Annotated in this window: 43 protein-coding genes, 1 tRNA gene and 1 riboswitch; of the genes, 10 read left to right on the forward strand and 34 right to left on the reverse strand. The window is 70.2% G+C overall.

Annotated features, from left to right (window positions below; genetic code table 11):
- The 6 genes from QYS60_RS12420 to QYS60_RS12445 form a co-directional block, all read left to right on the forward strand.
- The coding region (locus QYS60_RS12420; protein ID WP_371383309.1) for an AAA family ATPase at positions 1–2,776 on the forward strand (2,776 nt) is incomplete at its 5' end.
- A gap of 97 nt (positions 2,777–2,873) precedes the next feature.
- Complete coding sequence (locus tag QYS60_RS12425; RefSeq protein WP_289382190.1) at positions 2,874–4,292, forward strand: FAD-binding oxidoreductase; 1,419 nt, start codon at positions 2,874–2,876, stop codon at positions 4,290–4,292.
- 38 nt (positions 4,293–4,330) lie between these two features.
- Complete coding sequence (locus QYS60_RS12430; RefSeq protein ID WP_371383310.1) at positions 4,331–5,731, forward strand: hypothetical protein; 1,401 nt, start codon at positions 4,331–4,333, stop codon at positions 5,729–5,731.
- Between the two features lie 312 nt (positions 5,732–6,043).
- Positions 6,044–8,236 (forward strand): malate synthase G, encoded by a 2,193-nt coding sequence (locus tag QYS60_RS12435; RefSeq protein WP_289382186.1) that lies wholly within the window; start codon positions 6,044–6,046, stop codon positions 8,234–8,236.
- A gap of 146 nt (positions 8,237–8,382) precedes the next feature.
- Positions 8,383–10,113, forward strand: coding sequence for a substrate-binding domain-containing protein (locus tag QYS60_RS12440; RefSeq protein WP_371383311.1), 1,731 nt, complete (start codon positions 8,383–8,385; stop codon positions 10,111–10,113).
- Between the two features lie 4 nt (positions 10,114–10,117).
- The gene (locus tag QYS60_RS12445) at positions 10,118–11,272 is read left to right on the forward strand and encodes a metallophosphoesterase (protein WP_289380663.1); all 1,155 of its coding nucleotides are present in this window, start codon (positions 10,118–10,120) and stop codon (positions 11,270–11,272) included.
- Positions 11,273–11,404: 132 nt separating this feature from the next.
- On the opposite strand, the gene gcvP is transcribed toward QYS60_RS12445, so the two are convergent.
- From gcvP to QYS60_RS12500, 11 genes are all read right to left on the reverse strand, one after another.
- Positions 11,405–14,257 carry an aminomethyl-transferring glycine dehydrogenase gene (gcvP, locus tag QYS60_RS12450; protein WP_371383312.1) on the reverse strand — a complete coding sequence of 951 codons (2,853 nt, stop codon included), beginning with the start codon at positions 14,255–14,257 and terminating at the stop codon, positions 11,405–11,407.
- Between the two features lie 168 nt (positions 14,258–14,425).
- Positions 14,426–14,520, reverse strand: a riboswitch (glycine riboswitch).
- 72 nt (positions 14,521–14,592) lie between these two features.
- Positions 14,593–15,219, reverse strand: coding sequence for a MerR family transcriptional regulator (locus QYS60_RS12455; protein ID WP_003937271.1), 627 nt, complete (start codon positions 15,217–15,219; stop codon positions 14,593–14,595).
- Positions 15,220–15,475: 256 nt separating this feature from the next.
- Positions 15,476–15,949 (reverse strand): bifunctional nuclease family protein, encoded by a 474-nt coding sequence (locus tag QYS60_RS12460; protein ID WP_371383313.1) that lies wholly within the window; start codon positions 15,947–15,949, stop codon positions 15,476–15,478.
- Positions 15,950–16,053: 104 nt separating this feature from the next.
- Complete coding sequence (locus tag QYS60_RS12465) at positions 16,054–16,791, reverse strand: MerR family transcriptional regulator (RefSeq protein ID WP_040782825.1); 738 nt, start codon at positions 16,789–16,791, stop codon at positions 16,054–16,056.
- Complete coding sequence (gene garA, locus QYS60_RS12470; RefSeq protein WP_003937274.1) at positions 16,791–17,258, reverse strand: glycogen accumulation regulator GarA; 468 nt, start codon at positions 17,256–17,258, stop codon at positions 16,791–16,793. Before garA ends, QYS60_RS12465 begins: the two co-directional genes overlap by 1 nt.
- A gap of 174 nt (positions 17,259–17,432) precedes the next feature.
- Positions 17,433–17,837: a glycine cleavage system protein GcvH gene (gene gcvH, locus QYS60_RS12475; protein ID WP_371383314.1), complete on the reverse strand. Its 405-nt coding sequence runs from the start codon at positions 17,835–17,837 to the stop codon at positions 17,433–17,435.
- A gap of 43 nt (positions 17,838–17,880) precedes the next feature.
- A complete protein-coding gene (locus QYS60_RS12480; protein ID WP_371383315.1) occupies positions 17,881–18,621 on the reverse strand; it encodes a DUF881 domain-containing protein in 741 nt (246 codons plus the stop codon).
- Between the two features lie 4 nt (positions 18,622–18,625).
- The gene (locus QYS60_RS12485; RefSeq protein WP_003937277.1) at positions 18,626–18,982 is read right to left on the reverse strand and encodes a small basic family protein; all 357 of its coding nucleotides are present in this window, start codon (positions 18,980–18,982) and stop codon (positions 18,626–18,628) included.
- 4 nt (positions 18,983–18,986) lie between these two features.
- Positions 18,987–19,853: a DUF881 domain-containing protein gene (locus QYS60_RS12490; protein WP_289380660.1), complete on the reverse strand. Its 867-nt coding sequence runs from the start codon at positions 19,851–19,853 to the stop codon at positions 18,987–18,989.
- Positions 19,850–20,467, reverse strand: coding sequence for a CDP-alcohol phosphatidyltransferase family protein (locus QYS60_RS12495; RefSeq protein ID WP_003937279.1), 618 nt, complete (start codon positions 20,465–20,467; stop codon positions 19,850–19,852). Before QYS60_RS12495 ends, QYS60_RS12490 begins: the two co-directional genes overlap by 4 nt.
- Positions 20,468–20,541: 74 nt before the next feature.
- Positions 20,542–21,159 (reverse strand): CoA pyrophosphatase, encoded by a 618-nt coding sequence (locus QYS60_RS12500; protein ID WP_289380659.1) that lies wholly within the window; start codon positions 21,157–21,159, stop codon positions 20,542–20,544.
- 130 nt (positions 21,160–21,289) lie between these two features.
- Between QYS60_RS12500 and QYS60_RS12505 the strand changes: the two genes are divergently transcribed.
- A complete protein-coding gene (locus QYS60_RS12505) occupies positions 21,290–22,228 on the forward strand; it encodes a MoxR family ATPase (protein ID WP_289380658.1) in 939 nt (312 codons plus the stop codon).
- 24 nt (positions 22,229–22,252) lie between these two features.
- Positions 22,253–23,221 (forward strand): VWA domain-containing protein, encoded by a 969-nt coding sequence (locus tag QYS60_RS12510; RefSeq protein WP_371383316.1) that lies wholly within the window; start codon positions 22,253–22,255, stop codon positions 23,219–23,221.
- 591 nt (positions 23,222–23,812) lie between these two features.
- Here the strand turns inward: QYS60_RS12510 and QYS60_RS12515 are convergent.
- From QYS60_RS12515 to QYS60_RS12535, 5 genes are all read right to left on the reverse strand, one after another.
- Positions 23,813–24,250, reverse strand: a complete 438-nt coding sequence (locus QYS60_RS12515; RefSeq protein WP_371383330.1) for an SRPBCC family protein — start codon at positions 24,248–24,250, stop codon at positions 23,813–23,815.
- A complete protein-coding gene (gene adhE / locus QYS60_RS12520; protein ID WP_371383317.1) occupies positions 24,240–26,900 on the reverse strand; it encodes a bifunctional acetaldehyde-CoA/alcohol dehydrogenase in 2,661 nt (886 codons plus the stop codon). The genes QYS60_RS12515 and adhE overlap by 11 nt, the downstream gene beginning before the upstream one ends.
- Before the next feature lie 449 nt (positions 26,901–27,349).
- Complete coding sequence (locus QYS60_RS12525) at positions 27,350–27,469, reverse strand: HepT-like ribonuclease domain-containing protein (protein ID WP_369292762.1); 120 nt, start codon at positions 27,467–27,469, stop codon at positions 27,350–27,352.
- Positions 27,441–27,701, reverse strand: coding sequence for a DUF86 domain-containing protein (locus QYS60_RS12530; RefSeq protein WP_371383318.1), 261 nt, complete (start codon positions 27,699–27,701; stop codon positions 27,441–27,443). Before QYS60_RS12530 ends, QYS60_RS12525 begins: the two co-directional genes overlap by 29 nt.
- Complete coding sequence (locus tag QYS60_RS12535; protein WP_371383319.1) at positions 27,691–27,996, reverse strand: nucleotidyltransferase family protein; 306 nt, start codon at positions 27,994–27,996, stop codon at positions 27,691–27,693. The genes QYS60_RS12530 and QYS60_RS12535 overlap by 11 nt, the downstream gene beginning before the upstream one ends.
- A 342-nt stretch (positions 27,997–28,338) precedes the next feature.
- Between QYS60_RS12535 and QYS60_RS12540 the strand changes: the two genes are divergently transcribed.
- The gene (locus tag QYS60_RS12540; protein WP_289380654.1) at positions 28,339–28,737 is read left to right on the forward strand and encodes a replication initiator; all 399 of its coding nucleotides are present in this window, start codon (positions 28,339–28,341) and stop codon (positions 28,735–28,737) included.
- Between the two features lie 17 nt (positions 28,738–28,754).
- Positions 28,755–29,240, forward strand: a complete 486-nt coding sequence (locus QYS60_RS12545) for a tyrosine-type recombinase/integrase (protein ID WP_371383320.1) — start codon at positions 28,755–28,757, stop codon at positions 29,238–29,240.
- Between the two features lie 29 nt (positions 29,241–29,269).
- Here the strand turns inward: QYS60_RS12545 and QYS60_RS12550 are convergent.
- From QYS60_RS12550 to QYS60_RS12635, 18 genes are all read right to left on the reverse strand, one after another.
- Positions 29,270–29,343 (reverse strand) — tRNA-Pro (locus QYS60_RS12550).
- An 83-nt stretch (positions 29,344–29,426) separates the two neighbouring features.
- Positions 29,427–30,848 (reverse strand): ribosome biogenesis GTPase Der, encoded by a 1,422-nt coding sequence (gene der / locus QYS60_RS12555; protein WP_003937289.1) that lies wholly within the window; start codon positions 30,846–30,848, stop codon positions 29,427–29,429.
- Positions 30,845–31,507: a (d)CMP kinase gene (cmk, locus tag QYS60_RS12560; protein ID WP_040782841.1), complete on the reverse strand. Its 663-nt coding sequence runs from the start codon at positions 31,505–31,507 to the stop codon at positions 30,845–30,847. Before cmk ends, der begins: the two co-directional genes overlap by 4 nt.
- A gap of 17 nt (positions 31,508–31,524) precedes the next feature.
- Positions 31,525–32,529 carry a pseudouridine synthase gene (locus tag QYS60_RS12565; RefSeq protein ID WP_003937291.1) on the reverse strand — a complete coding sequence of 335 codons (1,005 nt, stop codon included), beginning with the start codon at positions 32,527–32,529 and terminating at the stop codon, positions 31,525–31,527.
- 12 nt (positions 32,530–32,541) lie between these two features.
- Positions 32,542–33,228 (reverse strand): SMC-Scp complex subunit ScpB, encoded by a 687-nt coding sequence (gene scpB, locus QYS60_RS12570; RefSeq protein WP_371383321.1) that lies wholly within the window; start codon positions 33,226–33,228, stop codon positions 32,542–32,544.
- Complete coding sequence (locus QYS60_RS12575) at positions 33,225–34,064, reverse strand: ScpA family protein (RefSeq protein ID WP_371383322.1); 840 nt, start codon at positions 34,062–34,064, stop codon at positions 33,225–33,227. The genes scpB and QYS60_RS12575 overlap by 4 nt, the downstream gene beginning before the upstream one ends.
- A gap of 3 nt (positions 34,065–34,067) precedes the next feature.
- Positions 34,068–35,051 carry a ParA family protein gene (locus tag QYS60_RS12580; protein ID WP_289381604.1) on the reverse strand — a complete coding sequence of 328 codons (984 nt, stop codon included), beginning with the start codon at positions 35,049–35,051 and terminating at the stop codon, positions 34,068–34,070.
- 100 nt (positions 35,052–35,151) lie between these two features.
- On the reverse strand, positions 35,152–36,069 hold the full coding sequence (gene xerD / locus QYS60_RS12585) for a site-specific tyrosine recombinase XerD (RefSeq protein ID WP_371383323.1): 918 nt from the start codon (positions 36,067–36,069) through the stop codon (positions 35,152–35,154).
- 4 nt (positions 36,070–36,073) lie between these two features.
- Positions 36,074–36,703 (reverse strand): NUDIX hydrolase, encoded by a 630-nt coding sequence (locus QYS60_RS12590; protein ID WP_289381602.1) that lies wholly within the window; start codon positions 36,701–36,703, stop codon positions 36,074–36,076.
- Positions 36,704–36,709: 6 nt separating this feature from the next.
- A complete protein-coding gene (locus QYS60_RS12595; RefSeq protein WP_371383324.1) occupies positions 36,710–38,494 on the reverse strand; it encodes a CTP synthase in 1,785 nt (594 codons plus the stop codon).
- Between the two features lie 159 nt (positions 38,495–38,653).
- Positions 38,654–39,604, reverse strand: a complete 951-nt coding sequence (locus QYS60_RS12600; RefSeq protein WP_371383325.1) for a copper transporter — start codon at positions 39,602–39,604, stop codon at positions 38,654–38,656.
- Entirely contained in the window at positions 39,601–40,785 is a 1,185-nt protein-coding gene (steA, locus tag QYS60_RS12605; RefSeq protein WP_003937299.1) for a putative cytokinetic ring protein SteA, read from the reverse strand. Before steA ends, QYS60_RS12600 begins: the two co-directional genes overlap by 4 nt.
- A gap of 56 nt (positions 40,786–40,841) precedes the next feature.
- Positions 40,842–42,629 carry a DNA repair protein RecN gene (gene recN / locus QYS60_RS12610; RefSeq protein WP_371383326.1) on the reverse strand — a complete coding sequence of 596 codons (1,788 nt, stop codon included), beginning with the start codon at positions 42,627–42,629 and terminating at the stop codon, positions 40,842–40,844.
- 1 nt (position 42,630) lies between these two features.
- Positions 42,631–43,575 (reverse strand): NAD kinase, encoded by a 945-nt coding sequence (locus tag QYS60_RS12615; RefSeq protein ID WP_289381598.1) that lies wholly within the window; start codon positions 43,573–43,575, stop codon positions 42,631–42,633.
- A complete protein-coding gene (locus tag QYS60_RS12620; RefSeq protein ID WP_371383327.1) occupies positions 43,572–44,396 on the reverse strand; it encodes a TlyA family RNA methyltransferase in 825 nt (274 codons plus the stop codon). The genes QYS60_RS12615 and QYS60_RS12620 overlap by 4 nt, the downstream gene beginning before the upstream one ends.
- 1 nt (position 44,397) lies before the next feature.
- A complete protein-coding gene (locus tag QYS60_RS12625; protein WP_193788864.1) occupies positions 44,398–44,565 on the reverse strand; it encodes a hypothetical protein in 168 nt (55 codons plus the stop codon).
- Positions 44,566–44,674: 109 nt separating this feature from the next.
- The gene (locus tag QYS60_RS12630; RefSeq protein WP_371383328.1) at positions 44,675–45,664 is read right to left on the reverse strand and encodes an HAD-IIA family hydrolase; all 990 of its coding nucleotides are present in this window, start codon (positions 45,662–45,664) and stop codon (positions 44,675–44,677) included.
- Positions 45,661–46,872 carry a hypothetical protein gene (locus QYS60_RS12635; RefSeq protein WP_371383329.1) on the reverse strand — a complete coding sequence of 404 codons (1,212 nt, stop codon included), beginning with the start codon at positions 46,870–46,872 and terminating at the stop codon, positions 45,661–45,663. Before QYS60_RS12635 ends, QYS60_RS12630 begins: the two co-directional genes overlap by 4 nt.
- Between the last annotated feature and the right edge of the window lie 105 nt (positions 46,873–46,977).

A 46,977-nucleotide genomic window follows, 5' to 3' on the forward strand; every position in this document is an offset into this window, starting at 1 on the left:
CGTCGAGTACCACGCCGCCCGGGCAGCCGCGACCAGCGGCGACGACGACGCGGCGCTGCGGCACGCCACCACGGCGCTCTCCGAATACCGCGGCTCCCTGCTGCCCGGCATGTACGACGACTGGATCCTCGAAGCCCGTTCGGATCTCGAACGGCACTGCCTCGACCTGTGCGATCTGCTGTGCCGGATCCGGACCCGCACCGGCGACCTCCCCGGGGCGATCGACGCCGTCCGCCGCCGGATCCACCTCCGCCCCCTGGAAGAGAGCGGATACCGCACCCTGATGAACCTGCAGGCCGACCACGGCGACCGCGCCGGCGCGGTGAGCACCTATCACCGCTGCGCAGCCCTCCTCGAACGCGAACTCGGGGTAGCACCGGACCCGGCGACGCGCACACTTGCCGACCGCCTCCTCGCCCACGCCGCCCCCACCGCCGAACCGGCGACGAAGCGGCCCGAACTCGCCGCCCCGGCACTCGTCGGACGCACCCGCGAACTCCACCGGCTGCACGAGACATGGCGCACGGCGGCCGCCGGCCACCCCACCCTCGTCCTCGTCACCGGCGGCGCCGGCGTCGGCAAGACCCGCCTGGTCGCCGAACTCGCCGCCACAGCCCGCGCACAACCCGCGGTGGTGGCCGGCACCCAGTGCTTCGGAACGTCCGGACGGCTCGCCCTCGCCCCCGTAGCGGACTGGCTCCGTACCCCCGCGGTACAGCCCGCGCTCGCCGCGCTCGACCCGATCTGGCGCGCCGAAGTCGACAGGCTCGTACCGTCCGGCACGACCCGCCCGGGCCCCGGCGCCGGCTTCCGGGCGATGGTCGACGCCTGGCAGCGCCTCCGATTCTTCGAAGGCCTGGCGCGGGCGCTGATCGGCGGCGGCCGCCCGGTGTTGCTCACCCTCGACAACATCCAGTGGTGCGACCCGGAGACACTGACGTTCCTGACGTTCTGCCTGTCCCTGACCCCCGACGCACCCCTGATGGTGGCCGCGACCGCCCGCACCGAAGACACCGACGAGAGCCGAGACCTCGAGCAATGGGCGGTCCGCATGCGGACCGCCGGCCTGCTCACCGACCTGCCACTACGGCCCCTGGAGGCCTCCGGCACCGCCCGCCTGGCCGAAGCACTCGGGGGGCGCCCGCTCGACCCGCAGGCCACCGAACTACTGCACGCGACCACCGGTGGCTTCCCGCTCTACATCGTCGAAGCGATGCACAGCGGACCGGGCCTCGCCCCCGCCGGCAGCCTGGCCGACGTGCTGCACGACCGGATCGGGCAGGTGAGCCCCGCCGCACGGGACGTCGCCGGACTCGCCGCGGCGGTAGGCCGCGACTTCACCCTCGACCTGCTCACCGAGGCCAGCGACCTCGACGCCGACGCCGTGGTGCGCGCCGTCGACGAGCTGTGGCAACGCAGAATCCTGCGACAGTTCCACGACGGCTACGACTTCTCCCACGACCTGCTCCGCGACGCCGCCTACGCCCGGATCAGCCCACCCAAACGCTGGCTGCTGCACCGCCGTCTCGCGCAGAGCCTCGAACTGCTGCACGCCGACGACAGCGACAGCGTCTCGGCGCAACTCGCCGAGCAGTACGCCCGCGGGGGACGACCGGACCGGGCAGTGACCTACTACCGTCGCGCGGCCGATGTCGCCTCGAGCACCTTCGCCCACACCGAGGCGATCCGACTGCACAAGAAGGCACTCGCCATTGCCCGCACCCAACTCGAGGGGCGCAGCGCCGCCCTGCAGGAACTCGCCGTCCGCGAAGCGATGGCGGCGCCGCTCAACGCCGGATACGGCTACTCCTCCCCCGAACTACAGCAGACCCTCGAGCGCTCGATCCGGCTGGCCGAATCCCTCGGCCGCAAGGACTCCCTCCTGGCCGGCCTCGTCGGCCTCTGGTCGTCGCGGTTCGTGCAGGGAAACATCGCCGGCGCCCACGAGGTCGCGACCCGCGCACTGACTCTCGTCGACCCCGGCTCCCCGCTGCGCGGATCGGCCCACTTCGCATTCGCCGGTTCGGCCGTCGAACTCGGCCGCCCCGAGGAGGCGCTCCACCACTTCGACCGTGCGGCCGCACTGACCCGGGGCGCTCCCTCGTTGACCGTCGGCACCCGGCCCGACGTGCACGGCAGCGCCTGGGCGGCCCACGCCCACTGGCTGCTCGGTCACACCGACGCCGCCCTGACCTGCTGCACCGAGGCTGTCCGGCTGGCCCGGACGATCGACCATCCCTACAGCCTGGCCGTCGCCCTGGCCTACAGCGGCATCACCCACCACCTGCGGGCAGACCGCGCCGCCCTCGACGCCGCCGTCGCGGAACTGACCGACCTGTGCACCCGGTACGGATTCGCCTACTACAGCGAATGGGCGCTGATTCTCGACGGGTGGTCCCGCGGCGGCGAGGCCGGCCTCGCGCAGACGCGGCGCGGCATCGACACGCTCCGATCGGCCGGTTCGTTCGCCCGGATGCCGTACTGGCTCTCGCTGCTCGCCGACCTGTCGGTGCGGGAAGGAGATCCCGGCGCCGCCCGGGCCGCGCTCGACGCCGCCATCGTCGCCGGACAGGCCCGCGACGACCTGTGGTGGCTGCCCGAGGTGATGCGGATGCGCGCGGCGCACGACGACCACGACGCCGCGATCACGCGGCTGCGCGCCGCCGCCCGGACCGCGGCCGCCCACGGCAGTGCCGCCCTGCTCCGGCGCTGCGCGCGGGACCTCGCCGAGCACGGCGTCGACCTGCCGCTCCCGGGCGTTCCCCCGGCCCGGTGACCGGCTGCGCGCACTCGAACGCTGCGCGAACGCCCTCTTCCTAGGGTCGACGGTACAACGCCCGCACCGGCGAGCGACCGACCCGAAAGGGACTCCCGTGACCACCATCTCGACCCGACCGGCCGGCGCTGTGCCGTACGACGACCTGGCCGCGACCCTGCGCGGCGAGCTGATCACCCCCGACGACACCCGTTACGACACGGCGCGTGCCGTCTACAACGGCATGATCGACAAACACCCCGCGGCGATCGCACGCTGCCGGGACGCCGCCGACGTCGTTTCCTGCGTCCGCTTCGGCCGCGCCCACGCGCTCACCCTGGCCGTGCGCGGCGGCGGGCACAACGCCGGCGGCCTCGGCGTGTGGGACGACGCGCTCGTCGTCGACCTGTCACTGATGTGCAGTACCACAGTCGATCCGGCACACCACACCGTCCGAGTCGACGGCGGATGCACCTGGGGCGACGTCGACCACGCCACGGTCGCCTTCGGCATGGCCACCCCGTCCGGCTTCCTCTCGTCCACAGGTGTGGGTGGGCTGACCCTCGGGGGCGGCATCGGGTACCTCTCCCGGCGCTTCGGGCTGACCGTCGACAACCTTCTGTCCGCCGATGTGGTCCTCGCCGACGGCACGCTCGTGACAGCCGACGAGAGCTCCCACAGCGACCTGTTCTGGGCGTTGCGCGGCGGCGGCGGGAACTTCGGCATCGTGACCTCCTTCACCTTCCGCTGCCACGACATCGGCGAAGCCGGCATTGTCGTCGGCGGCCCGGTGCTCTACGACCTCGCCGACACCGCCGACGTCATGCGCTGGTACCGGGAACTGCTGCCGGCGCTCCCGGAGGAACTCAACGGCTGGATCGCGCTGCTCACCGTCCCGCCCGCCGCCCCGTTCCCCGAGGACCTGTGGGGCCGCAGGTGCTGCGGCATCGTCTGGTGCTACACCGGACCGCACGCCAAGGCCGACGAGGTGCTCGACCCCGTCCGGACCTACGGCTCGCCGCTGCTGGTCGGCCTGCACGAGATGCCCTTCACTGCCCTGCAGAGCGCGTTCGACGCCCTCTACCCGCCCGGCCTGCAGTGGTACTGGCGGGCGGACTTCTTCGACGAGATCACCGACGCCGCGATCGACGTGCACTGCCGGTACGGGCAGCAGCTGCCGACCGGTCACTCCACCATGCACCTCTATCCCATCGACGGCGCCACCAGCCGCGTCCCCGAGGACGCGACTCCCTTCGCGTACCGGGGCGGCGGATGGGCGGGGGTCATCGTCGGCGTCGACCCCGACCCCGCCAACGCGGGCCTCATCACCCGGTGGGCTCGCGACTACTGGGAGCAGCTGCACCCGACCTCAGCCGGCGGCGCCTACGTCAATTTCCTGATGAGCGAGGGACAGGACCGGGTCGAAGCCGCCTACCGGGGCAACTACGACCGGCTCACCCGGATCAAGCGCCGCTACGACCCGGACAACGTCTTCCACATCAACCAGAACATCCGGCCCGCCGCGTCCGACCGGTAGCCCGGAATCGCACCTGCTCGGATCGGAGAGGAACGGACATGCCCACGCACAGGCTGGAAACGGACTACCTGGTGATCGGCTGCGGCGCGGCCGGCATGGCGTTCGCGGACGCAGTGATCACCGATTCCGACGCGGACGTCGTCATGGTGGACCGGCGTCACGCCCCGGGCGGGCACTGGAACGAGGCCTACCCGTTCGTACGGCTCCACCAGCCGTCCGCGTACTACGGCGTCAACTCGCTGCAGCTCGGGACGGACGTCATCGACCGTACCGGTCCGAACCGCGGCATGTACGAACAGGCGAGCGCACCGGAGATCTGTGCATACTTCGACCGTGTCATGCGCAGAAATCTGCTGACATCCGGAGCGGTGCGTTACTTCCCCATGAGCGAATACGTCGGTGACCACCGCTTCGTCTCCCGGATCTCCCCCGACCGGTACGAGGTGAAGGTCCGCACCGCTCTCGTCGACGCCACATACCTCGAGCCCGCGATACCCGCAACGTTCACACCACCGTTCGACGTGGCCCCCGGCGTCCGCTGCGTCCCCGTCGACGCCCTCGCGCGCGTCGACGAACCGCCCGAACGGTTCGTGATCATCGGGGCGGGCAAGACCGCGATGGACGCGTGCCTGTGGCTGCTGCAACTCGGCCTGCCCCCGGATGCGATCCAGTGGATCAAACCCCGGGAGGCGTGGCTGCGCAACCGACGGTTCGCCCAGGGTGGGGAACTGGTCGACGACTTGATCGAGGGTCTGGCCCGGCAGATGGAAGCCGCCGCCCGGGCGAGGACGCCGGCCGAGCTGTTCGCCCGGCTCGAGGCGAGCGAACAGCTGCTGCGCGTCGACGAGCACGCCATCCCCACCATGTACAAGGGCCCGACCGTCAGCACCGCCGAACTCGAGCAACTCCGCCGCATCGAGGACGTCGTCCGGCTCGGGCATGTGCGACACATCGAACACGACGCGATCGTGCTCGACCACGGCACGATCCGCACCGGGCCCGGCCACCTGCACGTCCACTGCGCCGCCCCGGGCTTGAACCCGGCCCCGGCCGTCCCGATCTTCCAGCAGGGCCGTATCACCTTGCAGCCTGTCCGTACCGGGCTCATCCCGTTCAATGCCGCCCTCGTCGGATTCGTGGAGGCCACCGGCCGGGACCTGGTCGAGAAGAACCGGCTCTGCCCACCGAACCGGCTACCGGACGTCCCTCTCGACTGGATCCGCGGAACCCTCGTCGAGACGAACGCCGAGTACGCATGGTCGAAGGAACCGGACATGGCGGACTGGCTCGAGCGTTCCCGCCTCAACACCTCCCGGGGGCTCCGGCACCGCGCCGACCAGCCCCTCGTCCGGGAAGCGACGAGACGATTCGCCACTCACGTCCGCCCCGCCCTCGCCAACCTCGCCGGACTGCTCGACGACGCCCGGCAAGCGGCATGAGCCCCCGGCTCGCCCGGCCCGCCCGGGCGGGCCGGGCGGGCCGGGTTCCCGGACCACCCCGTATGATCTGAGCGATTACGGCTACTCGCCGATCACGATCGAGACTGCTTCCGGGCGCGCACAGTGCGCCCGGAAGCAGTCGGCGCTCACCATCGCGCCGCGGCCCTGGAGAGGAGCTGCTGAATCGATGTACCGCCGGCGGCGGGTCGAACCGACCGAAACTACCGGCGGGTAACGTGAGTGCTGTTCGTCGTGCTGCCCGTCGGCACCGCCGACGCGAGCGCACAGGTCCCGGAAAGAGTGAGGCAGGTAATGACTGAACGCGTGCAAGTCGGTGGACTCCAGGTCGCCAAGGTGCTCTACGACTTCGTCGTCGACGAGGCGATCCCCGGCACCGGGGTGGACGCGGCCGCGTTCTGGGCCGGCGCGGACAAGGTGATCCACGATCTCGCCCCCCGCAACCGCGCCCTGCTCGCCAAGCGGGACGAACTGCAGACACAGATCGACACCTGGCACCGCGACCGCAAGGGCCAGGCGCACGACGCCGCCGCCTACAAGGCGTTCCTCGAGGACATCGGCTACCTCGTGCCCGAGCCCGCCGACTTCCAGGTCACCACCTCGGGCGTCGACACCGAGATCGCCACCACCGCCGGCCCGCAGCTGGTGGTGCCGGTGCTCAACGCCCGCTTCGCCCTCAACGCCTCCAACGCCCGCTGGGGCTCGCTCTACGACGCCCTCTACGGCACCGATGCCATCTCCGAAGAAGGCGGCGCGGAGAAGGGCACCGGCTACAACAAGGTCCGCGGCGACAAGGTCATCGCCTGGGCCCGGGACTTCCTCGACACCGCCGCCGCCCTCGCCACCGGATCGCACACCGACTCGACCCGGTACTTCGTCGACGGCGCCGAGCTGAAGATCGAACTCGCCGACGGCACGACCACCACCCTGGCCCAGCCGGAGAAGTTCGCCGGCTACCTCGGCGACCAGACCGCCCCCACCGCGGTGCTGCTGCGCAACCACGGCCTGCACGTCGAGATCCTGATCGACCCGGACTCCCCGATCGGCAGCACCGACGCCGCCGGCGTCAAGGACGTCGTCCTCGAATCCGCGGTCACCACCATCATGGACTTCGAAGACTCGGTCGCCGCCGTCGACGCCGAGGACAAGGTCGTCGGCTACCGCAACTGGCTCGGACTCAACCGCGGCGACCTCGCCGAGGAGATCGCCAAGGGCGGCAAGACCTTCACCCGCGCCCTCGAGGCCGATCGCGTCTACACCGCCCCCGACGGCTCCGAACTCACCCTGCACGGACGGTCGCTGCTGTTCGTCCGCAACGTCGGGCATTTGATGACCAACCCGGCCGTGCTCGACGCCGACGGCAACGAGGTCCCCGAGGGCATCCTCGACGCGCTGATCACCAGCCTCGCCGCCGTGCACGGCCTGTCCGTCGGCGACGCGACCGGCCCGCTGATCAACTCCCGCACCGGCTCGATCTACATCGTCAAGCCCAAACAGCACGGCCCCGAAGAGGTCGCGTTCACCACCGAACTGTTCGGCCGGGTCGAAGAGGTCCTGGGCCTGCCGGCCAACACCCTCAAGGTCGGCATCATGGACGAGGAACGCCGCACCACCGTCAACCTGAAGGCCTGCATCAAGGAGGCCAGCGAGCGCGTGGTGTTCATCAACACCGGCTTCCTCGACCGCACCGGCGACGAGATCCACACCTCCATGGAGGCCGGCGCCATGGTCCGCAAGGCCGAGATGAAGAAGCAGCAGTGGATTCTTGCCTACGAGGACTGGAACGTCGACACCGGGCTCGCGTGCGGGCTGCAGGGCAAGGCCCAGATCGGCAAGGGCATGTGGGCGATGACCGACCTCATGGCAGACATGCTCGAACAGAAGATCGGCCAGCCCCGCGCCGGCGCCAACACCGCCTGGGTGCCCTCGCCCACCGGAGCGACCCTGCACGCCACCCACTACCACCAGGTCGACGTGTTCGGCGTGCAGGACGAGCTGAAAGGCAAGCGTCGCGCCACCGTCGACGACATCCTCACCATCCCGCTCGCCCCGTCCACCGACTGGACCGACGAGGAGAAGCGCGAGGAACTCGACAACAACTGCCAGTCCATCCTCGGCTACGTCGTGCGGTGGATCTCCCAGGGCGTCGGCTGCTCGAAGGTGCCCGACATCCACGACATCGCCCTCATGGAGGACCGCGCCACCCTGCGCATCTCCAGCCAGCTGCTCGCCAACTGGATCCACCACGGCATCGTCACCGCCGACGACGTCGTGACCGCCCTGCAGCGCATGGCACCGGTCGTCGACCGGCAGAACGCCGGCGACCCGACCTACCTGCCGATGGCCCCGGACTTCGACTCCAGCATCGCCTTCCAGGCAGCCAAGGAACTGATCCTCGAAGGCACCGCGCAGCCCAGCGGCTACACCGAGCCGATCCTGCACCGGCGCCGCCTCGAGTTCAAGGCCGCCCACGGCCGCCGAGCCTGACCCCCAGCCACGGCCCCCGATCCACAGTGGATCGGGGGCCGTGCTGTCTCACAGCCGATCACTAGACTCCGGGAACGGCGGGGGCAGACACGACGACAGGCAGGAAACACGTGGGTCGACATCGCGGAACGGGCCGCGCCAGAGGCGTGAGCAAGGGCCCGATCATTGCCGTCGCCGTGGCACTCGTCCTCGTCCTCGCCGTCGTCGGCTGGTTCCGCCTGCGCGAACGCATCGACGAGCAGGCGACCGAAGCCGCGCAGACCTGCGTCGAGGGCGACGCGCTCCTCGACGTCGCCGCAGATCCCGCCGTCGCCCCCACACTGACCACCCTCGCCGCCCGCTGGGTCACCGACACCCGCCCCGTCGTCCGCGACCACTGCATCGACGTACGCGTCACCGCCGTCGCCACCGCCCCGGCCACCACCGCTCTCACCGCCGAGGACGCCCCACCGGCCGATCCCCGCTGGGACCCCGCCCTCGGCCCCCCGCCCGCCCTCTGGGTCCCTTTCAGCAGCGACGCCACCGCGCGCGCGGCACGGGCCCTCGACGGGCAGTCCCGCTCCCTCGCCACCTCCCCCATCGTGCTGGCCGTCCCCGCCGAACTCGGGCGTGCCCTCGACGCCGCAGGCACCGGCTGGCGTCAACTGCCCTCCCTCCAGTCCGACGGCAGCGTCCTCGCCGGTCTGGGCCTCGACGGCTGGAACGGTCTCCGCCTCGCCCTGCCCACCGGTCCCGACACGGACGCCACCACACCCGCCCTCGAGGCCGTCGCCGCGGCGGTCACCGACGCCGGACCCGGCCCCCTGACCGTCGAACAAGCCGCTTCCCCGGCAGCCACCTCCGCGGTCGGTGCCCTCGCACTCGGCGCCGACACCCTCGGCGCCGGACCGACCACCGCCGCAGCCCTGGACACCCTCGCCGACGCGCCCGGCGCGGACGGCACCGTGCACGCCGTACCGATCACCGAGCAACAGCTGCACACAGCGGTCACGTCCGGCGGGGCCCCCGGCCTCGCCGAGTTCGTACCCGCCGGCCCCACCCCCACCGCAGACTTCCCCGCCGCCGTGATCGACGCCCCATGGGTCGACGAGACACTCGCCCGCGCGGCCGCCGCACTGGCCGGCTACCTGCGCGAACCCGACGCCGCCCGCGCCCTGGCCGACGCCGGGTTCCGGGTCGACGGTCAGCCCGCCCCCCGTAGCGACGCGGTTCCCTTCCCCCGCATTGCCCAGACCCTGAACCGCGCCGACCCGGCCGTCGCCGACATCCTCCTGGACCACCGGCGCGCACCGGTGGCGCCCCGCACCACCACGATCCTTCTCGACACCTCCACGTCCATGGACACCGTCGAGGGCGACGACACCCGTCTCGCTCACCTCGCCGCCGCCCTCGACCAGCACGTGGACCGGTCGCCGGACGCCTCGAGCCTCGCCCTGTGGATCTTCGCCGACAACCTCGACGGCACCACCCCGTACCGCTCCACGGTGGAGCGCGGCGCGCTCACCGCGGACCAGCGCACCGCTCTGACCACCGCCCTGAGCGGCACCCGCACCGCCGACGGCTCCGCCGTCTACCAGTCCTTGGCCGCCGCCTACGTCGACGCCGTCCGCAACTTCACACCCGGCCGGCCCAACTCCGTCCTCCTGATCACCGACAGCGCCAACGACGACGGCACCACACGCCAGCGCATCCTCGACCTCGTCACCGCCGCCGGCGACCCCGGCCGGCCCGTCCGGATCGACGTCGTGGCCCTCGGCGACGACACCGACCGCAATACCCTGCAGACCCTCGCCGACCGCACCGGCGGCGCACTCGTCTCCGTCGCCACGACCGACGGGCCCGAACTCGCCGCCGCCGTCCGAAAGTTGATGTCCTGACACCGTGATCCGACTACTCGTCGCGGGGACGTTCCTCGCCCTCATCACCTTCTGGCTCCACCGCCGTCTCGTCCGCGCCCCCGGCCTGCGCGGCCGCGCGGCGATCGCCGCGAACACCGCACTCGGTGTCCTCCTCGTCGTCGCACTGATCGGTGCGCAGAGCGGCACATCACTGGATCCGCGCTGGGCCCGCCCGTTCGGATTCCTCGGCTGGACGTGGCTCGGCGTCGTGCTGTACCTGGTTCTCGGGACGCTCCTGATCGGGATCGTCTGCCTCGCTGCACGCACGGTACGCCGGTTCCGGCGCGACGACGTCCCTCCGCCGGATCCTTCCAGGCGACGAGCTCTGCAGATCGCGACGGGTGCGCTGGCCGTCGGGGCGGTCGCCGCCGTCGGCTACGGGACCGTCGAGGCGGCACGGCCCCGGATCGTGCACACCCGGATCCCTCTGCGCCGGCTCCCGACCGGATTCGAGGGACTGCGCGTCGCTCTCGTCACCGACCTGCACGTCGGCCCGTCCCGCGGCCGCGAGTTCACCCGTCGCACAGTGGATCTCGTCAACGCACAGCAGCCGGACCTGATCGTGCTGGGCGGAGACCTCACCGACGGCACCATCGCCCTCGTCGGGCCCGACCTGGCGCCCCTCGCCGACCTGCGGGCCCCACTCGGGGTCTACGGCGTCAGCGGCAACCACGAGTACTACGCCGACGACGCGATGTCCTGGCTGGATTTCTGGGAAACCCTCGGGGTACGCACCCTTCGCAACGAACGAGTCACCCTCGAACGCGGGGGTGATGCGATCGACCTCGCCGGCATCCACGACTATTCGGCGCCTGCCCCGAACGAAGCGAATCTGACCGCGGCACTGCAGGACCGCGATCCCGAACGCTTCGTTCTCCTGGCCGCCCACCAGCCCCGGCACGTGTTCGAGGCGCGTGACCACGGCGTCGACCTGCAGTTGTCCGGGCACACGCACGGCGGACAGATGTGGCCGCTCGGATACGTCGTACCCCTGCAGCAACCGACGGTGACCGGTCTCGACCGGTTCGGAGACACGCTCGTCTACACCTCCCGCGGGACCGGCGCCTGGGGGCCGCCGGTACGCATTGCCACGCCTCCGGAAGTGGCGATTCTGCAACTGAACGCGTCTCTCGTCTGAGGATTTTTTGGGTGACTTGACGTGCTGTGGTGCGGGTTTATTCTGATATTTATCTGTTTCCGTATTGTGCGGAATATTGTTCACGAGTTTTCGGGGGTGAGCTGCCGGATCGACTCACCCCCGAGGGCTCGGTCAGCTGCTGTAGGCCTCCAACGGCGGGCACGAACACACGAGGTTCCGATCCCCGTACACCCCGTCGATGCGCCGCACCGCAGGCCACACCTTCGCGCGCTTCTGCCCCAGCGGGTACACCGCGGTTTCGCGGCTGTAGGGGTGGGTCCATTCCCCCACCAGGCACTGGGCGGTGTGCGGCGCCCCGCGCAGCGGGTTGTCGACCACCGGCCACTCCCCTGCCCCGACCCGGTCGATCTCGGCGCGGATGGCAATCATCGCGTCGATGAACGCGTCCAGCTCGGACAGGTCCTCGCTCTCGGTGGGCTCGACCATGAGGGTGCCCGCGACGGGGAAGCTCATGGTGGGCGCGTGGAAGCCGTAGTCCGCCAGACGCTTCGCGACGTCGTCGACGGTGACCCCCGTGTCCTTCGTCAGCGGCCGCAGATCGAGGATGCACTCGTGCGCCACCATGCCGTTCTCACCCGTGTACAGGACAGGAAAGTACTCGTCGAGCCGGCGCGCGATGTAGTTCGCCGACGCGATCGCGGTCAGCGAAGCCCGCCGCAGGCCCTGCGCCCCCATCAGCTTGATGTACGCCCACGTGATCGGGAGGATGGATGCAGATCCGAACGGCGCCGCCGACACCGGCCCGCCCCCACCGAGGCCCGGCTCCGCCGGGTGTCCGGGCAGGAACGGCACCAGGTGTGCGCGCACGCCGATCGGCCCCACCCCGGGACCACCGCCGCCGTGCGGGATGCAGAAGGTCTTGTGCAGGTTCAGATGGCTCACGTCGCCGCCGAACTTGCCGGGTCGTGCCAGACCGACGAGAGCGTTCAGGTTGGCGCCGTCGATGTACACCTGGCCACCGGCGTCGTGCACGGCGCCGCAGATGTCGGCGATCTCGTGCTCGTAGACACCGTGGGTCGACGGGTACGTGATCATGATCGCGGCGAGGCGTTCGGCGTGATCGGCGATCTTCGCGCGCAGATCGTCGAGGTCCACGTCACCGTTCGAACGGCACGCCACGACCTCCACCCGCATGCCGGCCATGACGGCGGAGGCGGCGTTGGTGCCGTGGGCGCTCGACGGGATCAGGCAGGTGTCGCGATGCTCGTCGCCCCGGCTCAGGTGGTAGTGGCGGATCGCCAGAAGCCCGGCGTACTCGCCCTGGCTACCGGCGTTCGGCTGCAGGCTCACCGCGTCGTACCCGGTCACCGCGGCAAGCCATCCTTCCAGGTCCGCGATGAGTCGGCGGATGCCCGCCGTCTGATCCGCCGGGGCGAACGGATGGAGCGCCGAGAACCCGGGCCAGGTGATCGCCTCCATCTCCGTGGCGGCATTGAGCTTCATCGTGCACGAACCCAGCGGGATCATGGTGCGGTCCAGGGCGAGGTCCATGTCGGACAGGCGGCGCAGGTACCGCATCATCGCGGTCTCGGTACGGTACCGGGTGAACGCCTCGTGCTGCAGGTACACGCTCGTGCGCGCGAGGTGCCGGGGAAGGGCGGGAGCGGCTTCCGCCGCGGTGTCCTCCGCCCCGAACGCGGCGAGAACTGCAGCCACATCGGCGTCGCGGGTCGCCTCGTCGCACGAGATCCCCACCTGGTCCCCGTCGACCCGCCGGACGTTGATGCCCGCCTCGAGCGCCGCCGCGACCACCGCGTCGGCGCGGCCGCGAACGCGGACCAGAACGGTGTCGAAGAAGTGGTCGTGCACGACCTCGAGGCCGGCGGCTCGCAGCGACGCCGCGAGCCGGGCGGCCTGGCCCGCCACGCGGGTCGCGATCCTGGCCAGACCCTCGGCGCCGTGGTACGACGCGTACATTGCGGCAAGGACCGCGAGGAGCACCTGCGCGGTGCAGATGTTGCTGGTCGCCTTCTCGCGGCGGATGTGCTGCTCACGCGTCTGCAGCGCCAGCCGGTACGCCGGCGCCCCATCGGCGTCGACCGAGACGCCGACGAGCCGGCCCGGCAGGTTGCGGGCATGGGCGGCGTGCACCGCGAGGTAACCCGCATGCGGCCCGCCGAATCCCATGGGCACGCCGAAGCGTTGGGTGGTGCCGAAGCATACGTCCGCGCCCTGTTCGCCGGGCGGGGTGAGCAGGGTCAGGGCCAGCAGGTCCGCCCCCACCGCGACGAGGGCGCCACGCTCGTGTGCCGCCTCGACCAGGGGACTTGCGTCGAACACCCGGCCGGAGGCACCCGGGATCTGCAGGATCACCCCGAAGAATTCTCCCTCGGGCAGACCGTCGTCGACGAGATTCGCGGTGACGATCTCGATTCCCAGGGGTTCCGCCCGGGTCGCGAGGACCGCCGCGGTCTGAGCGAACAGGTCGGTGTCCACGACGACGCGCGTGCTCCGGCACTTGCGGTTCGCGCGGGCGAGCAGCGTCATCGCCTCCGCAGCGGCGGTCGCCTCGTCCAGCATCGACGAGTTGGCGACCTCCATGCCGGTCAGGTCCGAGACCATGGTCTGGAAGTTGAGGAGGGCTTCGAGGCGCCCTTGGCTGATCTCCGGCTGGTACGGGGTGTATGCCGTATACCAGGCGGGATTCTCGATGATGTTGCGGAGCAGGACCGGCGGCGTCAGCGTGCCGTAGTACCCCTGACCGATCATCGACGTCGCCACGGTGTTCCGCCCGGCGAGTTCCTGCAGGGCCTCGAGCACCTCGTGTTCCGACATCGGCGCGTCGAGCGACTCGAGCCCGTCCGCGACCCCGTCGGTCCGGGCGTCGAGGATGCCGGCGGGCACCGCCTTCGTGGCCAGTTCGTCGAGGGATTCGACGCCGACGACGTCGAGAATGCGGCGCAAGCCCGCCGCGTCGGGGCCGACGTGGCGGTCGGCGAAGGTGTACGTGGCAGCATCGGTCATCGCGACTCCCTGAGGTCGGAGGTCCGCATCCGGGCAAGGGTCGCACGGTGCGTGTCCTCCCCCTCTGTCGCGAGCTCGTCGAGCGAGCGCCTGAGAGATTCGGTACCGGAACGAACCGGCCCTTTCCCCGTGGGCGGGTGGGTGCTCCCACCGCTTTCCAGAGACGTCGGTGCCCGTACGGTCCTCGATGCCTGAGAGATTGACGGGGAGGTGCTGCTCCTTCGGCGCCCGGAACAGGTCCGGAACTCTCCCGCACGGCGGCGACGCACCCCCGATTCTAGGGCACCGGAACGACTGGCAGCACCGAGGCCGCGGATGTTTCGTGTGACGAGCGTCTACCCGATCCGCCGATTGACGCGTTCGCGGCGGCGGGAGGCCAGCTCGTCCTCGGGTCGCTGTTCCACGTTGCCACCGTCCGCCCGCTCAGCCGGGAAGTCGGCGATGCTGCCGGTCAGCTCCCGCATGGCGCCGCTCACCGCGATGCCGAACACTCCCTGCCCGCCCTGCAGTAAATCGACCACCTCTTCCGGTGAGGTGCACTCGTACACGGTCGTGCCGTCGGAAAACAAGGTGATCTTCGCCAGGTCCCGCACCCCGCGTTCGCGGAGGTGGTCGACCGCCACCCTGATGTTCTGCAGCGAGATACCCGTGTCGAGCAGGCGCTTGACGATCTTCAGGACCAGGATGTCCTTGAACGAGTAGAGCCGTTGACTGCCCGAGCCCGCCGCGCCCCGGATGGACGGAACGACCAGGTTGGTCCGCGCCCAGTAGTCGAGCTGACGGTAGGTGATGCCGGCGATCTGGCAGGCGATGGGCACGCGGTAGCCGACGAGCTCGTCGGGCACCGAATCGTCCGGGAACAGGCCCGGCTGCATTTCGTCGGCGTCGAGAGCTGCCCGTGACGGGGCATCGCGGTCGACGGCGTCGAAGCTGAGCTGCTGTCCCTGCGGCCGATCTCCCACTGTTGTGACTCCCTCTCGCGTGCACAGGCGTTGCCCTGGAACGAACGACGGGCGGATCCCCACCCCCATCCGATCGTCGAGCGCTCGCTGACCCACCGAGTCGATCCGTAGCGATTCACTCAGCGTACGCCCCGTACGAAAAGTTGGGCAGCAACACGCCGACCGGACGACGATCTTCCGGTTCCGCATCTCACTCGCAGTGTGCGCTCCGGCCGTCGGCCGGAAGTCGCGACAGAACCTCGGCGACGTCCGACGATCAGCCGTCCGTCGCCTTGAAGTCGTCGGGGGAGACGGATTCGAGAAATTCCTTGAACTTCTCGACCTCGTCCTCCCGCTCATCCGGCATGACGAGGCCCGCTTCCGCGAGCACCGGTTCCTCCACGAAGACCGGCGCGCCGATGCGCAAGGCTACAGCGACGGCATCGGAGGGGCGGGACGACACGCGCAGACCGCCGTCGAAGACGAGGTCGGCGTAGAACGTCCCCTCCTTGAGGTCTACGATCCGGACCTCTTCGAGGGTACGGCCGAAGGCATCGACCAGATTCTTGATCAGGTCGTGCGTCAACGGCCGGGCCGGCTCGACGCCCTGCTGTTCCAGTGCGATCGCCGTGGCTTCCATCTGGCCGATCCAGATCGGCAGGTACCGATCTCCGTCGACTTCGCGCAGCAGCAGGACAGGCTGATTCTGCGGTTGCTCGATCCGGATCCCCACTACTCGCATCTCGCTCATCGAGCCGCCTCCCATCCCTGCTGTGCGACGGTGGCGAACCGTCCGCCGATATCCCCCTGAATTCTAGTGCCAAACGCGCCGCCGTCGAGGTCGACGCCCGCCGTTCACCGATCCAGAGCGCCCCGGACGGCGGCCTTGACGAGGCAGGTGTGCATCGTCAACGACAGCGCTGCCAGTTCCCGCACCATTTCCTCGGCCCGAGCACGCGCACCGACGTCCCGGCCCTTCGCGACCGGACCCGCGATCTGCGCCACCAGGCCCGCCTCCCGGTCGGCCGCGAGCTTGAAAGCACGCAGGTGCCGAACCTCGAGACCGAACTCGGACATGGCTTTGGCCGTGCGCGCCAGCAGCACCGCATCCTCGTCGAAGAAGCCGGCCGCGCCGGGCACGATGAGCCCGGCGCGGATCAGCTCCGTGAGGAAGGACGTCTCTATGCCCGCCTGCCCGCACAGGTCCTCCCGGCTGATCCGCACCTCCCGGTCCGCGCGCAGATCCTCCGGCGACACCTGACCCGGGGCCACGGCCAGGGTCCGGAGCCGCTTCGGGCGACCCTCCACCGAGCCCACCGTCGCGACACCGCGGTCGATCGCCTCGAGCTGTTCCTTGATCACCTTCAAGGGCAGGTACTGGTCCCGTTGCGCGGTCAGTACGTACCGCAGACGCTCACAGTCCGCGATCGAGAAACGGCGATAACCCGACGGGGTGCGTTCCGGACTGATCAACCCCTCGGATTCGAGGAAGCGGATCTTCGAGATCGTCACGTCCGGAAACTCGGGCCGGAGCCGATCGAGCACGGAGCCGATCGACATACCCCCCGGTGACGGCTGGCGGGCAGCGGTCATCAGCTACCCGTGCCCTGCGAACCCCGCGGGCCGGTGAGGAACACCAGCCGGAACTTTCCGATCTGCACCTCGTCGCCGTTCGCGAGAACGGCCGAGTCCACCGGCTCGCGGTTGACGTAGGTCCCGTTCAGGCTTCCCACGTCGACGACCTGGAACTCGCCCTCGTCCTGACGGAACTCGGCGTGCCGACGGCTGACCGTCACGTCGTCGAGGAAGATGTCGCTGTCCGGGTGGCGCCCCGCCGACGTCGTCGGCTGATCGAGCAGGAAACGCGACCCGGCGTTCGGGCCACGCTTGACGACGAGCAGCGCCGATCCTGTGGGAAGCCCCTCGACCCCCGAAACCGGCGCTTCGGTCGTCCCCGCGCCCGTGCCGGTGGTATCGAGTTCGTTCAGGAAGTCGGCACGAAACACCGAAGTGGTTTCCGCAGGGGTTTCCTCGTAGCCCGCGTTGCCGTTCTCGCTCACCGTATCTCCTTATCCGTTCGGCCCTTCGGGATCGCTCCCCCGGGGCCGCAGTTTCGTTCAGCCACGATCACTTCCGGTACGGACCCGCGCCCCGACCCGGCACACGCCTACCGATGACCGTACCCTGCACAACGTCCTTCGTGCAGGCAGACGCGGCCCCGGCCGGATGCGGGGTCAGTTCTGCGTGATCGCGCGGTATCCGTCGGCGTCGAGCGTGTCCGCCAGAGCGGCGTCCAGCTCGTCCTTGCTGGCGACCTCGACGTCCACCAGCCAGCCGGCCTCGTACGGATCCCCGTTGACGAGTTCGGGATTGCCGTCCAGATCCGAGTTCACGCCAACGACTTTCGCCGTGAGCGGAGCGAACACGTCCGACACGCTCTTGGTCGATTCCACCTCGCCGAAGGACTGCCCCGCGGTGAGCTCCGCACCGGCCTCGGGCAGCTGCACGAAGACGACGTCGCCGAGCTGCGACTGGGCGTAGTCGGTGATGCCGAGGCGTGCGGTCACGTCGCCGGTTCGGCGAACCCACTCGTGCTCCGCCGTGTAACGCAGATCGGCGGGTGTTCGGAACTCACTCACGACAGGTCCTTTCGGGCAGCGACATTCGCGTGGAACGCCGGGTTCAGTTACCGGGCTGAGAGTATTGTCGCGGCTCGATCTCCCGCAAGGCGGGCACCTCGACCTGCGGCGACTGTTCGATCTGTACCGTCCCGCCGGCACGTGCCACCGTGTCGACCACACCACCGGGGATGTTCAGCGCCGCCGCCAGTGTGGGCGGGTCCCCGATCGCAGCGACGACGTAGGGCGCCGCGAGCGGCCGATCGTCGACGACCAGCGCACCGGCGGTTCCGCCCACCCAGGAGTCCACGCCGACACGCACGGCAGCGCCACCGGTTCCGGCGACCTGCACGGCTTCCGCTCCTGCGGCGCGCAGCTCCTGGATCGTGTCGAGAAGAACCTCCGGGCCCACTCCTCGTCGAGGGTCGGCGATGGTCAAGATCACGCCCGGACCGGTGGCCGGGGCGGTACCCACCTGGATCTGCAACGCCGACAGGCGCTGCTGCGCCTCCGCGAGCGCGGCCTCGGAGCCGTTGCGTTGCAGACTGGCCAGCGTCTGCTCGAGGGTGGTGATCTCCTGGCGCAGCTCCGCCTCACGCCGGTTGAGGTTGTCGAGTACCGCCAGCAGGTCGGCGGGCCGGGCGGAGTCGAGCGCATCACCCGAACCGGTGTTCCTGACCTGAGTGGCGATCCCCACCCCGAGCAGGACCATAAGCAGTACCGCCAGAGCGGAGAAGACGATCCGCGATCGGCGCGCTGTGCCGGTCTCGGCCCCCTCGTGCCGTTCGTGCTTGCCCTCGCCCATCCTGCTACGCCCCGAACAGCCTGCGGCGCAGAGCGGATGCGTTCCCGAAGATCCGGATACCGAGAACCACGACGATCGCCGTGGACAGCTGGGTGCCCACCCCGAGCTGGTCACCGAGCCAGACGATCAGTGCGGCGACCAGTACGTTGAAGACGAAGGAGACGACGAACACCTTGGCGTCGAAGATCTCGTCCAGATACGCGCGCAGGCCGCCGAAGACCGCGTCGAGCGCCGCGACGACCGCGATGGGCAGGTAAGGCTGGACCACGTCGGGAACCTGGGGACTGACGATCACACCCACCACGATGCCCACACCGAGGGCCAGCACCGCGTACAGGGCGTATCCGCGTTTGGTCACCACCGTCTCACCGCTCTCCCGTTTCCTGTGCCGATGCGACGTCGCGCACCGTGGCGGCCGGCAGCGCCAGGTCTGCCGCATCCGCGATGGTGAAACCTACTCCGTAGAGCTGCTGCACCCCCGACATGCGCAGGTACGCGTCGCTGACCACGAACCCGGTCTGCAGCTCCGCAGGGGACCCGACGGCGGCGACCGTGTACGGGGAGAAGACCGGCCGGTTGTCCACGAGCATCGCTCCCCCGGCCTGCCGGACCGTGACACCCGGGCCGATCCGGACCCCGTTGATCGAGACGGCCTCGGCGCCACTGTGCCAGAGCGCGTTGACGACCGACTGCAGATCGCGGTCGAGGATCACCGAGGAGCTGCGGCCGCGGTCCTTCTCCGCCGAGTCCGTCAGGTCGGGCCGCGAAGCCGGATCGGCGAGAGTCACCGTGATCCCCGGCCCGTGCACAGGCGTCGACGCAGCGTCGTCCTCTGCGCGGGCGAGGCGGTCGAGCACCGCCGTCCCCTGCTCGTCGTCGGCGAGCACCGCGATACGGCGCTGTTCCACCTCGGTGGACAAGTCGTCGCGGGCCGCCGCGAGTACGTCGTTGCGGTCCTCGGTCGCGCGGACGGTCGCGAGGATTTCGTCGCGCGCCTGATCCGTCCCGGATTTGCGCTCGATGTTCTGGGCGTACGCTACCCCGAGGACGAGTCCGGCGAGCAGACCACCGAGGACCAGCCACACCCCGATCCCGATCCGGGTCGGGCGGGTGTGGCCGGCGGCGCGGTCGCGCGCCGCACCCGCGTACCCGGGATCGAGATGGTCCTCGAGCAGAGCTTTCAGCAGCGACGGGACGGGGTTGCGACGGATCTGCTCCCAGTTGCGGTTCATCCGGTGGCCGGCCCTCCCGACACGGGCACCGCTCGAGCCGTCTGCACCGCCTGCAGCAGGTAGAGCGCGCCCGTCCACGTGTAGAGGGCAGTGCCCCAGAGGAGGGCGGCCCACCCGGCGGGTTCGAGGACGCCGGCAGCGGCGGGAAGCGCCTGCGCGGCCAGGAGGAGGGGCAACGCGAACATGAGCAGGAACGTGGCGCCCTTGCCCAGGTACAACACCTCCGGTGGCGGCAGACCACGGCGTCGATAGACGGCGAGGGTCGGGGCGAGAACCAGCTCCCGGCCGATCAGGAGCACGGCGATCCACCACGGCACGATGCCACGGGCCACCAGCGCGAGGAGTGTCGTGACGATGTAGAGGCGGTCGACGAGCGGATCGAGCACCGCCCCGAGTCGCGACGCCTGGTCGAGCAGCCGTGCGAGCTTGCCGTCGGCCCAGTCGGTGATCCCGCTGAGCATCAGAACCGCGAGCGCCCACCCGTCGGCATGCAGAACGAGGACCAGGTAGAGGAAGATCGGGATTCCGGCCAGGCGGACGACACTCAGCACGTTGGGGACGGTGACGATGCGGTCGGATCGAGCCGGCGCACCGGTCGTCGTCGCGTCGTTCATCGTCGGTCCTGTCGTTCGTGGAGTAGGTCCCGACAGCCTTGCACACCCCTTGCCGCCGTTGCCCGTGCGACCGGTCACCTCCACGCGAACACGGGCTGTTCCAGGTCGTCGATACGGGTGCTTCGGCGATGGAGCACGACTTCGCGGAACTGGTACACCACCGCAGCGGTAGGTGCGTGGACGAGATGACCCCGGAACGGCCACTGGATCACCGGCTTGTCCGATTCCGGAATGGTGACGAACCGGGGTTCACTGTCGAGTTCGGACTCGGTGACGGCATAGAGTGCGGCGACCTCGTCCGGGTTGGGAACGAGATCGCCGATCGCCGCATCCACCCAGACGACGTAGGGCGAGATGACGTAGCCCGAGCGGGTGATGTAGTCGTCCAGGCGGCCGAGGATGCCGCCGGGATCGGCGCGCAGTCCGAGTTCCTCGTGCAGTTCGCGCAGCGCGGCCACGTCGGGGGTCTCCCCGTCGTCGAGGCGTCCGCCCGGCAGTGCGAACTGACCGGGATGAGATCGCAGGCGCGTCGGTCGGCGAGTGAGCGGCACGACCGGCTTCCCGTGGCCGTCGTCGAGTACGGCGACGACCACCGCGGCGTGACGCCGGCCGTCCAGGGGCAGAAAACGGGGCTCGAACGCGGCGAGTGCCGACCCGGCCTCGCTCGGGTCCAGGGGGTGCCGGACAGTCATGGCACCGACATTAGGCGGTGGGAACTGCGATTCTGCGCATGGATTACCGAATCGCTCCGTCCGGCGCCCCCTGCCGGTGCATAGTTGTTCGACGAAACGAACAGATTCAGGGGCACACGAGGACGTGAGCATGCAGCGCACCATCCGATCGATGGCAGAGGTCCGGCGGGGAGTCGCAGAGCGAGTGGTGGGACGCGTCCGCGAGGCCGATCTTCTGCTCGCCGCGATCGGGGCAGGGCGCGACGTACTCCTCGAGGGGCCGCCGGGGACCAGCAAGTCCACTCTGCTCGGGGCCATCACCGCCGAGCTCGGCAGTCCGCTGATGTTCGTCGAGGGGAACGCCGATCTGACGCCGGCGCGCCTGGTCGGGTATCACGATCCGGCACGGGTGCTGTCCGAGGGCTACCACGAGGACAACTTCGTGCCCGGACCGCTGGTCGCGGCGATGCGCGACGGTGGCGTGCTCTACCTCGAGGAGTTCAACCGATCGCCCGAGGACACACTCAACAGCCTGCTGACCGCGATGGCGGAACGGCGGATCACAGTGCCGCGGGTGGGCACGGTGACAGCCGATCCGGCGTTCCGCGTGGTGGCCTCGATGAACCCGTTCGACAACATCGGTACCGTCCGGTTGTCGATGAGTGTGCACGACCGGTTCTGCCGGCTGTCGGTGAGTTATCAGGACACGCGAGCCGAACACGAGATCGTCGTCCGACGGACCGGATGCGGGTCGGCACGGCTCGTCGACGATGCGGTAGCCCTCACCCGTGCGACGCGGGAGCACCCCGATCTGAGGGGTGGGTCCAGCGTCCGCGGCGCGATCGACCTGACCCTGGTCGCCATGCAGCTGTTCGATATGCGCGGGGTTTCCGACGATCTACCGGACTCGACCGACCCACCGCGGGATCTTCCGTCGGACTACACCGACGCTGTGCTCGACGCGCTGCTGGTGGCGCTGTCCGGACGGATCGCGGTCGACGAGGTCTCCGAAACCACTCCCGAAGCGGTGCTGCGGGAGATCTGGCAGGACCACTTCCTTCTCCGTCCTGCTGCCGCCGCCCCCGGTTGAAGGTCCGTCCCCGCCGAGAGCCCCGTGCACCATCGTGCTCAGCGCCACTCCACCGGCCGGGGAAAGCCGTTCCGGCGCAGGCCGAAGCAGCTGTCCCTCGACCCGGCCCTGTACGAGCACCGCGGTGGCGGCCAGGGTCTGGTGATGGTGGGTGGCCCGCATCGCGCCGGGCGTACCCCCGGATCGGGAGCCGGCGCGGGTCCCGGGCAGACCGACGAGCCGGCCGAGGTACTGCACCTGGCCGATCTCGATGCCTCCGGTCCGGTCGCGGACGCCGAGGTCCGACGCCGGGCACGCGAGATCGCTGCGCGGCTGTCCGTGCCGCGCCCACGACGTCGTCGTGCGCCGCGGAGGGGCCTCGGCAGGCTGCAGAGCCTGCCGTATCGGGACGGTGCCGAGGAACTCGACCTCGACCGCACTGTCGAGATTCTCGCCGAAGATCCGTTCGCGCGGTCCACGGATCTGGTGATGCGGGATCGGATCCGCGATCGCCGGAAGGTGGTGCTCGTCGTCGACATCTCCGGCTCGATGCGCGGCGAGCGCATCCGCACCGCCGCGGCCGCGGTCGGTGCCATGGCCGGCGAGTTCGGACACGACGATCTGGCCGTGGTGGCCTTCTGGTCCGAAGCCGCTGTCCTCAGTGCCCTCGGGGAGCCGGTCTCCCCCGCCGGGCTCGTGGACCTGCTGCTCCGGATCCCGAGCAAGGGCCTCACCAACGTCGGCTTCGCGCTCGAGGTGGCACGAGGTCAGCTCCGGGACGTACCTGCGGACGAGGGACGGGTGCTGCTCCTGTCGGATTGCGTGCACAACGCCGGGCCCGATCCGAGGACCGCGGCAGCCCGGCTCCCCCGGCTCGACGTGCTCGCCGACATCTCCGGCGAGCACGATCTGCTCACCGCTCGCGACCTTGCGCGGGCCGGGAGGGGACTCGCCCTGCCCATCCGTCGACACCGGGACGTCGCTGCAGCGATCTCGCGTGCATTCGGCGCCTGACGGGTGGGTCGGTGCTTGTTTGTGCTGGTGGTTGGGTGTTTTACGGAAAGTAGAGTTCGGTAATTTATTGATTTCCGTCAGCGTCGGATTTTCAACACGCCGAGTGGGAGATGTGGTGTTCCAGGAATCTCGAGTTTCCGTCTGATTCGAAGTCGGTTGCAGCGCCCGCGCCCCGCGCACTCCTCGACCAGGTGCGATCCGGGTTCTGTGGGAACGACGGAGAAGGTGCCCAGCCACATGCCTCGCCCGGTGGCCGACCGTGTGACGTACTTCATCCCTCCCCCGTACCGGCATCCGTACGGGCCGGACGTCTCACCGGCAGCTACCACCGCCGGCAGAGGTCACAGGGCGCGCCACGATCCGCTGCCGCGGGGAACGGCCGAGAAGAACCCGCGATTTGTTTCCGGCCGGCGCCGCGTGCAAGGGCGTGGCCCCGCAGGGGTTCGACGCCGCGAAGACTCCACTCCCTCCGGACGGGGTCGTCGGTGACCGAGCGCGGACGCTCGTGGTGCGGAGGGCGCTGAGCGCGGACCCGGGTAACACCCTGCGCATCGGCGGCACGCACCCGCGGGTGCTGCCCTCCCCCGGCCTTCAGCTCTCGAGGCGCTTCTTCAGACCGGTGAGCGTACTGTCGACCAGGCCCTTGATCACGCGATTTCGCAAGAATCCGGGCAGCGGCAGATTGTGATGGATCGTCAGCTCGTACGTCACCGAGGTTCGGTCGGGACCGACCGCGACCAGCTGGTAGCGGCCCTCCTGTCCGGTCTGCAGGCGTCCCTGCAGCATCGTCCAGCTCATGCCGTCGTCACGGTGCTGGTAGGTGAGGGTGTAGCTGTCGGTGCCGACAGTGGCCGACGCCTTGAACCGGGCGGTGCGCGGAAGTCCGGACTCCTCCTCGACCTCGAGGACCTGGGCCTCGAGGATCTCGGGGATCCACTCGGTCTGGCTCTCGATGTCGCGGATGGTCGTGAGCACGGTGTCCAGGGGTGCGTCGACCTGGATCGTCCTGGTGGCGCTGTCAGTGGGCATGCTCACCGTCCCCGTAGTAACCGAGCCGCAGGAGCTCGGTGATCTCGCTGATCAGCGGCATCCGAGGGTTCGTGCGATTGCTCAGGTCCTGGAACGCGGTCATCGCCAGCTCCGGCAGCGCGGCCACGAACTCCTCCTCGGGGACGCCGATCTCCTTCAGGGTGCGCGGCACCTGCATGCGGCGGAGCAGATCTTCGACGCCCTGGAACAGCCGTCGGCGGCTCTCCTCCGGGTCGTGCCCGCCGAAGACGATCCGCCCGAGCTGGGCATACTTCTCCGGCGCGACGTAGGCGGAGTAGCCGGGGGCCGGCATGAATTTGGTCGGCAGGCTGGCGTTGTAGCGGAGGGTGTGCGGAAGGAAAACGCCGTTCACCCGCCCGTGGGCGATCCCGAACCGGGCGCCGACGGAATGCGCGAGCGCGTGGTTCGTGCCGACGAACGCGTTCGAGAAGGCGAGACCGGCAAGAGTCGCGGCATTGGACATGTCGGTGCGGGCGGCCAGATCATCCGGATCGTCGTACACCCGCGGCAGCGCCTCGAAGATCAAGCGCGCGGCCTGGACACAGAACGCATCGGTGTAGGGCGAGGCGAAGATGGAGGCCGCCGCTTCCAGCGCGTGGGTCAGGGCGTCGATTCCGGTGTCGACCGTCAATGTGCGTGGCATCGAGAGGGTGAGCATCGGGTCCACGATCGCCATGTCCGGAACCAGGGAATAGTCGACCAGGGTTTCCTTGCGGCCGGCGACGGTGAGTACGGCCGCGGGTGAGACCTCCGAACCGGTGCCGGCGGTGGTGGGGATCGCCACCAGCCGCAGCTTGTGCGGATCCTGCGGGTACTCCGCCATGCGCTTGCGCGGGTCGAGGAACGGCAAGCTCAGCTCGGCCAGGTCCTTCTCCGGATGTTCGTAGAACAGCCGAATGGCCTTCGCCGCGTCGATCACCGACCCACCACCGATGGCGACGAGCAGGTCCGGCGGGTTCCCCTCGAGCAGGGTGACTCCGCGGCGGATGGTGGCCTCGTCCGGTTCCGGCTCGACCTCGCTGAACACCTTGACGTGTTCGGCACGCAAGTGGGCGCGTAGGTCGTCGACCACTCCCCGCTGCTCACTGAGCGCGTCGGTGACGACCACGACGCTGGTGCAGGGGACGTCGCGGAGGTTCTCGAGTGCACCGGCGTTGAAGAAGGTGTTCGACGGTACCCGGAACCACTGCGGCGGAGTGCGCCGGTGCGCGACGGTCTTGATGTTGAGCAGTTGCTGGTAGTTGACGTTCTCGGTGGTGCTCGACCCGCCCCACGTGCCGCAACCCAGCGAGAACGTGGGCGTCAGATTGTTGTAGATTCCGCCGAGGGCCCCCACCGCAGTCGGAGCGTTGACGAGGATCCTGCCGGTGCGCACGGCCCGGCCGTACGCGTCGATCACGGCCGGATCGGTGGCGTAGATGGCGGAAGTGTGGCCGAGACCGCCGTGTTCGGTGACGAGGACGGCGGCGTCGATGCCGTGCTGGACGTCGCGGGCCCGCACGAGGCCCAGGACCGGCATCAGCTTCTCCTGCACCAGGGGGTGCGCCGCGAGCCGTTCGAGGTCGGACGGCAGCGGCGCGAGGAGCACCTTGACCGCGGGATCCACCGTGAAGCCCGCGCGGGCAGCGAGTTCGGGAGCCTGCTGGCCGAGCGCGGCGAGGTTGACCTTGTCGCCGCAACCGAACGCGAAATCGGCGATCGCCTCCGCCTGTTCGTCCGTGAGCAGGTGCGCCCCCATCCGTTCGAACTCCGCGACGGTGGCGTCGTAGATCTCGTCGTCGATGATGCAGGTCTGTTCGGCGGGACAGATCACGGAGGCGTCGAAGGTCTTCGAGATCAGGATGTCGACGACGGCGCCCCTGATGTCGGCCGTGCGGTGCAGGTAGATGGGAGCGTTGCCCGGACCCACACCGAGGGCCGGCTTGCCGGCGGCGTTGGCCAAGGCGACGATCTTCTGGCCGCCGGTGACCCAGATGAAGTCGACCTTCGGGTGTTTGAACAGGTAATGGGTGACCTCGTGAGCGGCGTCGGGGATGACCTGGAGCGCGCCCGGGGGCATGCCGGCGGCCTCCGCCGCCGCGCGCAAGATCTCCACCGTGCGCTCGCACGAGCGCACGGCGAAAGGCGACGGGCGGAAGATGACGGCGTTCCGGGTCTTCGCCGCGACGATCGCCTTGTACAGCACGGTGGACGTGGGGTTGGTAACCGGGGTGATGGCCAGGACGACGCCGATGGGTTCGGCGACGCGGACGATGCTGTGTTCGACGTTCTCCTCGATCACGCCCACGGACTTCTTGTCCTTGAGGTAGTCGTAGAGGAATTCGGTGGCCACGTAGTTCTTGACGACCTTGTCCTCGAAGACACCGAATCCGGTTTCCTCGATCGCGACCGCTGCGAGTTCCGCGGCCGCCCGGATGCCGGCCCGCACCATCGCTTCGACGATCGCATCGACCTGTTGCTGGTCGAGGGTGCGGAACTGGGCCGCTGCCGCGGTCGCCGTGTCGACCACCGCGTCGACCTGCTCGTGCCGGACCGGACCGGCATCGACGGCGGGAATGGTCTGCGCTGTGGCCGCGTCGCCGGAGCTGTCGACGGCCTGGGATCCGGTGCCGTTCCGGGTTTCGGTCATGTTGTCTCCTCGGACTGGAGATGCCCGTCGCGCCTCGGTGTGGCCGCGGCTTCTGTTCGCGACAGTACTCGCGGCACGGGGGGTTGACTGCGGTCTTTGGACCCTGACCGTGGGCCTTTCGCGGACCTGTCCCGCCGCTGGGAAACGAACGATCCCGGGGCCGGAACGGCGCGGTGTATCGGCCCGGGTGCACAGACGCGAACGAGGCGGCCCCGGAAATCCGGGACCGCCTCGTTCGTCGGTCGGGCTGACAGGATTGAACCTGCGACCACTTGACCCCCAGGTCGGGGGCTCGAGGACCTGAGCGTGAACCGACTGTCTGTAGTCGTCTGTCCTCGTCTGTCGCTGTCGCTGGTTCAGGCGTGAAATCGGGTGATCGAACGTGACGTTGGTCCCCGCCGGGTCCCCGGTGGCATAGCGCGTCGGCCGCTGGCTCCGCCTCCCCGTCGCTATGCGGTTTCGTCTTCGCCGAGGAGCCGTCCAAGTAGCGCGGCCAGGTCCCTGACGCGCGTCGTTGCGACCTCCCAGACGAGCTCGTTGTCAATGACGGCGTACCCGTGGATGAGCACGTTCCGGAAAGCGACGATCCGTGGCAGGTCCGGGATCAGGGTGGCGGTGTCCGGGTCGAGACGGCTGAGCGCTGTTGAGCGCCTCGCCGATGATCTCGAACTGTCGCTCAACTGCTGAGCGGAGCATCGCGTCGCTCTCGTACTCGTGCCATGTCCGGTCCGCGACGAACTGGGCGACCAGCCGAGCGACCTTACGGGCGTCCCATAGCAGCCCCGGCGCCTCAGGCCGCATAGACCTCGTACCCGTTCTCCTCGACCGACGCAGCGAAGTAGGGATTCTCCAGGGCAACGGGAGAGGCAAGATCGACCGGGTGGCCGAGCAGGACTTCCAGCGACTCCTTGAGACCGAAGTAGGCGTCGAAGCGGTTCACGACGTCGTCGCGGAACTCGACGAGGAAGTCGACATCACTGGTCGACTCGTTGAAACGTTCGGTGACGGCCGAGCCGAAAACGACCAGCCGCTTTACGCCGTACCGCTCGCAGGTCTCGGCGATCGCCGCGCGATCAAACACGAGAGGCCCAGCCATGACGCTCTCCTCCCCCTCCCGGAGTCAACTTGCACCAGTCTGGCACGTCATGCCATCGACACCCGACAATTCTGCCGCGGGACAGGGGGCTGACGCTCTCGAGGGGCACGCCAAATCGTTCCGGAGCGACCTCGACGGCCGCCGAAGCTGCGTGAGACAGAACGGCTGGCCGTCGAGGTTGATCCGTGTCCAGGGGGCGGGGGTCACTTGGTACCACTCCCCTCGCGTTGCGCCGCGCAGCGGCGCCCCTGATCTTCGAATAGTCCAATTCGGCAACATATGGCTTTGTGGCGGTGTCGTGCCGGGTGATGTGCGGCAGATCGGTACCAACGGATGTGCGACATGCGCAGCTGCGCCAACTGGCTGCGCTACGGCATCCAACCCCGCCATCCCAAGGCCGGGCTCACCCCGGGCTACCGCAAGGGCAAGGTCCACCGCCGCAAGACCCTTGGCTTCGGCGGGCGCCGCGTCCTCGTGTCCCGCAAGTGGTCCGGCAAGACCCTCGCCGACCACCGCGCCGACCGACGCGCCTGGGTCCGCGACCTCCTCGGCCTGCCCGACAACCCCGAGGCCGACAAGTACCTCTGGGTCCAGGCCGACCCCACCGATCCCGACGTCCTCCCCCGCGAGAACCGACTCCTGCTTGCCATCGCCGACCGCAGCCGCTGGCGCGACCAGCTCCGCCGCGCGCCCGACGAAGCCCGCGGAGTGACCACGACAAAAGACGTCCCGGCAATCTGACCCGCGGCCTGATCCACGTGTTTCGGCAGACCTATCCGGGGCGCGGCAAGCTGGTGACCAAGGAGACGAAAGGCTGCCGTCGGCGCACCGTTCCGATCATCGAGCCGCTGCGTCCGACGCTCGAGCGCCTCACCGCCGGCCGCGACTCGACGGCATGGCTGCTCACCGGCCCACGGGGAGGCGTGATCACCACGGCCACGCTTCGTGACGCGACCCGCTGGGACGACGTCGTCCGCGAGATCGGCCAGCCCGGCCTCGTACGACACGGGCTGCGGCACACCGCGCTGACCTGGATGGCCGCCGCGGGCGTCGAGCTGCACATCCTCCAGCGCGTCGCCGGCCACCAGGACCCAGCCGTCACCAGCCGCTACCTGCACCCCGACGTGCACGCGATGCTGGACGCCGGAGCTGCGTTCTCGGCCTGGTGGTCCCCTTCTGGTCCCCAGCGTCCCAACCTTGCAGTCGTTCGACGGAGCCGCGGTGGGGACGAAAAAGGGGCCTGACCTGCATGAACAGGTCAGGCCCCAGAAAGTCGGGCTGACAGGATTTGAACCTGCGACCACTTGACCCCCAGTCAAGTGCGCTACCAAGCTGCGCCACAGCCCGTCCGCGCTCTCGTCGAGCGCTCGTTGAGATTACAACAGAGACGGACCGATTCACCAATCGCCTGGTCACGGCACTTTCGGACGCTATTTGCTCCGGCGGTCCCGCTTCTCGCGCACGCGCACGGAGATCCGCACCGGGCTGCCCTCGAAGCCGAACTCCTCGCGCAGTCGCCGTTCGAGGAAGCGGCGGTAGCCGGCTTCGAGGAAGCCGGTGGTGAACAGCACGAAGGTCGGCGGTCGGGTGCCGGCCTGGGTGGCGAACAGTACCCGGGGCAGGCGGCCGCCGCGCATGGGCGGCGGAGTCGCGGCGATGACCTCCTTGAGCCAGGTGTTGAGACGGCCGGTGGAGATGCGCTTGTCCCACGACTCGAGGGCCGTCTCCATGGCCGGCACGAGCTTCTGCACGGCCCGGCCGGTCTTGGCGGAGATGTTCACGCGCGCCGCCCACGGCACGCGCAGCAGGTCGCGTTCGATTTCCCGGCCCAGCTCGTAGCGTCGGTCCTCGTCCACGAGGTCCCACTTGTTGAAGGCGATGACGAGGGCGCGGCCGGCGTCGGCGACCATCGAGATCACCCGCTGGTCCTGCTCGGTGATCGGTTCGGAAGCGTCGATCAGCAGCACCGCGACCTCGGCGGCCTCGATGGCGCCGCGGGTGCGCAACGAGGCGTAGAACTCGGCGCCGGAGGCGGTGTTGACGCGTTTGCGCAGACCGGCGGTGTCCACGAACCGCCAGGTCTTGCCGCCGAGTTCGACGAGGGAGTCCACGGGGTCGACCGTCGTGCCGGCGACGTTGTGGACCACGGATCGTTCGTCGCCGGCCAGCTTGTTGAGCAGGCTGGACTTGCCGACGTTCGGTTTGCCGACCAGTGCGACACGACGCGGCCCCTGTCCCCCAGTGCCTTCCCGCGGAGTCTGGGGCAGCACCGCGAGCAGTTCGTCGAGCAGATCACCGGTCCCGCGACCGTGGGTGGCCGACACCGAATACGGCTGTCCCAGGCCCAGCGACCACAGTGCCGCCGCCTCGGACTCGACGCGATCGTCGTCGACCTTGTTCGCGACGAGCAGCACCGGCGTCTTGGACCGGCGCAGCACCTTGGCCACCGCCTCGTCGACGGCGGTGGCCCCGACGGTGGCGTCGACGACGATCAGGATCGCGTCGGCCGTGCGCATCGCGATCTCTGCCTGCCGCGCGACGGACTGTTGCAGGCCCTTGGCGTCGGGTTCCCAACCGCCGGTGTCCTGCACCATGAATCGGCGACCGTTCCAGGTGGCCTCGTACGAGACGCGGTCGCGGGTCACGCCCGGCACGTCCTCGACGACTGCTTCGCGACGACCGATGATGCGGTTGACCAGGGTGGACTTGCCGACGTTGGGACGTCCGACCACGGCGACGGTCGGCACGGGCACGAACTCTTCGAGTTCGGCGGCTCCGGCGAGCTCGAGGTCCCAGTCCGATTCCTCCGACCAGGTGCCGTCACCGGCGAATTCCGTCACGTCCTCGCTCACAGGGTCGCTCCCGTCTGTTCGGCGACCACGGCGGCGAGCGCGGCGATCACTTCGTCGATGTCCATCTCGCTCGTGTCGACGACGATCGCGTCGTCCGCCGCGCGCAGCGGGGACACCGCGCGGGTGGAATCGAGGTGGTCGCGGCGCTGCACCGCGGCGAGCACCGCCTCGTAGTTGTCGCCGCGGCCTTCGGCGATGTTCTGCCGGTTGCGCCGCTGCGCCCGTGCCTCGGCGGAGGCGGTGAGGTAGATCTTCACGTCCGCGTCGGGGAAGACGGCGGTGCCGATGTCGCGGCCTTCGACAACGATGTGTCCCGCGTCACGGCCGATGCGCTGCTGCGCTGCGACGAGGGTCCGGCGGACGGCGGGAACGGCGGACACGGCCGAGACGGCGCCGGTGACCTCCGCACCGCGGATGATCTCGCGGACGTCCTCCCCGGCGAGCCGGATGTCCTCGGTCTCCGGGTCGGTGCCGATCGACCAGGGCAGGGACTCGGTGGCGGCGGCGATGGCGGCCGGATCGGTCAGGTCCGCACCCGTACGCAGTACGTGCAGGGTCGCGACGCGGTACATGGCGCCGGTGTCCAGGTATGCCGCGCCGAGGAGCCGTGCGAGTCGCTTGGAGACGGTGGACTTGCCGGTGCCCGAGGGACCGTCCATGGCGACGACGAGGGAGCTCACAGGCCCACCGCCTGGTAGAGGCCGCCGACTTCCTTGCGGCCGAGCACCCGGAGGGTGCCGGGTCGCTGGTCGCCGAGCGCGACGGGTCCGATGTCGGTGCGCACGAGGCGGATCACGGGGTGGCCGACGGCGTCGAGCAGGCGCCGCACGATGTGCTTGCGGCCTTCGTGCAGTTCGAGGCGGACCAGCGATTGGCCCTCGTTGACCTGCAGGAGCGCGAAGGAGTCGACTTTGGCGGGGCCGTCGTCGAGTTCGACGCCGGCGCGCAGCTGCTTGCCGATCCCGCGTGGGAGGACACCCTTGACGGTGGCGAGGTAGGTCTTGGTCACCTCGTAGGAGGGGTGCATGAGCCGGTGGGCGAGTTCACCGTCGTTGGTGAGCAGCAACAGTCCTTCGGTGTCGGCGTCGAGCCGGCCGACGTGGAAGAGGCGCTGGCCGGCGGCGACGCGTTCGGAGACGATGTCGCCGACGCAGGGGCGGCCGAGGTCGTCGGACATGGTGGACTGCCAGCCGCGGGGCTTGTTGAGCACGAGGTGGACGAGGTCCTTGTCGACGACGACGCGGATGCCGTCGACGCGGATCACGGCGTTCTCCGGGTCCACGCGCAGGCCCTGCTCGGTGACGATGGAGCCGTCGACCTCGACGCGACCGGCGGCGATGAGTTCCTCGGCGGCCCGGCGGGACGCGACTCCGGCCTGGGCGAGGACCTTCTGCAGGCGCACGCCTTCGCCGGCGGGCAGTTGCGGGCGTTCGGCGGCGTGCTGGTGCCGGGCGGGTTTGGCGTTGCTGATCTTGGGCAGGGTCGCCGGGCGCTGGGCCTGGGGTTTGGGGGCGGCGGGACGGCCGCGCTTGTTGAGCGGGGTGTCGCCCTTGCGGTGTGCCTTCTTGGGTGTGGCCGCGCGGGCGGTGGGTTCGCCCCGTCGTTCGCGGGGTGGGTTCCCTGCGCGGGAGGTGGTTTTTCTGCGGTCCGGTGTGCCATCACGGCGAGCGGGCTTGTGCACTTTTTTCCTGTCTCAATCGGGATCGAACGGCGCGGGCGAGGTGGACTCGGTGCGCGGGTTCCTTCCCATTCTCGCAAATCGTGGGTCGGCCTCGAGACTTTCGCTGATGTCGTCGATCACATCGACGTCCGGAAGCAGCGGCGCGAGGGGTGGCAGATCCTGCAGAGAGGCCAGTCCGAGGCGTTCGAGGAACAGTTCGGTGGTGACGTAGCGGGTGCCGCCGGTCTCGGGGTCGGTACCGTCCTCGGCGATCAGGTCGCGGGCGAGGAGGGTGCGCATGACGCCGTCGACGTTGACGCCGCGGACCGCGCTGACGCGGGCGCGGGTGACGGGCTGGCGGTAGGCGACGACGGCGAGGGTCTCGAGGGCGGCGCGGGTGAGTTTGGTGCGGGCGCCGCCCTGCAGGAGGCGTTCGACGTAGGGGGCGTAGTCGCGGCGGGTGTAGAAGCGCCAGCCGTCGCCGGCGTAGCGCAGATCGATGCCGGAGCCGCGCGCGTCGAGGTCGGCGGCCATGCGGTGCAGGGTGGTCTCGACGCGGGTGGCGGTGACGCCGATGGCGTCGGCGAGCTGGGCGTTGGGGGCGGGGGTGTCGACGACGAGCAGCAGTGCTTCGAGGGCGGCGACGAGTTCGTCGTCGCTCATCTCCAGCAGTTCCGCGTCGAGTCCGTGCGTATCGGGGTCCGGTGTGGCGCTGCTCACCCGTAATCCTCCTCGAATGTGGTGACGGCGTCGTCGTTTTCGCCGGTCCAGGCCACGTGCAGCGGCCCGAGCGGTTCGGGTTGGTCGAAGGTGACGGCTCGTTCGCGGTAGAGCTCGAGCAGGGCGAGGAACCGGGCGACGACCTGCAGCCCGTTGTCGCATTCGGCGACGAGGTGGCCGAAGGTGGCCCAGGTGCCGGCGCCGTGGGCGCGCAGGAGGGTGAGCAGGCGGGCGGCCTGTTCCGGGACGGAGACGCGGGGGGTGTGGAGGTGGTCGAGGCCGACGCGGGGGGGCGGTTTGGGCTGGAAGGCGGCGGTGGCGATCTCGGCGAATCGGGTCGCGTCGACGCCGAGGACGACCTCGGGTAGGAGGTTCTCGTACTGCGGTTCGAGGGAGACCGCGCGGGGGTAGCGGCGCAGGGCGGCGGCCTCGAACTCGGCGAACCGGTCGGCAATCTGTTTGAAGGCGCGGTACTGCAGCAGGCGGGCGAAGAGCAGGTCGCGGGCCTCGAGCAGGGCGAGGTCCTCGGGGTCGTCGACGTCGCCGGACGGCAGGAGGCGGGCGGCCTTGAGGTCGAGCAGGGTGGCGGCGACGACGAGGAATTCGGTGGTCTGGTCGAGTCCCATCCGGGGGCCGAGGGCACGGGTGTAGGCGATGAATTCGTCGGTGACCTCGTGCAGGGCGACTTCGGTGACGTCGAGGCGGTGCTGAGAGATCAGGGTGAGCAGCAGGTCGAAGGGACCTTCGAAGTTGCGCAGTCGTACTTGGAATCCCGCGGGGGGCGCGGCGGGCTGGGCCGGATCCGGAGCGGTCGGGCCTGGGTGGTCCACGGTCACGGGTTATCGGCCGGAGCGGTGGATCACTTCGCGGGCCAGGGCCCGGTAGGACTCGGCGCCGGCGGATTTCGGCGCCCAGGTGGTGATGGGTTCGCCGGCGACGCTGGTTTCGGGGAATCGCACGGTGCGGGCGATGACGCTGTCGTAGACGAGGTCGCCGAAGACCTCGACGACGCGGGACATCACCTCGCGGGCGTGCAGGGTGCGGGAGTCGAACATGGTCACGAGGATCCCGGCGAGGCTGAGCTTGGGGTTGAGCCGGTCGCGCACCTTGTCGACGGTGTCGTTGAGCAGGGCCAGTCCGCGCAGGCTGAAGTACTCGCATTCCATCGGGATGATGACCGCGTCGGCGCAGGCGAGCGCGTTGACGGTGAGCAGGCCGAGGGACGGCTGGCAGTCGACGAGGATGTAGTCGTAGCGGTCGAGGACGGGGTACAGGGCCCGGCCGAGGGCTTGTTCGCGGCCGACCTCGGAGACGAGCTGGATTTCGGCGGCGGACAGGTCGATGTTGCTGGGTAGCAGGTCCAGTCCTTCGACCCGGGTGTGCAGCAGCACGTCGTCGACGGAGATGCCGCGTTCGACGAGGAGGTTGTGCACGGTCAGGTCGAGGTCGTGGTGGGCGACGCCGAGCCCGGCGGACAGGGCACCTTGGGGGTCGAGGTCGACGAGCAGGACGCGGCGGCCGTATTCGGCGAGGGAGGCGCCGAGGTTGATGGTGGAGGTGGTCTTGCCGACCCCGCCCTTCTGGTTGCACATCGCAATGATCTTCGCGGGCCCGTGGCTGGGCAGCGGCTGCGGTTCCGGGACGTACCGGCGGGGTCGTCCGGTGGGGCCGAGTTCGGCCTCGGGTTCCGCGGTGTGGGCCGGATCCGGGTCGGTGTGGGCCGTGTCGGCGTCGGCCCGGCCGTGGAGCAGGGCGTGCTGCGCGGCAGGCGCTGTGTTCGCGGCGGGCGCTGTGTCCGCTGCGGGCGGTTGTGGTGTCGCCACTGTCCCCTGCTCCCCCTGTCCTGCTCGCTCGGTTGTCGGGTCAACGCTACCGCTTCGGATGGTGCGATGGCGCCGTGGACACGCCCTGCCGTCGCGGCCGCTACCGGGCGCGGGGGTGGGCCCCGGCCCATACCTCGCGCAGCGCACCGGCTGTGACCTGCGTGTAGATCTGGGTGGTGGTCACCGAGGCGTGGCCGAGGAGTTCCTGGACCACACGCACGTCGGCGCCGCCGTCGAGGAGGTGGGTGGCGAAGGAGTGGCGCAGGGTGTGCGGGGAGACGGCGGCGGTGATTCCCGCCCGGCCGGCGGCGGTCTGCAGTACCTGCCAGGCGCTCTGCCGGGACAGTCGGCCACCTCGGGCGTTGAGGAACAGGGCGGGGGTGTGTCCGGCGGCCAGGGCGGGACGGCCGCGGACCAGATAGGCGTCGACGGCGGCCAGGGCGGGACGGCCGACGGGTACGACGCGTTGCTTGCCGCCTTTGCCGCGTAGCAGCACCGACCGGTGGGTGGTGTCGAGGTCGTCGACGTCGAGGCCGACGGCCTCGGAGATGCGCGCACCGGTGGAGTACAACAGTTCCAGCAGCGCCCGGTCGCGCAGGTCTCGTGGACCGTCGGCGCTGGTGCCTGCGGCGTCGAGGATGGCCGATACGTCGGCGACCGGCAGGGCCTTCGGCAGACGCCGGCCCGCGGCGGGGGGTTTGACGGCGCGGGCGACGTCGACGGGGGTGCGCCCTTCGGTGGTGGCGAAGCGGTGCAAACCGCGCACGGCGACGAGGGCTCGGGCGGCGGAGCTCGCGGCGAGGGCGGGCCTGCCGCGTTCGAGGTCGCCGCGGCGCAGCGCGGTCACGAAGTCGCCGACGTGTTCCTCACGCACCTCGGCGAGATCGTCGATGCCGAGGTCGGTGAGGTGCTCGAGGTATCGGGTGAGGTCCCGACGGTAGGACGCGAGGGTGTTGGGGGCGGCCCCGCGTTCGACGGTGAGGTGGTCGAGGTAGGCATCGAGCTGCCGGGCCAGCACGGCGTCAGTTCTCCAGGCTCTTGGTGCGCAGCAGGGCGCGGGGCCGGTCGGGCCACTCGGCGTCGGCGGGGCGCAGGGCTCCCCCGTCGCGGCGGGTGGCGGCGAGAGCGAGGATTCCGGCGACCGCGGTGGCATTGACGATCTGTCCGCCGAGCACCATGGCGACGGCCTCGTCGACGGGGACGCGGCGGATCTCGAGGTCCGCCTCCTCGTGTTCGGGGTCGGGCCGGTCGGCCGTGGACAGGTCCCGGGCCGCGTATACGCGCACGGCCTCATCGGTGAATCCCGGGGAGAGGGCGAGGTCGACGAGCAGGTCCCAGCAGGCGGCGGCCAGGCCGGTCTCTTCGGTGAGTTCCCGGCGGGCCGCGTCGAGCGGGTCCTCGCCGGGCGCGTCGAGCAGCCCGGCGGGCAGCTCCCAGAGGCGGTGGCCGAGCGGGTGGCGGTACTGGTGGATGAGGATCAGCCGATCCTGTGCATCGACCGCGGCGATCGCGACGGCGCCGTGGTGTTCGACCACCTCCCGCTCGGCCTCGTGCCCGTCGGGCATGGCGACCCGGTCCACACGCAGCGACACGATGGCGCCGGTGTGGATCCGGCGCGTGGACAGCGTCCGGAACTCGTGTCGCTGCGTCACGGTCGGCTACTTCCCGCCGGCGGTGGCGTTCTCGGACACGGTGGCGTCCTCGGACACGGTCGCCACCGCGTCGCCGCCGTCGACCCGGGAGTGGTCGGCGTCGTCGCCGTGCACGTCCACGGGCAGCCGCTCGGCGGCCTTGTACCGGATCGCGGCCGCGACGAACGCGGAGAACAGCGGGTGCGGCCGGGTGGGGCGGCTCTTGAGCTCGGGATGTGCCTGGGTGGCCACGAAGAACGGGTGCACGTCGGCGGGGTATTCGACGAACTCGACGAGATGCCCGTCCGGGGAGGTGCCCGAGAAGGCCAGACCCGACTTGGCGATCCGGTCCCGGTAGGCGTTGTTGACCTCGTAGCGGTGGCGATGCCGCTCGGAGACCCGTTCGCTGCCGTAGGCACGGGCGACGACCGAGCCCTTGGCGAGCACGGCCGGGTAGGAGCCGAGCCGCATCGTGCCGCCCAGGTCGGCTTCTCCGGCAACGGCCTGCTCCTGATCGGCCATCGTGGAGATCACCGGATGGGTGGTGTCGGGGTCGAATTCGGCGGAGTTCGCGTCGGCGATGCCGACCGAGCGGGCCGCTTCGATGACCACGCACTGCAGGCCCAGACACAGGCCGAGCAGCGGTATCTTGCGGGTGCGGGCGTAGCGGATCGCGCCGAGTTTGCCTTCGATGCCGCGGATGCCGAAGCCCCCGGGGATCAGGACCGCGTCCACGTCGCCGAGTGCGGCCTGGGCGCCGGCCTCGGTTTCGCAGTCGTCGGAGGGTACCCAGCGGATGTCGACCTTGGCGCGGTGCGCGAACCCACCGGCCCGCAGCGCCTCGGTGACCGACAGGTAGGCGTCGGGCAGGTCGACGTACTTGCCGACGAGGGCGACCCGCACGGTCTCGCGCGGCTGGTGCACCCGGTCGAGCAGATCCCCCCACACGGTCCAGTCCACGTCCCGGAACGGCAGGCCGAGCTGGCGGACGACGTAGGCGTCCAGGCCTTCGCGGTGCAGGACCTTGGGGATGTCGTAGATCGACGGGGCGTCGGGGCAGGAGATGCAGCCGTCGACGTCCACGTCGCACATCAGCGCGATCTTCGCCTTGAGGGCTGCCGGGACCTCCCGATCGCAGCGCAGTACCAGCGCGTCGGGCTGGATGCCGATGTTGCGCAGCGCCGCCACCGAATGCTGGGTGGGCTTGGTCTTCAGCTCACCCGACGGCGCCAGGTAGGGCACGAGGGAGACGTGCAGGAAGAAGACGTTGCCGCGACCGACGTCGTGGCGGACCTGGCGCGCCGCTTCGAGGAAGGGCTGGGACTCGATGTCGCCGACGGTGCCCCCGATCTCGGTGATGACCACATCGGGAACGTTGCCGTCCTTGTCGGGGCCGGCCATCGCCATGATCCGGTTCTTGATCTCGTCGGTGATGTGCGGGATCACCTGGACGGTATCGCCGAGGTACTCGCCGCGCCGCTCCTTGGCGATGACCGTGGAGTAGATCTGGCCGGTGGTGACGTTGGCGGCGGCGTTGAGATCGCGATCGAGGAAGCGTTCGTAGTGGCCCACGTCCAGGTCGGTCTCGGCGCCGTCCTCGGTGACGAAGACCTCGCCGTGCTGGAAGGGGTTCATGGTGCCCGGATCGACATTCAGATAGGGGTCGAGCTTCTGCATGGTCACGCGCATTCCGCGCGCGGTGAGAAGAGCGCCCAGGCTCGATGCCGTCAGCCCCTTGCCCAGCGAGGAGGCGACGCCCCCGCTGACGAAGATGTGCTTGGTGGCGGTACGCGAGTGGCGTGACTGTGGCAAAGAAGCTCCCGTGACGTCTGGTGCAGGACTTCGGACTGATGACGGAACTACTGGGGCCTGCACGACCCACGGAACTTCACGGTAACACCTGTCGCGGGTCCCGCGTGCACGACTCGCCCGGATCGGACGGGGATCACACCGGCCGCCGTGCCGCGCACGTCAGCGGGCGGCGGTTCCGACGGTGACGGCGCCGGCGTTGGGCCCGGTTCCGTACCGGCCGGACACCCCGGCGAGTTGTTCCTGCAGCGCCAGCACCGTGGTGATACGGCCGGATTCGCGGTCGACGGTGTCGACCGTGGACAGACCGGCCGACAGCGCCGCGTCGGCCCGCACCACGGCGACGGCCCCGTTGCCGACGGCGGCGCCGGGCCGTCCGGCCAGGACCGTGCCGGCGCCGCGGGAGTCGAACGCGGCGGTGAAGCGGGCCAGCAGCGCACCGCGGTTGCCGCCGGCCTCGGCCCCGGCCTTCCCGTCGCCGGTGACGACGATGGCGGCCTGCGCGGGCTCGACGGTCCCGTCGTCGTATGCGACGAATCCGCCGCCGCGCAGCGTGGACAGGGCGAGGTCGCGTTCCTGGGGTGTGCTGCGCGGTTGCGCGTTCGCCGGATCGACGAGCAGCACGGCGCCGAGCAGGTCTCCGGCCAGGCTGCCCTGGTCCACGGCGCCGGTCTGCAACTGCACCCCGGCGGGCACGACGTTGGTGACGGTGGTGCGCAACTGGTCGGCGCCCGCGGCGTCGACGAAGGACTCGGTCAGCGAGATCCGGCCGGTCACGGCGGCGCCCGCGGCTTCCACGGTGCGGATCACCGCGTCCAGGTCGGCGGGGTCGGTGTCGGGGGTGGCGATCATGAGCACCGTGCGGCCGGCGAGCGTGTCGCGCACGACGCGTCCGGACACCGCGGCATCGAAGCTGTCCGCCGCGTTGAGCTGCTCGGTGAGCGCGTTGGCGCGGTCCTCGGCGTCCTGCAGCCGGCGCTGCAACTCGGACCGGTCGTCGCGCAACCCGGTGACGACGCTGTCCGACAACAACCCGGAACCGAGGGCGATGCCCACGGCAAGGGCGAGGAAGACTGCTGCGATCGATATTGCGTGGTGACGCAACGAGATCACGCGGTCAGCCCCTGCACCCACACCACGAGGCTGTCCCAGCTCTGCACGGCCCAGTCCACGACGTCGCCGCCGAGGTTGGACACGATCAGGGCGACGATCACGGCGATCAACGCGGCGAATACCAGCAGGGCGATCACCCCGCCGGAGACGCGGCTGCGGTAGAGGGTGGCGACGGCCTTGGCGTCGACCAGTTTCGGCCCCACCTTCAGCCGGGTCATGAACGCCGACGGGTTGCTGTCACGGCGGCCCTGGTCGAAGAACTCGTCGAGCGAAACGGTGCTGCCGACGGTGACGATGAGGGCGGCGCCGTGATGGTCGGCCAGCAGCAGCGCCAGGTCGGCGGGGGCACCGGTGGCGGGGAACGTCATCGCGCCGATGCCCAGGTCCTGAATCCGTTCGAGACCGGGTGCGTGACCGTCGTGATCGGCCGGCAGCACCACCTCGGCGCCGGACTTGAGGGTCTCGGTGCCGATCTCGTCCGGGTCGCCGACGATCAGATCCGGGCGGTACCCGGCCCGGACGAGCGTGTCGGCGCCGGTGCCGACACCGACGAGGACCGGCGAGTACTCCTTGATGAACGGTTTGAGGTTCTTCAGGTCCTGCTCGTGGTCCGGTCCGTCCGCGACCACCACCACGTGCCGGTCGCGCAGGTCCACGTCGACGTCGGGCACTCCGACCCCGTCGATGAGCAGCGGGCTCTCCGAGCGGATGAACTCGATGGTGTTGCCCGAGAACGCCTCGAGGTGGTCGACCAGACCGGTCTTCGCCTCGATCATGCGGTCGGAGATCTCGGTCTCGGTCTGCTCCTCGCCCTGGATCAGCAGCCGCTCCCCGGAATAGACCCCGCCCTCGTGCAGGCGGACCTTGGCGCCGTCCTTGATCTTCTTGAACACCTCGGGACCGGTGTTGTCGATCAGGGCGATGCCGTTGGCGACGAGCACCTCGGGACCCAGGTTCGGGTAGCGTCCGGTGATCGACGTGGAGGCGTTGATCACGGCGGTCACCCCCGCCTCGACGAGCGCGTCGGCGGTGACACGGTCCATGTCGACGGCGTCGAGAACGACGATGTCGCCGGGACCGACCCGACGCAGGAGCTTGGCCTGGTTCTTGTCGACCCGGGCAATGCCGCTCACTCCGGGCAACGTTTCGTTATTGCGTGACAGCAGCGCCGGCATCTTCATGGCATCGATGATGAACCCGGGCCGCGGCCGGGCAACGGAGGCGCGCCGGGGCGGGATCAGCCCCGTCGTTCGGCGTGCGCGGTGGCGAGCAGTTCCTCGGCGTGGGCCCGGCCCGTCTCGGTGTCGCCGAGACCGGCGAGCATACGGGCGAGTTCGGCGACTCGTTCGGTGTCGGTGAGGGTGCGCACCCCGCTGCTGACGACACCGCCGGCGTCGTCGACCTTGTCGACGACGAGGTGGGTGTCGGCGAACGCAGCGACCTGCGGCAGATGGGTGACCACGATCACCTGATGCGTGCGCGACAACCGGGCCAGGCGCCGGCCGATCTCGACCGCCGCGCGACCGCCGACCCCCGCGTCGACCTCGTCGAACACCATCGTGGCGCCGCGTTCGGATCCGGCCAGCACCACCTCGAGCGCGAGCATCACGCGGGAGAGCTCGCCGCCGGAGGCGCTGCGGGCGATCGGCAGGGACCGGGCGCCGCTGTGCGCAGCGAGCCGGAACTCGACGTCGTCGACACCCGACGTGCCGGCGTGCAGCAAGCGCCCGCCGACCTCGAGAGGGGCGCTGTCCTGCGGTCCCGCCTCCCGGTCCCGCACCTGCACGTCCAGGCTCGCCCGTCCCATCGCCAGGCCGGAGAGTTCCTTGCTCACCGCCTTCGCGAGCTTGTCGGCAACCTTCCTGCGGGCGGCGGAGAGAGCGGTGGCGGCTTCGGCGGTCGCGGTGGCCTCGCGATCGGCGCGTGCGGCGAGCTCGGCGACCGCATCGGCGGACACGTCGATCCGCGACAACCGTTCCCGGGCGTCGCGGGCCCACGCGAGCACACCGTCGATGTCGGCGGCGTACTTGCGGGTGAGCGATTTCAGCTCGGCCTGGCGGCCGAGCAGCGTCTCGAGGGCGCCGGGATCGGACGGCAGGTCCGACAGGTACCCGGACAGCTCGCCCGCGACGTCGGTGACCACGGCGATGGCCTCGTCGAGCCGGGGCCCGAGCTCGCGCAGCGCGGGGTCCTCGGCCGCTTCTAGGCGCGCCCGGGACTCCCCGAGCAGATCCAGCGCCGCCGCGCCGCCCACGTCGTCGCCGCCGGCGAGGGCGGCTTGGGCCCCCTGCGCGGAGTCCCGCAGCGAATCGAGGTCGCCGAGCCGGCGCACCTCGGCCACGATCCGGGTGTCCTCCCCCGGCTGCGGGTCGACGGCGTCGATCTCGTCGAGCGCGAACCGCAGGCGGTCCGCCTCCTGCGCGAGTTCGCGGGACTTCTCGGTGCGTTCGATCAGCTCGTCCCGTGCGGTCAGCCAGCGCCGGCGGTGTTCCTGGTACGTCGCCAGCAGCGACGTGATCGTCTTGCCGGCGAACCGGTCGAGCGCGGCGCGCTGCTGGTCGGGTCGCAGCAGCCGCAGCTGATCGTTCTGGCCGTGCACGGTCAGCAGTGGATCGGTGAACTCCGAGAGCACCCCCACCGGGACACTGCGACCGCCGAGGTGGGCGCGGGAGCGGCCGTCGCTGCCGACGGTGCGGACCGCGATGATGCTGCCGTCCTCGTCACGCTGGGCGCCGGTCGTCTCGAGCAGGCGTGCCACCTCCCGCTCGACGTGGCTGGGCACTGCGCCCGCCGCGCGCGAACCACCGTCGGCATCGATGCAGAACCGACCCTCCACGACGGCGCGGGCGGCGCCGACACGGACGCGGGACGGGTCGGCGCGCACCCCCGACAGCAGATGCAGGCTGGTCACGACCATGGTCTTGCCGGCTCCGGTTTCACCGGTCAGGACGGTCAGACCGCCGTGGAACTGGGCGCCCGCCTCGGAGATGACCCCCAGGTTGTCGATCCGGATCTCGGCAAGCACCTCACAGTCTCCTTCCCCGCCAGCCCTTCACCGGAAGATCGAACTTGCGCACCATGCGGTCGGCGAACGGCGCCGAGTCCAGGCGCACCCATCGCACGGGATGCTTGCCGCGGACCACCTCGAGCCGTCCTCCCGCGGGCAGATCGAGGGTGCGGCGGCCGTCGCAGAACACGAGCCCGTCGTGGCTGCCGGCGAGGGTCTCCACGGCGATCAGCGATTCCGGGCTGGTCACCAGGGGCCGGGCGAACAGGGCATGGGCGTTGCTGGGAATCACCAGCAACGCTTCGAGTTCCGGCCAGACGATCGGGCCGCCGGCGGAGAACGCGTAGGCGGTCGAGCCGGTCGGGGTGGCGATCAGCACGCCGTCGCATCCGAACGCCGACACCGGCCGCCCGTCGACCTCGAGTACCACCTCGAGCACGCCCAGGCGGGACTTGTTCTCGAGGCTGGCCTCGTTGAGTGCCCACCCCCGGTCGACGATCACGTCGTCGACCCGGATCGCCACGTCCAGCGTCATCCGCTCCTCGACCCGGTACTCGCGGCGCACCACCTGTGCCAGCGCCTCCTCGAGGTGCTCGGCCTCGGCCTCGGCGAGGAAACCGATGCGCCCCAGGTTGATTCCGAGCACGGGTACCGTCGCGCACTGGGCCAGTTCGGCGGCCCGCAGGAAACTGCCGTCGCCGCCGAGCACGATCACCATCTCGCAGCCCCGGGCGGCGTCCGGTCCGGGTTCGACGATGCGGACCCGTCCCTCCGGTCCGGCCAGGGGGCCCAGACCGGTGCTGGCGACCTCGTCGTCGAGCACCCGCAGCCCGATGCCCGCGTCGCCGAGGATCTTCGCCGTGCGCTGCGCCGTCGTGGCGATCTCGACCCGTCCCGAGTGGGACACGAGCAGGACCTCGCGGGTCGCCCGCGCCGGGCCGGGCGCTGCACTATCTGTGGTCACTGGGGTCCTTCCTGCACGGCTCGTTCGACCAGCTCGACCACGTCCGTGTCCGGTTCGGCCGGGCCCGGTTCCCCGGCGCGCAACCACAGGAAGTACTCGACATTGCCGGAAGGTCCGGGCAGCGGACTGGCCACCGCCCCGAGGGTACGCAGCCCGAGAGTCTGAGCCTCGCGAGCGACACCGAGGACCGCCTCGGTGCGCAACGCCGCATCCCGGACGACACCGCCACTGCCGACTCGCTCCTTCCCCACCTCGAACTGCGGTTTGACCATGGGCAGCAGATCCGCGCCCGCAGTCACACACCGCACGAACGCCGGAAGCACCAGTTTCAGCGAGATGAACGACAGATCCGCCACCACCAGCTCGACCGGTCCCCCGATCGCATCCGCATCGATGTTACGCACGTTTGTTCGATCGATCACGTGGACCCGGTCGTCGGACTGCAGGCGCCACACCAGCTGGCCGTAGCCCACGTCCACGGCGACGACTTCCCGGGCGCCCTCGTGCAACAGCACGTCCGTGAAGCCCCCGGTGGAGGCCCCGGCGTCGAGACACCGCCGGCCGGCGACCCGGAGTCCCTGGGGGGTGAACGCCTCGAGGGCGCCGAGCAGCTTGTGGGCACCTCGTGACGCCCACTCCACCTCGTCGGCCACCTCCGTGACCAACAGGGGCGCCCCGGGATCGACCTGGGTCGCAGGCTTCGTCGCGACGGTGCCGTGGACGAGGACCCGCCCCGCGGCGATCAGTTCGCCGGCGTGCTCGCGGGACCGGGCGAGGCCCCGGCGTACCAGCTCCGCGTCGACTCGCGCTCGCCGGGCCACGTCAGATCTTGTCCACGGTGGCGAGCGCCTGGACGAGCAGATCGTGTGCCTGCTCGAGCAGCTGCGCCTGCCGCGGGATGATCTCGGACGGATCGGCCGCGTCGACGGCGGTGTCGCGGGCACGCGTGAGCAGCCCCTCGACGTCGGTGTGGATCGACCGCGGATCCATACCAGGATGGGAGCCTGGAAGGTGATCGCCTGGGCGTGGTATCGACGTGCTCATCATCGACCACGCTAGTGCATGCCGGTGACGAACCGGCACACCCCGCAGAACGGTCTCAGCGGGGCATTCCCCACCGTGCCAGCAGGTCGTCCGTCGCCACGACCCGGCCGAAGCCGGGGTGGGACCAGGCGACGTCGAGCACGGCACGAAGCGCGGCCATCGGATCTGCGGCCGGCTGCGGGGCCAGATGCACGTCCCGGCCGTCGAACGACACCGTGTAGGCCTCGCGCGTACCCGGCCGCAGCACGGCTGCCTCGCTGTCGAGGCTCGCGAGCGAGTCCGCAACATAGGTGGGACGTTGCTCCGCCGGGGCGCGGAGCAGGTCCGCGACCGTGCTCACACCGGTCAGCACCAGCAGCGAATCGACACCGACGGCATTCGCGCCGGCGATGTCGGTGTCGAGCCGGTCGCCGACCACGAGCGGACGCGAGGCACCGCTGCGCCCGACGGCGTCCTCGAGCAGCGGTGCGGCCGGTTTGCCGGCCACCAGCGGCTCACGTCCGGTCGCCGACCTCAGGGCCGCGACCATGGAGCCGTTCCCGAGCACCAGACCTCGCTCGGTGGGCAGCGTCGAGTCGACGTTCGTCGCCACCCACAGCGCGCCGGAGCGCAGTGCGAGTGTCGCCTCGGCGAGAATTGCCCATCCGGTTTCCGGGGAATGCCCCTGCACGACCGCCACCGGTTCGGCATCGGCGGAGCGTACCGGCACCAGCCCGACGCCGGCGACCTCGTCGACGAGGGCATCGGTGCCGACCACCAGCACCGGCGCGCCGGCCGGCACCCGCTCCGCCAGCAGCCGGGCCGCGGACTGGGAGCTGGTGACCACGTTCGACTCGTCGGCCGCGAAACCGAGTTCGCGCAGGTGTTTGGCGACCTCCCCCGGGCGGCGGCTCGCGTTGTTGGTGACGTAGAACAACCGCTCGGCGCCGTCGGACAGGGCCTCACGGGCACCCGGGACCGCTTCGGCGCCGCGGTAGACGGTGCCGTCCAGATCGAGCAGCAGGACGTCGTAGTGGGTCCGCAACGACGCACCCGTACCTGTCACTGATCCTCTCCGGTGAGTTCGGCGACGCGCTCCTCGGCGTCGGTGTCCCCGTCCAGATCCGCGGCAGCGGCGTTGAGGAACCACTTCAATCCGTCCTCGGTGCGTCCCGCTGCCACGAGCGCGTCCGCATACGCGTAGAACAGCCGTGCGGCGGACGGTCCGGTGCGTGAGGCGTCCAGTTCCGGCGTCTGAAGGGTCACCACCGCCTGGTCGAACTGTCCCAGATCCATCCGGGCACCCGCGACGACGATGCGCAGCTCGGTGGCCTCGTCCCCGGTCAGCGCACGAGCCTCGTCACTACGGCCCAGCTCGATTGCCCGTTCCGGCCGGCCGAGTCCGCGCTCGCAGTCCGCCATGACCGCCAGCAATCCGGGTCCACCGGCCATCCGGCGGGCGGCGCGCAACTCGGACAACGCCTCGGCCCATTCGCCGGCGTGGTAGGCCGTGATGCCCGCTGCCTCCCGGACCACGGCGATGCGGCCGGCGCGCTGCCGCGCAGCACGCGCGTGTGCCAGCGCGACACGGGGGTCGTCGTCGATGAGGCGGCCGGCCATGACCAGGTGCCGGGCCACCGCATTGGCGTTCGACTTGTCCAGGCTCAGCAGATCCCGGCGGATGGTCGGATCCAGTTCGGACGCTTCGACGTCTTCGGGAAGATCCGGCTCGTCCGGACGAGAGTCGCGACGCGCAGCAGGAGCACCTTCGCGACCCCGGCCCGGGCCGAAACCGCCTTCGCCGCCGCGGCGACGCGGGGCGCCGCCGTCCCGACGCTCGGGTCCGTGACCAGAGCGGGATGCACCTGCGCGCCGATCGTCCCGGGCCCGGTCGTCCCTGCGCTCACCGGTGCGGCGATCGTCGGTGCGGCGATCGTCGTTCGCGGCCCGGTGCCGGCCCTCGGTGCGGGGTCGGTCGTCACGACATTCACCGTAGGGGCGGTCCGGCCGGTCTCCCGCCGGGCGATCACTGCGGCTTCGCTCCGGACGGCCGCTGCCTCGGGAATCGTTCCCGTGCCCTCCTGCACCCTCGTTTCGACGTTGCCCACGGAAAGTGCGGTCGTCGCCGCGACGGTCCGGCCGGCCCGGAGATTCCTGTCGGCGCTCCTGTCCCCGGTCGGCGCCCTGGCGATGCTCGCCACCGTCTCCGCGTCCCGACCTGGGAGTGGACCCTCCACCCCGGAAGGATCGACGCTCACCACTGTTGTCGGACACAGAAAAATCCTTTCATGAAAAACAACGAGAGGGGACCCACCAGGTGGGTCCCCTCTCGTGAACGGGTGTTCGGCGGTGTCCTACTCTCCCACACCCTGTCGGGTG

Source organism: Rhodococcus sp. GXMU-t2271, assembly GCF_041414735.1.
Taxonomy (GTDB): domain Bacteria; phylum Actinomycetota; class Actinomycetes; order Mycobacteriales; family Mycobacteriaceae; genus Rhodococcus; species Rhodococcus indonesiensis.

Bases quoted from the DNA above. Each gene is read 5' to 3' on its own strand.
- QYS60_RS12430 (WP_371383310.1), top strand. From the start codon at position 4,331: ATGCCCACGCACAGGCTGGAAACGGACTACCTGGTGATCGGCTGCGGC.
- QYS60_RS12435 (WP_289382186.1), top strand. From the start codon at position 6,044: ATGACTGAACGCGTGCAAGTCGGTGGACTCCAGGTCGCCAAGGTGCTC.
- gcvP (WP_371383312.1), bottom strand. From the start codon at position 14,257: ATGACCGATGCTGCCACGTACACCTTCGCCGACCGCCACGTCGGCCCC.
- QYS60_RS12460 (WP_371383313.1), bottom strand. From the start codon at position 15,949: ATGAGCGAGATGCGAGTAGTGGGGATCCGGATCGAGCAACCGCAGAAT.
- QYS60_RS12465 (WP_040782825.1), bottom strand. From the start codon at position 16,791: ATGACCGCTGCCCGCCAGCCGTCACCGGGGGGTATGTCGATCGGCTCC.
- QYS60_RS12480 (WP_371383315.1), bottom strand. From the start codon at position 18,621: ATGGGCGAGGGCAAGCACGAACGGCACGAGGGGGCCGAGACCGGCACA.
- QYS60_RS12490 (WP_289380660.1), bottom strand. From the start codon at position 19,853: ATGAACCGCAACTGGGAGCAGATCCGTCGCAACCCCGTCCCGTCGCTG.
- QYS60_RS12495 (WP_003937279.1), bottom strand. From the start codon at position 20,467: ATGAACGACGCGACGACGACCGGTGCGCCGGCTCGATCCGACCGCATC.
- QYS60_RS12500 (WP_289380659.1), bottom strand. From the start codon at position 21,159: ATGACTGTCCGGCACCCCCTGGACCCGAGCGAGGCCGGGTCGGCACTC.
- QYS60_RS12505 (WP_289380658.1), top strand. From the start codon at position 21,290: ATGCAGCGCACCATCCGATCGATGGCAGAGGTCCGGCGGGGAGTCGCA.
- QYS60_RS12515 (WP_371383330.1), bottom strand. From the start codon at position 24,250: ATGCCCACTGACAGCGCCACCAGGACGATCCAGGTCGACGCACCCCTG.
- adhE (WP_371383317.1), bottom strand. From the start codon at position 26,900: ATGACCGAAACCCGGAACGGCACCGGATCCCAGGCCGTCGACAGCTCC.
- QYS60_RS12530 (WP_371383318.1), bottom strand. From the start codon at position 27,701: ATGCGGCCTGAGGCGCCGGGGCTGCTATGGGACGCCCGTAAGGTCGCT.
- QYS60_RS12535 (WP_371383319.1), bottom strand. From the start codon at position 27,996: ATGGCTGGGCCTCTCGTGTTTGATCGCGCGGCGATCGCCGAGACCTGC.
- QYS60_RS12540 (WP_289380654.1), top strand. From the start codon at position 28,339: ATGCGCAGCTGCGCCAACTGGCTGCGCTACGGCATCCAACCCCGCCAT.
- cmk (WP_040782841.1), bottom strand. From the start codon at position 31,507: ATGGACGGTCCCTCGGGCACCGGCAAGTCCACCGTCTCCAAGCGACTC.
- steA (WP_003937299.1), bottom strand. From the start codon at position 40,785: ATGAAGATGCCGGCGCTGCTGTCACGCAATAACGAAACGTTGCCCGGA.
- QYS60_RS12625 (WP_193788864.1), bottom strand. From the start codon at position 44,565: ATGGATCCGCGGTCGATCCACACCGACGTCGAGGGGCTGCTCACGCGT.